Raw genomic sequence first — 57,671 nt, 5'->3', positions numbered from 1 at the left:
GCAATCGATATTGCGGCCGTCCAGCGACAGGCCGGTGAAGCTAATGCTGTCGACATTAATATTCTGCCGCATATCCATATAGTTAATGCTGACGCCAAACGGCAGCGGCAGGACGTAGCCACGCTTTCTGGCCTCGTCGCCTAGCAAAGGGAGTAGCGAGGACGATGCTGTCGCCGCAGGCTGGCGACTTTCTGGCGCCGGCAGATCCGCGGGCTCGGCGCCGTGATAGGCGTACGCCGGCTCAAGCGGCGTCGTTGGTTCCGCGGCCGCGCAAATCTGAACAGAGGCGAATGGCAGCGTAACCAACATCAAATAATGGCGTTTATTCATGAAAAATCTGATGTTAGTTCTGAATTGCAAAAAAAGAGGGCGGGTAGCTTATAGAATCCCCTGTGCGGAATAAGGGATTTAAATGCGGATTAACATCTGTTCATGAAAAAAGAGAAGACAGGCCCGACGAACGCCGGACCTGAAGGAAGCTTACGCTAAAACGTATTTTTCAATAGCGAAGGCGACGCCATCATCGAGGTTCGATTTGGTAATGAAGTTCGCCGCTTCTTTGACCGCCGGAATGGCGTTATCCATCGCCACGCCGACGCCGGCAAATTCAATCATCGCGATATCATTTTCCTGATCGCCTATCGCCATAATCTCTTCCGGTTTGATACCCAGCGCATCGGCCAGCGACTTCACGCCGGTGCCTTTATTGACGCGTTTATCCAGTATTTCGAGGAAGTAAGGCGCGCTTTTCAGCACGGTGTACTTTTCTTTCACTTCCGCCGGGATACGGGCGATGGCCTTGTCGAGGATCGCCGGCTCATCGATCATCATTACCTTCAGCAGCTGGATCTCAGGGTCCATCTTTTCCGCTTCGCAGAACACCAGCGGGATGGTCGCCACATAGGATTCATGCACGGTGTAGTAGCTGATATCGCGATTCGCGGTATACAGCGTATTGCGATCGAGCGCGTGGAAGTGGGAGCCGACTTCGCGGGAGAGCTGTTCGAGGAAGCGATAGTCGTCATAGCTCAGCGCGGTTTGTGCGACGGTGCTGCCGTCCCCGGCTTTCTGCACCAGCGCGCCATTGTAGGTGATGCAGTAATCACCCGGCTGCTCCATATGCAGCTCTTTCAGATAGCTGTGGACACCCGCGTAAGGGCGGCCGGTGGTCAGCACCACGTTCACCCCTTTTTCACGGGCGGCGGCAATGGCGTTTTTAACGGCGGGAGAGATAGTGTGATCGGGCAGCAGCAGCGTGCCGTCCATATCAATTGCAATCAGTTTAATAGCCATAGGATCCCCGGGTAAGATGAGTCTTCCCTCATGCTAACGCGATTCCGCTCAAAAAACAGTAAAAGTGTCGGCCAGAAAGGGGGATGGAACCGCAGCAGAGGATTCCCCTTTTACTGGCAAAGAAAAGCCCGGTCGCGCTATGCGACCGGGCTCAGGCATTCCGTTACCCCGGTCAAACTCGCGCCGGGGGAACACACGGCTTAGATATCGATATTAGCCGCTTTCAGGGCGTTCTCTTCGATAAAGGCGCGACGCGGTTCAACGGCATCGCCCATCAGGGTAGTGAACAGCTGGTCGGCGGCAATCGCGTCCTTGACGGTCACGCGCAGCATACGGCGGCTGTCCGGATCCATGGTGGTTTCCCACAGCTGATCCGGGTTCATCTCGCCCAGACCTTTATAGCGCTGGATAGAGAGGCCGCGACGGGACTCTTTAACCAGCCAGTCCAGAGCCTGCTCAAAGCTGGCTACCGGCTGACGGCGTTCGCCGCGCTCGATGTAAGCATCTTCTTCCATCAGGCCGCGCAGTTTCTCGCCCAGGGTACAGATACGGCGATATTCCGGCCCCATAATGAACTCATTATCCAGCGGATAGTCGGTATCCACGCCGTGGGTACGAACGCGAATAACCGGTTCAAAATGCTGCAGCTCTTTGTTCTCATGGAGATCAAATTTCCACTGGCTGCCGTGCTGCTCTTTCTCATTCAGCTCGGAGACCAGAGTGTTCACCCAGCGGGTCACCTTCTGTTCGTCCGCCAGATCGGCCTCGGTCAGGGTCGGCTGATAGATAAGCTCTTTCAGCAGCGCTTTCGGGAAGCGGCGCTCCATGCGGCCAATCATTTTCTGGGTGGCGTTAAACTCAGCAACCAGTTTTTCCAGCGGTTCGCCCGCCAGCGCTGGCGCATTGGCGTTGGTATGCAGGGTGGCGCCGTCGAGGGCGATGGCAATCTGATACTGATCCATCGCTTCGTCGTCTTTAATATACTGTTCCTGCTTGCCTTTCTTCACTTTGTACAGCGGCGGCTGAGCAATATAGACATGGCCGCGCTCGACGATCTCCGGCATCTGACGATAGAAGAAGGTCAACAGCAGGGTACGAATGTGCGAGCCGTCGACGTCCGCATCGGTCATGATGATGATGCTGTGATAGCGCAGTTTGTCCGGGTTGTACTCATCGCGGCCGATGCCGCAGCCCAGAGCGGTGATCAGCGTGGCCACTTCCTGGGAAGAGAGCATCTTGTCGAAGCGGGCTTTCTCAACGTTGAGGATTTTGCCCTTCAGCGGCAGGATCGCCTGATTCTTGCGGTTACGCCCCTGCTTCGCAGAGCCGCCCGCGGAGTCCCCTTCCACCAGGTACAGTTCGGAGAGCGCCGGGTCGCGTTCCTGGCAGTCCGCCAGTTTGCCCGGTAGGCCAGCCAGATCCAGCGCGCCTTTACGGCGGGTCATCTCACGGGCACGACGCGCGGCTTCGCGCGCGCGCGCGGCGTCAATAATTTTGCCGACCACGATTTTCGCATCGGACGGATTTTCCAGCAGGTATTCGCTCAGCAGTTCGTTCATCTGCTGCTCAACCGCCGATTTCACCTCGGAGGAGACCAGCTTGTCTTTGGTCTGCGAGGAGAATTTTGGATCCGGCACTTTCACCGATACCACGGCAATCAGGCCTTCACGGGCGTCGTCGCCGGTGGCGCTGACTTTCGCTTTTTTGCTGTAGCCCTCTTTGTCCATGTAGGCGTTGAGGGTACGGGTCATCGCCGCGCGGAAGCCGGCAAGGTGAGTCCCCCCGTCACGCTGCGGAATGTTGTTGGTAAAGCAGTAAATATTTTCCTGGAAGCCGTCGTTCCACTGCAGGGCCACTTCCACGCCGATACCGTCTTTTTCAGTAGAGAAATAGAAGATATTCGGGTGGATCGGCGTTTTGTTCTTGTTGAGATACTCAACGAACGCCTTGATGCCGCCTTCGTAGTGGAAATGATCTTCTTTGCCGTCGCGCTTATCGCGCAGGCGGATAGAGACTCCGGAGTTCAGGAACGACAGTTCGCGCAGGCGTTTCGCCAGGATATCGTATTCAAACTCGGTGACGTTGGTGAAGGTTTCCAGACTCGGCCAGAAACGCACCATGGTGCCGGTTTTGTCGGTCTCGCCGGTCACGGCCAGCGGCGCCTGCGGCACACCGTGCTCATACATCTGCTTGTGCACTTTGTTATCGCGCTGGATAACCAGCTCCAGCTTCTGCGACAAGGCGTTAACCACCGAGACGCCTACGCCGTGCAGACCGCCGGAGACTTTATAGGAGTTATCATCGAATTTACCGCCAGCGTGCAGGACGGTCATGATAACTTCCGCTGCGGAGACGCCCTCTTCCGGGTGAATGCCGGTCGGGATGCCGCGGCCGTCATCCTGGACGGAGACGGAGTTATCGCTGTGGATGGTCACCACGATATCTTTGCAGTAACCCGCGAGCGCTTCGTCGATAGCGTTATCCACAACCTCGAATACCATGTGGTGCAGACCGGTGCCGTCATCCGTGTCGCCGATATACATACCCGGGCGCTTACGCACCGCATCCAGCCCTTTCAGGACTTTGATACTGGAGGAGTCATAAGAATTCGACATCAACGTTTCTCGCTCATTTAATCTTGGGTTAATCCGTTATTTTACCTTTTTCCACGCGGAACATCTTCGAATTTTTGTCCGACATGTCCATAACGTGCTCAGCGCTGATGGCGCTGACGAAAACCTGCGACTGCGTCGCTTTCAGGCGACTGGATAACAGACCGCGGCGGGCATCATCGAGTTCCGAGGCAAAATCATCTATCAGGTACAGGCAGCGCCGCCCGCTGACGCGGGTGAGGAACTCGCCCTGCGCCAGACGCAGGGCGCACATCAGCAGCTTAAGCTGCCCGCGCGACAAGGTATCTTCCACCGGCGCCCCGTCGGCGCGAATACGGAAATCCGCTTTATGCGGGCCGTGGGCGGTATAGGTTAACATTCTGTCACGCTCGAAATTCCGCTCCAGCACTTCAGCGTAGTCGGTCTCTTTTTCCCAGCCGCGCTGGAAGGAGAAAGAGAGCGAGAATTCCGGTAAAAATTGCTGACAGGTATCCGCCATGTCTTCGACGATAGCGGCGCTGTATTCGGCACGCCAGCGGCTGATCTGCTCCGCCAGCGGGATTAATTCCAGATCCCATGGCCGCAGCTGGGCATAACGGCTGACCTGACGCAGCGCGGCGTTGCGCTGCTTGACCAGGCGCTTCAGGTTGCTCCAGGCGGTGAAGAATCCGGCTTCGTTATGAAAGCATCCCCAGTCAAGGAATGCTCTTCTGTATTTGGGGCCGCCGTTGAGTAAAGTAAACCCCTCCGGCGTAATCAGCTGCATCGGCATCAGGTGCGCCAGCTCCGCCACTTTGTGGCCGTCGGTGCCGTCGATACGCACCTTGCTGTCGCCCTGTTTGTCTTTGGTCAGGCCGATGGCGGTTTCCCGCTCTTCGCCCTGCAGACGGCCATGCAGAACAAAGGCCTCCTGCTCGTGGCGGATCACCCGGCCAATTTGCAAACTGCGAAACGCCCGGCCATGGCCGAGCGTGTAGATGGCTTCCAGCACGCTGGTTTTGCCGCTGCCGTTCGCGCCAACCAGGAAGTTAAAGCCGGGAGATAAAGCGAGATCCGCATGTTCAATATTGCGGAAGTCTTTGATTAGCAGTCGGGATAGCGACATATCAGCTCATCATCATTCAAGGGGCGTGGGTGTCGCAGCCAGTTCGTCTACCGCCAGCGCGCAGAAAGCGGAGCGTACACGAAGTACGTGAGCATTTCGAGCACTGCCGGAAGACGAAATGGCAAGTAAACCAGCCCCTTTACGATTCTACAGCCGCATTGGCATAACAACGTAGGCTGCGGATTGAGAAGCCGCATCCTCAATCTGCACGCTCGACACCGAATCCGTCAGCAGAATGCGCACATTCTCGCACTTCAGCGCGTTCAGCACATCAAGCACGTAGCTAACGTTGAAGCCAATCTCCATCTCCGTGCCGGCGTAGGTCACGTCCAGAATCTCTTCCGCTTCTTCCTGCTCCGGGTTATTGGCGGTGATTTTCAGCTGATTTTCGCTAACGTACAGCCGCACGCCGCGGAATTTCTCATTGGAGAGAATCGCCGCGCGGGCAAAAGCCTGCTTCAGAATATCGCAGCCCGCTTCGAGGTGTTTATCCGGATTTTTCGGCAATACGCGGCGATAATCCGGGAAACGGCCATCAACCAGCTTCGAAGTGAAGATAAAATCGCCGACATGGGCGCGGATATTATTGCTGCCGATCTGCACGCGCAGCGGCGTATCACCGCCGTCGAGCATCCGCATCAGCTCAATCACCCCTTTACGCGGCACGATCACCGAATGGTTCGGCAGCGACGCTTCCAGCGGCATCGAACAGACCGCCAGACGGTGACCGTCGGTAGCGACGGTGCGCAGTTCGCTGCCTTCGGTTTCGAACAGCATACCGTTTAAGTAGTAACGAACATCCTGGTGCGCCATCGAGAACTGCGTCGCTTCGATCAGACGCTTCATGGTCGCCTGCGGCAGGGTAAATTCCACCTCGCTCTGCCAGTCGTCAAGATTCGGGAAGTCGGCAGCGGGCAGGGTCGACAGCGAGAAGCGGCTGCGGCCGGAACGTACCAGCATGCGATCGCCTTCCAGCTGCACCGCGATCTCCGCGCCTTCCGGCAGGCCGCGGCAGATATCAAAGAATTTACGCGCCGGAACGGTGGTGGCGCCCGCTTCGTGCGGCTGAACCAGCGCCACGCGCGCCACCATCTCCATTTCAAGATCGGTACCGGTCAGCGACAGCGCGCCGTCCGCGACCTGAAGCAGCAGGTTACCGAGAATGGGCAGCGTCGGACGACCACCTAACGGACCGCTCACCTGTTGCAGCGGTTTTAATAAATGTTCACGTTCTACGGTAAATTTCATAGCGTCACGAGGATAATGTTCTGATTAAATTGGAAAAATCTTCTTTAATGTCGTGGCTTTCTTCACGCAGCTGCTCAATCTTGCGGCAGGCGTGCAGCACGGTGGTATGGTCGCGGCCGCCAAACGCATCGCCGATTTCCGGCAGGCTGTGGTTGGTCAGCTCTTTGGCCAGCGCCATCGCCATCTGGCGAGGACGCGCCACCGAACGGGAGCGGCGTTTGGACAGCAGGTCCGCTACCTTAATCTTGTAGTACTCCGCCACCGTCTTTTGAATATTGTCGATGGTGACCAGTTTTTCCTGCAGCGCCAGCAGATCGCGCAGCGCTTCGCGCACGAAATCGATAGTGATCGCCCGGCCGGTGAAGTTGGCGTTGGCGATAACGCGGTTCAGCGCCCCCTCCAGTTCACGCACGTTTGAGCGCAGGCGCTTGGCAATAAAGAACGCCACTTCGCCCGGCAGGCGGATGTCGTTCTCATCGGCTTTTTTCATCAGGATCGCGACGCGGGTTTCCAGCTCCGGCGGCTCGATCGCCACCGTCAGCCCCCAGCCGAAGCGGGATTTCAGACGATCTTCAACGCCGTTGATCTCTTTGGGATAACGATCCGAGGTCAAAATGATCTGCTGATTACCTTCCAGCAAGGCATTGAAGGTGTGGAAAAACTCTTCCTGGGATCGCTCTTTATTAGCGAAGAACTGAATGTCATCGATCAGCAGGGCGTCAACGGATCGGTAGTAGCGCTTAAACTCTTCGATGGCGTTGTTCTGCAGCGCTTTAACCATGTCCTGAACGAAACGCTCCGAGTGCATATAGACCACTTTGGCGTTCGGTTTACGCGCCACGATACCGTTCCCCACCGCGTGCAGCAGGTGGGTTTTACCCAGACCCGTTCCGCCGTAGAGGAACAGGGGGTTATAGGCGCCGCCCGGGTTATCCGCCACCTGACGCGCCGCCGCGCGGGCCAGCTGGTTAGATTTACCTTCGACGAAGTTATCAAACGTGTGTTTCACGTTAACGTTAGAACGGTAGGTCGGCTCCGCCGGCGCCGGGACATTATCCCAGCCAGGGCGCACGATCGTCGGCGCCACGCGCGCGGTCTGCACCTGCGCCGCCGGGATAGTCGTTGCGGCCGGGCTTACCGCCCCTTTCTGCAGCGAGCTGGCGGGCTTAGCTCCCACCTCAAAACGCAGCTGCGGGGCGTCCGCACCGCAAAAATCATTGAGGAGTCCATTGATATTATTGAGGTATTTGTCCCTTACCCAGTCGAGCACAAAACGGTTTGGCGCATACAGTGCCAGCGTGTTATCGCTCAGTTCCGCCTGCAATGGGCGGATCCACATGCTGAATTCTGTGGCTGGTAACTCATCCTGCAATCGGGCAAGACACTGCTGCCAAAGCGAAAGTGACACGGCGGACTCCACTCGAACATAAAATCGATATCAAAGAAAAACTGAAACAATCGTGATTGTTGGCACACGTCGACAAGACCCTGCATTAGCCGAAAAGCCCCTGCACAAAAGGGGTGACGTGCGAACCGCTATCTGCGGTTATTTCCCGCTGCGGATCCGGGGATCGCGATCGGGACCGGGGATCATAGCCTAAACTGAGAAAGAGATCTTGTGTTTCTCAACAGATTCTTCCCGATTTATCCACAGGAAGGATCGAAACCGGGTAAGTGTAATCGATCCTGGGAGGAGTGAAGCACGATTTCCGCCGCATATTGGAAAAATTAATGAGCTATGCCGCTTTTGGGCGGAAACGATCTAACAAAGATCCTTCAGGATCCTTGCGCTTTACTGGCCAGGCCGTATAATCCCCCACCCGGCGCGTAATGCCCGTTTTCGTCACGCGTCTCAGCTTATTTTTTGTGCGACGAGGTGCGAGAAATAAGGAAAGAGAATTGACTCCGGAGTGTACAATTATTACAATCCGGCCTCTTTAATCACCCACGCTGAGGCGTAAGTCGTTCGAAGTTCGTTCGGGTCTACGCAAAAGTCAGTGAATTTATTCAAGTTTAGGTAGAAATCGCCATGAAACGCACTTTTCAACCGTCTGTACTGAAGCGCAACCGTTCTCACGGCTTCCGTGCTCGTATGGCTACTAAAAATGGTCGTCAGGTTCTGGCACGTCGTCGTGCTAAAGGCCGCGCTCGTCTGACCGTTTCCAAGTAATAAAGCTAACCCTGCGTGGTTAAGCTCGCATTTCCCAGGGAGTTACGCTTGTTAACTCCCAGTCATTTCACTTTCGTCTTCCAGCAGCCACAACGGGCTGGCACGCCGCAAATCACCATCCTCGGCCGCCTGAATTCGCTGGGGCATCCCCGCATCGGTCTCACCGTCGCCAAGAAAAACGTGAAACGCGCACATGAACGCAATCGGATTAAACGTCTGACGCGTGAAAGTTTTCGTTTGCGTCAACATGAACTCCCGCCAATGGATTTCGTGGTGGTGGCGAAAAGAGGGGTTGCCGACCTCGATAACCGTGCTCTCTCGGAAGCGTTGGAAAAATTATGGCGCCGCCATTGTCGCCTGGCTCGCGGGTCCTGATCGGCCTGATTCGAGTTTATCAGCGCCTGATTAGTCCGCTACTCGGGCCGCATTGCCGTTTCACCCCAACCTGTTCTCAATACGGAATTGAGGCCTTACGCAGGTTTGGAGTGATAAAAGGCAGTTGGTTGACGATGAAACGCGTATTAAAATGCCACCCTTTACACCCTGGTGGTGACGATCCCGTCCCGCCTGGACCATTTGATACCAGAGAACACTAACGATGGATTCGCAACGCAATCTTCTTATCATCGCTTTGTTGTTCGTGTCTTTCATGATCTGGCAAGCCTGGGAGCAGGACAAAAATCCGCAACCCCAGCAGCAGACCACGCAGACTACGACCACAGCAGCGGGTAGCGCCGCCGACCAGGGCGTACCGGCCAGTGGCCAGGGGAAACTGATTACGGTTAAAACTGATGTGCTTGATCTGACCATCAACACCCGCGGTGGTGATGTTGAGCAAGCGCTGCTTCCGGCTTACCCGAAAGCGCTGAAATCGACTGAACCGTTCCAGTTACTGGAAACTACGCCACAGTTTATCTACCAGGCGCAGAGCGGCTTAACCGGTCGTGACGGCCCGGATAACCCGGCTAACGGCCCGCGTCCGCTGTATAACGCTGATAAAGATGCGTATGTACTGGCTGATGGCCAGAACGAAATCGTTATTCCGCTGACCTATACCGACAAAGCCGGCAACGTCTTCACCAAGACCTTCACCCTGAAACGCGGTGATTATGCGGTGAACGTGGGTTATAGCGTGCAGAACGCCAGCGAGAAACCGCTGGAAGTCTCGACCTTCGGTCAGCTGAAGCAGACCGCCGCGCTGCCGTCCAGTCGCGATACGCAGACCGGCGGCCTGTCCACGATGCATACTTTCCGTGGCGCGGCGTTCTCCACCGCGGATTCGAAATACGAAAAATACAAATTCGATACCATCCTGGACAATGAAAACCTGAACGTCAGCACCAAAAACGGTTGGGTTGCCATGCTGCAGCAGTACTTCACCACCGCGTGGGTGCCGCAGAATAACGGGACGAATAACTTCTACACCGCCAACCTCGGCAACGGCATTGTCGCTATCGGCTATAAATCTCAGCCGGTACTGGTGCAGCCTGGTCAAACCGACAAACTGCAGAGCACGCTGTGGGTCGGCCCGGCGATTCAGGACAAAATGGCTGCCGTCGCGCCGCACCTGGATCTGACCGTCGACTACGGCTGGCTGTGGTTCATCTCCCAACCGCTGTTCAAGCTGCTGAAATTCATTCACGGCTTCCTCGGCAACTGGGGCTTCTCGATTATCGTCATCACCTTTATCGTTCGTGGCATCATGTACCCGCTGACCAAAGCGCAGTACACCTCCATGGCGAAGATGCGTATGCTGCAGCCGAAAATTCAGGCCATGCGCGAGCGTCTGGGCGACGATAAACAACGTCAAAGCCAGGAGATGATGGCGCTGTATAAAGCGGAAAAAGTGAACCCGCTGGGCGGCTGCTTCCCGCTGATTATCCAGATGCCGATCTTCCTTGCGCTGTACTACATGCTGAGCGCCTCGGTAGAACTGCGTCATGCGCCGTTTATCCTGTGGATCCACGATCTGTCTGCGCAAGACCCGTACTACATCCTGCCGATCATCATGGGCGCGACGATGTTCTTCATCCAGAAGATGTCGCCAACCACCGTGACCGACCCGATGCAGCAGAAGATCATGACCTTTATGCCGGTCATCTTCACGGTGTTCTTCCTGTGGTTCCCGTCTGGCCTGGTGGTGTACTACATCGTCAGCAACCTGGTGACCATTATCCAGCAGCAGCTGATTTACCGTGGTCTGGAGAAGCGTGGCCTGCATAGCCGCGAGAAGAAGAAATCCTGATACTCTTCATTCTTCAAGCCAACGCATCTGCGACTTGGATAATTTAGAGTAGTTACGGTAACGTTAATGCCAGAGAAGGCGGTCAATGGACCGCCTTTTTTACATCTACATAGAGAGTCACCATGAGCCATAACGACACTATCGTCGCCCAGGCAACCCCACCGGGACGCGGGGGTGTGGGCATCCTGCGTATCTCCGGCCTCAAAGCGCGCGACGTCGCGCAGGCGGTACTCGGCAAGCTGCCGAAGCCGCGCTATGCCGACTACCTGCCGTTCAACGACGTTGACGGTACGCCGCTGGATCAGGGGATTGCGCTGTGGTTCCCCGGGCCGAACTCCTTTACCGGGGAAGATGTGCTTGAGCTGCAGGGCCACGGCGGCCCGGTCATTCTTGACCTGCTGCTCAAACGTATTCTGACCCTGCCGGGCCTGCGCATCGCCAGACCGGGCGAATTCTCCGAGCGCGCGTTCCTTAACGACAAGCTCGACCTGGCGCAGGCAGAGGCCATCGCCGATCTTATCGACGCCAGCTCAGAACAGGCGGCGCGCTCGGCGCTGAACTCGCTGCAGGGGGCGTTCTCCGCGCGGGTGAACCACCTTGTGGAAGCGCTCACTCACCTGCGCATCTACGTGGAAGCGGCGATTGATTTTCCGGATGAAGAAATTGATTTCCTCTCCGACGGCAAAATTGAAGCCCAGCTGAACGAGGTGATGGCCGACCTCGACGCCGTCCGCGCCGAAGCCCGTCAGGGCAGTCTGCTGCGCGAAGGGATGAAAGTGGTGATCGCCGGGCGGCCAAATGCCGGTAAATCAAGCCTGCTGAACGCCCTGGCGGGCCGCGAAGCGGCGATCGTCACCGACATTGCGGGCACCACCCGCGATGTGCTACGCGAGCATATCCATATCGACGGCATGCCCCTGCATATCATTGATACCGCGGGCCTGCGCGACGCCAATGACGAAGTGGAGCGTATCGGCATCGAGCGCGCCTGGCAGGAGATTGCGCAGGCTGACCGGGTGCTGTTTATGGTCGATGGCACCACCACCAGCGCCGTTGACCCGGCGGAGATCTGGCCAGATTTTATCGAGCGTCTGCCCGCTAAACTGCCGATTACCGTGGTGCGCAATAAAGCCGATGTTACCGGCGAAGCGCTGGGTATCAGCGAAGTAAATGGCCACTCACTGATCCGCCTGTCGGCACGCACCGGCGAAGGCGTCGAGGTGCTGCGTAATCACCTCAAGCAGAGCATGGGCTTCGATACCAATATGGAAGGCGGCTTCCTCGCCCGCCGTCGCCATCTGCAGGCGCTGGAAGAGGCGGCGAACCATCTGCAGCAGGGCAAAGCCCAGCTGCTGGGCGCCTGGGCCGGCGAGCTGCTGGCGGAAGAGCTGCGTCTCGCGCAGCAGGCGCTGAGCGAGATCACCGGGGAGTTCACCTCCGACGACCTGCTGGGCCGCATCTTCTCCAGCTTCTGTATCGGCAAATAACGTTTAGTCCGTAAACGTTCACTCACCCGCATTAGCGCCGCGTTAATGCGGGTTTTTTCTTGCCCTTTGCGGCGCAACGTTCTCTACTTTTATCTCCCCCTAACCACGAGACTAAAGCATGACCGTTGAATATACCGTGATCGAGAAGGTACCCTCCGCCGAAGCGTTTTGCCACCTGCGGCTGGTAGCGGGCATGTCGCCGCGCCCCGTAGAAGGCGCCAGAGCCGGGCTGCCGCAAAGCTGTTATGGCGTACATATCCTCTGGCAGGAGACGCCGATCGCCATGGGGCGCATCGTCGGCGACGGCGCGATTAATTTCGACATTGTCGACGTCGCCGTCGATCCGGCTCACCAGGGGAAGGGCCTTGGCCGGCTGGTGATGGAGAAACTGGTCGCCTGGCTGGATGCGAACGCCTTTGACGGCGCCTACGTTACGCTGGTGGCGGATGTTCCGGAGCTGTACGCGAAGTTTGGCTTCGAAAGCGTTCGGCCGGAAAGCGAAGGGATGGCCCGCGTCTGGCGACGCCGGGGCCGCTAGTTCGCGTTTCCTGCCAGGAAAATAGCGTTGTCCAAATGGCAACTCGTCTTGCGGAGCGTATCTCACTATGCTGAACGCCATTCACATCGCGAGGATCTCATGACACGCTTTCTTCTCTGCAGCTTTGCCCTGGTTCTGCTCTATCCCTCCGGCATCGATATGTATCTCGTCGGCCTGCCGCGTATTGCTCAGGATCTGGGAGCCAGCGAGGCGCAATTACATATCGCCTTCTCGGTCTATCTGGCCGGAATGGCCTCCGCGATGCTGTTTGCTGGCCGTATCGCCGACCGCTCGGGGCGCAAGCCTGTCGCCATTGTGGGCGCGGCGATCTTTGTTATCGCCTCCCTGCTCTGCGCGCAGGCGCACACCAGCAGCCACTTCCTTACCGGACGCTTTATCCAGGGGATTGGCGCCGGCTGCTGCTACGTGGTGGCTTTCGCTATTCTGCGCGATACGCTGGACGACCGTCGGCGGGCCAAAGTGCTGTCGTTGCTCAACGGCATTACCTGCATCATCCCCGTTCTGGCGCCGGTGCTCGGCCACCTGATCATGCTGAAATACCCGTGGCAGAGTCTGTTCTACACCATGATCGGCATGGGGGTAACGGTGGGTTTACTGGCGGTATTTATCCTGCGCGAGACGCGTCCGACGGCGCCTCCGCAGACGGCTATGCCGCAGCATGGCGCGGATGAATCGCTGTTGAATCGCTTTTTCCTCAGCCGCATTCTCATCACCACCCTCAGCGTAACGGCGATCCTCACCTACGTGAACGTCTCGCCGGTACTGATGATGGAGGAAATGGGGTTCGATCGCGGCACCTATTCCATGACGATGGCGCTGATGGCGATGGTCAGCATGGCGGTCTCCTTCTCGACGCCGTTCGCCCTGTCGCTGTTTAAACCGCGCACCCTGATGATAACCTCGCAGCTGCTGTTCCTGGCGGCAGGCGTGGCGCTGAGCCTCGCCACCCACCAGGCCGTCACCCTGGTCGGGCTGGGCATGATTTGCGCCGGCTTCTCCGTCGGCTTCGGCGTCGCGATGAGCCAGGCCCTGGGGCCATTCACGCTGCGCGCCGGTGTCGCCAGCTCGGTCCTCGGCATCGCGCAGGTGTGCGGTTCGTCGCTGTGGATATGGCTCGCCGCTATCATCGGACTCAGCGCAATCAATATGCTGATCGGGATACTCATTGCCTGTAGCATAGTGAGTCTTGTTCTGCTACTGGTCGCTACCCCGCCGCGGGTTGCGCAACACGATGAAGAAGCCGCTTTCGAGTCTCGATCTTAATTTACTCCTCTGCCTGCAGCTCCTGACCCAGGAGCTCAGCGTCACCCGTACGGCGAAGCGGATGAACGTTTCGCCCTCGGCGGTGAGCAAGTCGCTGGCCAAACTGCGCGCCTGGTTTGACGATCCGCTGTTTGTCAAAACGCCGCTGGGCCTGGCGCCCACGCCGCTGGTCAGCAGCATGGAGCAGGATCTGGCGGACTGGATGCAGATGGGCAACCAGATCCTCGATAAACCGCACCACACCATGCCGAGCGGCCTCAAGTTCGAGCTGGCGGCGGAAACGCCGCTGCTGATGATCCTGTTTAACACCCTCTCCCAGCGCATCTATCAGCGCTATCCGCAGGCATTGATTCGTTTGCGCAACTGGGACTACGACTCCCTGGACGCCATCATTCGCGGCGAGGTGGATATCGGCTTCTGCGGGCGCGAAAGCCATCCGCAGTCGCGGGAGCTGCTAAGCCTGCTGCCGTGGTATATCGATTTTGATGTGCTGTTCACCGACCTGCCGCAGGTCTGGCTGCGCGCCGATCATCCGGCGCTCAGGGAGGAGTGGGATCTGGCGGCATTCTTACGCTATCCGCATATCACCATCTGCTGGGAACAACGCGATACCTGGGCGCTGGACGACGTGCTGCAGGAGCTGGGGCATAAACGTAACGTGGCGCTGACCGTGCCGGGGTTTGAGCAATCCCTCTTTATGGCGGCCCAGCCGCAGCACACCATGCTGGCCACCGCGCCGCGCTACTGCCAGCACTATAATCAGCAGCACCAGCTTCCCCTGGTCTCCCGACCGCTGCCGCTGGAGCCGCAGCATCTGGAAAAGCTTCGCGTCCCCTTCACCTTGCTATGGCATAAACGCAACAGCTACAACCCGAAGCTTGTCTGGCTTAGAGATACGCTGAAAGCGCTCTATTCCGGTACGCTGTAAGCCTTGTTTCGTGCCCATAGCACCTTATTTGCGCAAGAATTTGTAAAATTCAAACAAATTCCCTTTTCAAGGGGGGATTTCGGCATTAAAACCTGTTAATACCAGGCGATAATAGCGCCCGCCGTTTTAATTCAGACCATTACTCACGGAGCGACGTATGGCAACGCATTTTGCACGAGGGATACTCAGTACCGGGGAGCCGCTATCGACACGTTTGTCAGCGGCCTGTCATCAATCCGCACGTCGGCTCCCTGAATACCGGCAAGCCCGCTTTCGCGCTTCGCGGTCGCTGCTCGCCGAACTGCTGTTTATGCTTTACGGCATCAGCGAGCTGCCTGAAATCGTTAACGAAGCCAATGGCAGACCGGTTTTTAGCGATCGTCACCTTCCCCGCTTCTCTATCTCTTATACTGGCAATATCGTTGGCGTGGCGCTGACCACCGAGGGGGATTGCGGCCTCGACATGGAGCTGCAGCGCGCCGTTCGCAGCCACGACGCCGACCGGCAAAATTTCAGTAACAATGAGAATCTGTGGATTAACATTCAGCATGACCCGGACGAAGCGCGCAGCCAGCTGGTGGCGCTGCGCCGCAGCGTGCTGAAGCTGACCGGTGAGACATCAACGCAGCTGCAGCTGCTGCCTGGCTCCGGCCGCCTGCGTACCGCCGGCAGCCTGCCGATCGAAGCCGTCTGTGACGCCGAATCGCTGCTGGTGTGGTCGCTTGCCGCTACCCCGAATATCGGCCCGCTGAAGGTCTGGGAGTATGATGCTAAGGGAGGCGACTGGCACAGCCTGGCGGACGCTCAGCGCCGCGCACGCGAACCCTCAGCCCGCCTGATGCGCTTTACCAGTCTGCCCACGGAAAAAACCTTATCCCTCAATTGACCGGTCTTGCCGGCATCATGATCCAAAGGAGCAATCATGTCAGATACCTTGAAAGTGGTTACGTTACTCGGCAGCCTGCGTAAAGGGTCGTTTAATGGAATGGTCGCGCGTACCCTGCCCGGCATCGCGCCGGCGGGCATGCACATTTCCGCGCTGCCGTCGATCGGCGATATTCCACTGTACGATGCTGATATTCAGGAGGAAGAGGGATTCCCGCAGAGCGTGCAGGAGATTGCGCAGCAGATCCGCGAGGCGGATGGCGTGGTGATTGTCACCCCCGAGTATAACTATTCCGTGCCTGGCGGCCTGAAAAACGCCATCGACTGGCTTTCACGTCTGCCCGAGCAGCCGCTGTCCGGCAAGCCGGTGCTGATTCAAACCAGCTCTATGGGCGCCATCGGCGGCGCGCGCTGCCAGTATCATCTGCGGCAGATTCTGGTGTTCCTCGATGCGATGGTGATGAATAAACCGGAATTTATGGGCGGCGTGATCCAGAACAAAGTGGATCCGCAGTCGGGTGAAGTGGTCGATCAGAGCACCCTCGACCATCTGCGCGGCCAGCTGACTGCCTTTGGCGACTATATTCAGCGGGTTAAAGCATAAAAAAAGCCCGGCAGCGATGCCGGGCTTTTTCATCATACGTGCGGATTAATGTGCATCGATAAAGACAATCTTCAGCACGAACAGCAGCGAGACGATAATGACGCAAGGGCTGAGGTCGCGCAGACGGCCGGTGCCAATTTTCATCACGCAGTAGGAGATAAAGCCCAGGGCAATGCCTTCGGTGATCGAGAAGCTAAACGGCATCATCACCGCGGTGATAAACGCCGGTACCGCTTCCGTCAGGTCATCCCACTTCACGCGCGCCAGGCTTGAGGTCATCAGCACGCCGACGTAAATCAGCGCGCCAGCGGCCGCATAGGCCGGAACCATCCCCGCCAGCGGAGAGAGGAAGATAACCAGCAGGAACAGGATACCGACGACCACGGCGGTCAGGCCGGTGCGCCCGCCCACGGAAACACCGGAGGAGGATTCGATATACGCTGTTACCGACGAGGTGCCGATGAAGGAGCCTGCCACCGACGAGACGCTATCGACAAACAGCGCCTGCTTCATGCGCGGGAATTTACCGTTGGCGTCCGCCAGACCCGCTTTATCCGTCACGCCGATCAGCGTCCCGGAGGAGTCAAACAGGTTGACCAGCATAAAGGAGAAGATCACCCCGGCCAGGCCCAGATTCAGGGAGCCCGCCAGATCGACATGACCGATCACCGAAGTCACGCTCGGCGGCGCCGAGACGATACCGGTGTAGTGTACATCACCCAGCATCCAGCCCAGCAGGGTGGTCACCACGATAGAGACCAGAACGGCGGCATGAATGTTGCGCGACGCCAGAATCGCGATGATAAAGAAGCCCAGCACGCCCAGCAGCACGCTGTGGGAGGTCAGATGACCAATACTGACCAGCGTTTCCGGATTTGCGACGATAACCCCGGCGTTCTTCAGGCCCATCATACCGATAAACAGACCGATACCGCTGGTGATGCCCACGCGCAGGCTCAGCGGAATATTGGCGATCATCCAGTAGCGTACGCGGAAGATCGTCAGCAGCAGCAGGCCGACGGCGCCCCAGAAAATCGCGCCCATCCCGACCTGCCACGGCAGGCCCATCGCCTGCACCACCACAAAGGCGAAAAAGGCGTTCAGGCCCATCGCCGGCGCCAGGGCGACCGGCAGGTTCGCGAACAGCCCCATCAGGATACTGCCGAAAGCGGCAATCAGACAGGTGGTCACAAACACGGCGCTGGTATCCATGCCCGCTACGCCAAGAATTTGTGGGTTAACAAAAACGATATACACCATCGTCAGGAACGTGGTGAAACCGGCGATGGCTTCCGTGCGCACCGTGGTGCCGTGCTCGCGCAGTTTAAATACGCGCTCCAGCAGACCCTGGCCAGAAGACTGGCTGGTTTGTTGTTGACTCATTATCGGTTTCCGAACGTAAGGAGGGAAAATTCGACGCTATCCTATACCAAATTACAGCACCAGGCGCGGTTGTATGGTAATTTTTTTCATTTATTTTGCTTCTACGGCAACGATTGCGTCGCGGCATTGGACATGACGAAAACGTTAAACTTGTTAATATGGAATGGCTATGACTCAACCAGAAGCAGTATTTTTTGACTGTGACGGCACGCTGGTCGACAGCGAGGTGATTTGCTCCCGCGCCTACGTGCACATGTTCCAGGAATTTGGCATTACGCTGGAGCTGGCAGAGATTTTTAAGCGCTTCAAAGGCGTAAAGCTGTACGAAATAATCGACACCATCAACGCCGAGCATGGCGTTAACCTGCAAAAGGCCACTCTGGAGCCGATTTACCGTGCGGAAGTCGCCCGCCTGTTTGATAGCGAACTGGAGGTGATTGCCGGAGCCCAGGCGCTGCTGGATGCGGTAAGCGTCCCGATGTGCGTGGTTTCCAATGGCCCGGTCAGTAAGATGCAACACTCTCTCGGCCGCACCGGCCTGCTGCACCATTTCGCTGACCGGTTGTACAGCGGCTACGATATTCAGCGCTGGAAACCCGATCCGGCGCTGATGTTCCATGCCGCAAAAGCGATGAGCGTTAACGTTGAGAACTGTATTCTGGTTGATGATTCCAGGGCAGGTGCACAATCGGGAATAGCCGCCGGCATGGAGGTGTTCTACTTCTGCGCCGATCCACACAACCCGCCCATCGATCATCCCAACGTGACGACCTTTACCGATCTGGCTGCGCTGCCGGCATTGTGGAAAGCGCGCGGTTGGGATATCACTCGCTAGCCCCCGGCGTCGCCCAACCGGGCGACGGTTGGCAGGTAGCGCTATGTTCTAGCCCAGAACAGGACGGCTGGCGACCGGCTATCTCTTCATCATCTTGGGACACAATCACTTTCATCTTGCCTTTCTTCACTCGCGGAAAGCGGGGGCTAAACGCCCCCACCGGCTATTTAAACAGTTTTTGCACAAACTCCGCGTAGGCCGGGCGCCAGACGTCCATTTCATGGTTCAGGCCGGGATAGGCGTGATAGTCAAAGTTGATCTTCTGTTTTTCCAGCTCGCTTTTCAGACCCGCGATGTCTTTGCCGGTCACGGAATCTTTTTCCCCGACGACCACGGTAAAGTTACGCAGCTGTTGATTGATCGCCTCAGGATGTTTCAGTTGCGCTTCCACACCGGCATTCGGCACCGTGGTGGTCGTGACGCCGCTAAACGTGGCGAGCCAGCCAAAGCTCTCCAGATGATTCATCCCGGAAACCAGCGCCTGATACCCGCCCTGAGAGAGGCCAGCCAGCGCCCGACCATCGGCATCTTTACGCACGTTAAACCGGGCATCGATCAGCGGAATAATGTCCTGCATCAGCTCCTTATCCGCCGCCAGCGCATTCAGCGGATAGAAGGTTTTGCGTCGTTCCTGCGGCGGGAAGTTTTCCGCGATGGCTTCCGGGGTGTCGGTTTCGGTATCCGGGACCACCACCAGCATAGGCTTGATCTTGCCCTCCGCCAGCAGGTTATCCATGATTTGCGGAATACGCCCCTGATCGATGGCCGACAGCCCGCTGTCGCCAAAGCCATGATAGAAATAGAGCACCGGCAGCGGCTCGCCGCTGCCGCTATAGTTCGGCGGCGTCCAGACATAGAGCCGCCGTTCCGCATTCAGCGCCTTCGAGTGATAGGTAAGGGTGCGCAGATCGCCGTGCGCGACCGGGCGATCGTCCAGAATACTGCCGGGAACCAGAATCAGGCTGGTGTTCACCTGACGCTGCGGCTTCTGATAGCGGCTGCCGGTATCCACCGAGCGGAAGCCGTCCACATCAAAATAGTATTCATAGAGATTGGGTTTCATTGGCTCGCTTTTCCATGTCCAGACCCCGTGGTCCGCTTTGGTCATGTCGTGCGAGACAAAGGTGTCCGGCGTGGCGCCTGTCACCACCGAAACCCGCCGGGCATCAGGGGCAAACAGGCGGTAAGTGATACTCTTATCCGCGTTAACCTGGGTGATAAAGTGGCTCACCGGCAGGGAGGGCTCGGGCACCGCTGGCAACGGTGCCGCCTGAATGGTGAACGCCGCGCCCGCCAGCGCGAGGGCGAAATAAATGGCATGTTGTTTCATCGTTATTCCTCTTACGTTGTGTCCGTTCTGTTATCGTCTCACCACCAGATTTCCGCCTGCGCCCCTACGGCAAACTGATCGTTTTTACCGTCTTCAAAAATGCGGGTGGTGTTATTCGCGGCCTTATCCAGGTCGATATCCTTCGCTTTAATATAGGTGGCATAGAAGCGAATTTCCGGGCGCGAGGTCAGCATACTGGTATTAACTTTGAAGGTATGGAACAGCGTGGTCTTATAGCCGGACTCGTTATATTTCTTGCCGGTCACATCTTTGTTTTGCTGCCTGAAGTACCCCAGTTCGACGCCGGTCTGGTTATATTTATTCCAGATATAGGCCGGCCGCAGGACCGTACGGATGGATTCAAAATCGGAGTGGGCCCCGGTCTCGTAGCTGTAAACGTCGTTGCCAAAGGAGTAAACGATGGCATTCGCCATAATAATGTCATCGCGTAAATAGGTTTCTCCTTGCGAGGTTAAGCGCACGGCGGTGCCATTGGTATGGTCGCCATAATAGCGGCCGTTAAAGGTAGTATAGGGGCTGGATCCGGCATAGCGCGAGAAGCTGCTGGCAATGGAGTTATTCGCCAGCAACAAAGAAAATTCGTTAAAGCCGCCGTGAGCAAATTTTTGCGTTAACGAGGTGCCGGCCATCCAGGTATCTTTCCATGGATAATAGCCTTCATTGCCCTCTTTATATTTCTCAGAAGAACTTTGGTTGGCGGCGACATAGCGTCCGCTGACCATCAGACTGGCTTTATCCCACAACGGGATCTCTTTGTAACGGATATCGAGGGTATTGGTGTTAATTTGCTGCTTATTGCTTAAAGAACGATCGTAGTCATCAACATCCTCCCGGACCAGCGCGATATCGAATTTCCCGGCGCCTACCTGCCAGTTTTCCAGCCCCACGCCAGCCGCCGCATCGGTTCTCTGCGTTTTCCAGTCCAGCATCTGGATCTCGATTTTTGGCGCACCGTGTTTGCCGACCCAGAAATCGGCTTCCGGGGCAAACGGCAGGAATCCTTTGGTGTTAACGTACATATCCGAGAACTGGATGTAGTTTTCGCCGCCGGCATTGTCACCAAACCAGCCAGTGGAATACTGCTGGCCAACGTTCCCGTCGAGCATCACGATGGCGTCGACGCGTTTATCGCCTTCCTGAAACACCCGCTGCTTCAGCTGCAGATCGAACCAGCCGGAATATTCATTGCCCAGACGGCCAAGCGAACCAATGGCCCACGACTTTGGCGAGCCATGCGAGGCGGTTCCCCAGCCCGAGCGGAAGTAGCCGTTATAGCTAAAGCCAATTTCATCTTTGACGAACTTGCTAAAGTCTTTCAGCGTCATCGCGCTGTAGGCTGGCGCGCCGTCTGTGGCAGGTTGTTGATTTTTGACCAGTACCGCATCCGGTTTCACTGCTGCTTTCGGTCCTGCCGCCGCCGCGACGGTGCGCTTCTGGCTCTCTGCAGGCGAAGACCATGTGGCCCAAATCTGGTCTCTTTTTCTCTCCTGGTCCTGATATTTTTTGAGCTCTTTTTGCGTATCGCTAAGCGCTTTTTCCAGCAACTCAAGCCGTTGCTCTACCGTCAACTGGCTCGCGAACAGCGTGGTTGAATAACAAAGCGGCGCCAGCAATACCATCGCCGAAGCGATCCTGGTTTTTCTAAACATAATATTCCCTTATATAAGTGTTGGCATAAATAAATACGACAGCGACAAGCATCGCGCGGGTTCTAATAGCTGTATCCATACCGCTTAAGGGCGCGAGGGCTGTTATTTTTGCGGAGAGAAAAAAGCAAAAAAACCCGAAGAAGACGATCTGCCTAAACAGATAATCCTCTTCAGGTTTTGCCCGCGCATCGCGGTAGCAACCCTTATTAACTCATTCTTAACGCGCATAAAAAAACCTGATATCGCCGCCGTGGGGGGGGCAATATCAGGTTTTGCCTGCTGTCGCAGTAACAATCCGTTTAAAACATTCTGAGCTTGCGCGCTCAGTCAGTGAATGCTGATTGTTACGCGATAAAATGAAGAACTCAAACGGGCAGCCTGTTAATTGTGACGATAATCGCAGCAATATCGCTGCCGCTGGAGGAATCATATCTAATTCTGATAAATCCATTTATCAGAATTAGACAAAATGATTATTACTCTTTCGGATCTTTTCCGGCGAGCAGTTTATCCAGTTCATCGCCGCCCACATGACGGAAATCCTGGCCTTTGACGAAGTAGAAAATATATTCGCAAATATTCTGGCAGCGGTCGCCGATACGTTCGATGGAACGCGCGCAGAACAGCGCCGTCAGAACGCTGGGGATAGTGCGCGAGTCTTCCATCATGTAGGTCATCAGCTGACGCACGATGCCTTCATACTCCTGGTCGACTTTCTTGTCTTCGCGATAGATACGTACCGCCTCGTCGAGATCCATACGCGCGAAGGCATCCAGCACGTCATGCAGCATCTGCACCGTATGGCGGCCCAGCGATTCGAGGCTCACCAGCAGCGGCTGGTGCTGCTGGGAAAACTTCTCCAGCGCGGTACGGCAGATTTTATCCGCCACGTCGCCAATGCGTTCCAGCTCAGCGATGGTCTTGATGATCGCCATCACCAGGCGCAGGTCGCTGGCGGTCGGCTGGCGCTTGGCGATGATGCGCACGCAGGCTTCATCGATCGCCACTTCCATCATGTTGACCTGCTTGTCGCCGTCAATCACGCGTTTCGCCAGATCGCTGTCCTGGTTATGCATGGCGGTGATCGCATCAGAAAGCTGTTGCTCCACCAGCCCACCCATGGTCATCACCTGGGTGCGGATATACTCCAGTTCAGCGTTGAACTGGCCGGAAATATGTTTATTAAGATTTAGGTTGTCCATGGTGTCTCCTGATTGCCCAACTGGTGAGAGCCTGAAAGCACAAGGGCAAATCAACCGTAGCGGCCAGTAATATAATCTTCAGTTTGTTTCTTCGCGGGCTTGGTGAACAGGTCATCCGTGTTGCTGAACTCAATCAGCTCGCCAAGATACATAAATGCCGTATGGTCGGAGCAACGCGCAGCCTGCTGCATGTTGTGAGTCACGATAACGACGGTGTAATCCTGCTTCAGCTCGGTGATCAGCTCCTCGATACGCCCGGTAGAGATCGGGTCCAGCGCTGAGCAAGGTTCATCAAGCAGCAGGACTTCCGGGCGGATCGCGATACCGCGGGCGATGCACAGGCGCTGCTGCTGACCGCCGGAGAGAGAATACCCGCTCTGGTGCAGTTTATCTTTGGTTTCATTCCATAATGCGGCTTTGGTCAACGCCCACTGCACGCGCTCATCCATATCGGCACGGGACAGCTTTTCAAACAGGCGCACGCCGAAAGCGATGTTGTCGTAAATGGACATCGGGAACGGCGTTGGCTTCTGGAATACCATGCCAACCTTGGCACGCAGCAGGGCGATATCCTGGGTGTTGGTCAGAATGTTGTCGCCATCCAGCAGGATCTCGCCTTCCGCGCGCTGCTCCGGATACAGTTCAAACATTTTGTTGAACGTACGCAGCAGAGTGGATTTACCACAGCCTGACGGACCGATAAACGCCGTCACCTGGTTTTTGGTGATATCCAGGTTGATGTTCTTCAGGGCATGGAATTTACCGTAGTAGAAGTTCAGGTTGCGAACTGAAATCTTACCCGGGGCTGTATTCACCATACTCATCTCAATCTCTTCCTCATTCAGCGCAGCTGTCGCTGCGCCGCAAAAATTAACCGTGTTTCTTCTTGGCGAAGATAACGCGCGCCAGGATGTTCAGCAGCAAGACGCACAGGGTGATAATCAATACCCCGGCCCATGCCAGTTGCTGCCACTCCGCAAACGGACTCATGGCAAATTTGAAAATGGTCACCGGCAGGTTGGCAATCGGCTGCATCATGTCGGTGCTCCAGAACTGGTTGGACAGCGCGGTAAACAGCAGGGGCGCCGTTTCCCCGGCGATACGGGCGATAGCCAGCAGGATCCCGGTCATAATCCCCGAGACGGACGCTTTCAGGGTGATCGCCGAGATCATCTTCCACTTCGGCGTACCCAGCGCATAGGCCGCTTCACGCAGGCTATCCGGCACCAGTTTCAGCATGTTTTCGGTGGTACGAATAACGATAGGCACCTGCAGCAGCGCCAGGGCGATAACGCCCGCCCAGCCGGAGAAGTGCTGCATCTGCGCCACCACGATGGTGTAGACGAACAGACCAACCACGATAGACGGCGCGGAAAGCAGTATATCGTTAATAAAACGGATAATTTCCGCCAGCACCGACTTGCGGCCATACTCCGCCAAATAAATTCCAGCGAGGATACCCAGCGGCGTACCAAAGATAGTTGCCCACAGGATCAGCAGGCCGCTGCCGGCGAGGGCGTTGGCCAGACCGCCGCCCGCGGTATTCGGCGGCGGCGTCATTTCGGTAAACAGCGCCAGGCTCATGCCGTCGAAGCCGCGGGTTATCGTCGCCATCAGGATCCAGATAAGCCAGAACAAACCAAACGCCATGGTGGCCATCGACAGCGTCAGGGCGATGCGGTTCTTCATGCGGCGCCTGGCTTGCATCTTACGGCGGGATTCCGCCAGCTCGGCGGTGCTTTGCATTTCAATGGTCGCCATTAGCGTGCCCCCTCATTCTTCGCGAGGCGCATAATCATAAACTTCGACGCCGCCAGAACGATAAAGGTGATAACGAACAGGATCAGACCCAGTTCCATCAGCGCCGCCACGTGCAGACCGGTTTCGGCTTCGGCGAATTCGTTGGCCAGCGCGGAGGTAATGCTGTTTCCCGGCATATACAGCGATATGCTGTCGAGCTGGTAGGTGTTACCGATGATAAAGGTGACCGCCATGGTTTCACCCAGCGCACGGCCCAGACCGAGCATCACGCCGCCGATCACTCCGTTCTTGGTGAACGGTAAAACGATGCGCCAGATCACTTCCCAGGTGGTGCAGCCGATGCCATAGGCCGACTCTTTCATCATCACCGGCGTCTGTTCGAAAACATCACGCATTACCGCGGCGATATAAGGGATGATCATGATGGCCAGAATAACGCCAGCGGCGAGAATACCGATACCAAACGCCGGGCCAGCAAACAGCGCGCCGACGAACGGAATAGTCGACAGGACGTTACCAACAGGCTCCTGGAAGTAAGTCGCAAACAGCGGGGCGAAAATAAACAGGCCCCACATGCCGTACACGATACTCGGGATCGCGGCCAGCAGCTCAATCGCAATGCCCAGCGGACGCTTGAGCCAGGCGGGGGACAGTTCCGTCAGAAACAGCGCGATGCCGAAGCTCACCGGTACGGCGATCAGCAGCGCGATAAAGGAGGTCACCAGGGTCCCGTAAATCGGCACCAGCGCGCCGAAGATTTCGTTGGGCGCATCCCACTCTTTGGTCCACAAAAAGGCAAAGCCAAACTTTTGAATGCTCGGCCAGGAAGAGATGATCAGGGAAACGATGATGCCGCCCAGCATCAATAGCACAATCAGCGCAGCCAGTTTTACCAGCGCACTGAAAATCATGTCACCCTTTTTCCCCGGAGGGGTAAATGCAGGCTTGGTTGCAGCCATAGATTACTCTTTACGTATTAAAGCTTGTTCGAATAAATGCCCGGTGGCGTTCGCTTCCGGGCCTACAGTCTGAACCGTAGGGCGGGCAGCGCTGAACGCCCCCGCCATCTTCGTCAAAAATCTACTGTTAGTACAGCGCTTTACCGCTGCTGTCTTTGACGTTGGTTTTCCATGCCGCACGAACCTGCTCAACCACGCTTTCCGGCAGTGATGCGTAATCCAGCGCATTCGCTTCTTTCCCGCCATTTTTATACGCCCAGTCGAAGAACTTCAGCACTTCAGCGGTCTGCTCAGGCTTGTTAGTCGCCTTATGCACCAGAATGAAGGTGGTTGAGGTGATCGGCCATGCATTTTCACCCTTCTGGTTAGTCAGGTCCTGAGCGAAAGACTTGCTCCAGTCAACGCCTTTTGCGGCGTTAGCGAAGTTGTCTTCAGTCGGGCTAACCGGTTTGCCATCGGCAGAGACCAGTTTGGTGTACGCCAGATTGTTTTGTTTGGCGTAAGCGTATTCGACGTAACCAATCGAGCCCGGCAGACGCTGAACAAAGGCGGCGATACCGTCGTTGCCTTTACCGCCAAGACCGGTTGGCCAGTTAACGGTAGAGCCTGCGCCGATTTTCGATTTCCACTCTTCATTCACTTTGGACAGGTAGCTGGTGAAGACGAAGGAGGTACCGGAACCATCGGCGCGGCGAACCACGGCGATATTCTGCGACGGCAGCTTCAGACCCGGGTTGAGTTTAGCGATCGCTTCGTCATCCCATTTTTTAATTTTACCCAGATAGATATCGCCGAGGGTTTTGCCATCCAGCACCAGCTCGCCGGATTTCACGCCAGGCAGGTTAACCGCCAGCACCACGCCGCCGATCACGGTCGGGAACTGGAACAGACCTTCCTGGGTCAGTTTGTCATCAGCCAGCGGAGCATCAGAAGCACCGAAATCAACGGTGTTGGCAATAATCTGCTTAACGCCACCAGAGGAACCAATACCCTGGTAGTTCACTTTATTGCCGGTTTCTTTCTGATAGGTGTCAGCCCATTTGGCATACACCGGCGCAGGAAAAGTTGCACCTGCGCCAGTCAGGCTTGCTGCTGCGAAAGCAGAGAAAGCGCTCATCGATAAGGTCGCGGCGACAACTGTTGCGACGGTGGTACGCATAACGTTCATAATGTCTCCTGCTGGGATTCGTAAATCATTGTTTCGAGGCTATGGTGAGCAAAATAGGTCAAAGAGGTGACAGTAAAATGTACGAATTATGACAGTTTTATGACAGGTCGGGAGAAGGGATTTTGCGTCAAATAATACGCTTATAACTCAAACGGTTATCTGCAAGCATGACCATACAATGACGGAATAATTTTCTTTTTATGACAGCCAAATCGCAGTGCAAAACGATCGGTTGTCGTCTATCGCCATCCCACATATTGCGCACAAGATCGGCGAAAAACAGCAGGTGAAAATAAAAAAGGGCCACCGCCGGCAGCCCTTTGCAAAAGAGGTAATACGTTACTCAACCGTGACCGATTTCGCCAGGTTACGCGGCTGATCAACGTCTGTGCCTTTGATCAGCGCAACGTGATAAGCCAGCAGCTGCAGCGGCACGGTGTAGAAGATGGGGGCGATGGTCTCTTCGACATGCGGCATCTCAATGATGTGCATGTTGTCGCTGCCGTTGAAGCCGGCGTCACCGTCGGCGAAGACGTACAGCTCACCGCCGCGGGCGCGAACTTCTTCGATGTTGGATTTCAGTTTTTCCAGCAGCTCGTTGTTCGGCGCCACCACGATCACCGGCATTTCCGCATCAATCAGCGCCAGCGGGCCGTGCTTCAGCTCGCCCGCCGCGTAGGCTTCCGCGTGAATGTAGGAGATCTCTTTCAGCTTCAGCGCCCCTTCCATGGCGATCGGATACTGATCGCCGCGGCCGAGGAACAGCGCATGGTGCTTATCAGAGAAACGCTCTGCCAGCTGCTCAATACGCTTGTCCTGAGAGAGCATCTGCTCAATACGACTCGGCAGCGCCTGCAGGCCGTGGACGATATCATGCTCAATGGACGCATCCTGACCTTTCAATCGCGCCAGTTTCGCCACCAGCATCAGCAGCACCGTCAGCTGAGTGGTAAAGGCCTTGGTCGAGGCCACGCCAATTTCCGTTCCGGCTTTGGTCATCAGCGCCAGATCGGATTCGCGCACCAGCGACGAGCCCGGCACGTTGCAGATGGCCAGCGAGCCGAGATAGCCCAGCTCTTTCGACAATCGCAGCGCCGCCAGCGTATCGGCAGTTTCACCGGACTGGGAAAGGGTGATCATCAGGCTGTTACGACGCACCGCGGACTTGCGATAGCGGAATTCGGAGGCGATTTCCACATCGCACGGCACGCCGGCTAACGCTTCAAACCAGTAGCGGGAGACCATCCCGGAGTTATAGGAGGTCCCGCAGGCAACAATCTGAATATGTTCGACCTGAGCCAGCATTTCATTGGCGTTCGGCCCCAGCTCGCTGAGATCGACTTCGCCGTGGCTGATACGCCCGGTCAGGGTGTTCTTAATCGCGTTCGGCTGTTCGAAAATCTCTTTCTGCATATAGTGGCGATAGATACCTTTATCGCCGGCGTCATACTGCAGATTGGATTCGATCTCCTGGCGCTTCACTTGCGCAGCGGATTTATCGAAAATCACCACCGAGCGACGAGTCACTTCCGCAATATCGCCCTCTTCGAGGAAGATGAAGCGGCGGGTAACCGGCAGCAGCGCCAGCTGGTCGGAGGCGATAAAGTTTTCACCCATGCCCAGACCAATAACCAGTGGGCTACCGGAGCGGGCCGCCAGCAGAGTGCCCGGGTCGCGGGTATCCATGATGACGGTGCCGTAGGCGCCGCGCAGCTGCGGGATGGCGCGCAGCACGGCTTCACGTAAGGTACCACCTTGTTCCAGCTCCCAGTGCACCAGATGGGCGATAACTTCGGTATCGGTCTCAGTGACGAAGACATAGCCGCGAGACTGCAGCAGTGCGCGCAGCGGCTCGTGGTTTTCGATGATCCCGTTATGGACCACCACAATGTGTTCAGAAACATGCGGATGCGCATTGCTCTCAGACGGTTCGCCGTGCGTCGCCCAACGAGTATGGGCGATCCCGGTACCACCGTGTAACGGTTGCTCTTCGACCGCCTGAGCCAGCATCTGTACCTTACCCAGGCGACGCACGCGGGTCATATGACCTTCGCTGTCGACTACCGCCAGACCGGCAGAGTCATAGCCACGGTATTCCAGACGACGTAAACCTTCGAGAAGGATTTCAGCAATATCACGCTGCGCGACTGCGCCAACAATTCCACACATAGTTAAATTTCCTGATAATGGCGATATGCCATGCGTTGTCGCTGACCTGTATTTGCCCGTTTTCCGGGCGCCCCGAGCCTTGTAGAGAGTGGGGTTATTGTTATGGTACTGCCTGCGGACGGGGATCTATATTGACCCTCTCATCCTGGTTCGCCGGGCGTTTTTCACCCCCGGCGACAATCCTGTTTATTTTTTCTTCACCGGACGCTGCCAGCCCTGTTTGTGGACCTGCGGTACGCGGCTCAACACCAGTTCGTTATCGGCGATATTGCGTGTGACGGTGGTGCCGGCGGCGATCGTGACGCCGTTGCCTACCGTGACCGGGGCCACCAGCTGGGTATCCGAGCCGACAAAGACATCATCGCCAATAATCGTTTTATGTTTATTCGCGCCATCATAGTTGCAGGTGATGGTGCCCGCGCCGATATTGACGTTATCACCGATCTCCGCATCGCCCAGATAGGTCAGATGACCCGCCTTGGAGCCTTTGCCGAGACGCGCCTTTTTCATTTCCACGAAGTTGCCAACGTGGGCGCCTTCCAGCAGTTCGGCGCCCGGGCGCAGACGGGCAAATGGGCCGATGGTGCAGGCCGCCTGCAGCCGGGCATCTTCCACCACGCTGTAGGGGCTGATTTCGCAATCATCGCCGATAGTGCTGTTTTTAATCACACAGCCGGCGCCGATTTTCACGCGATCGCCCAGCACGACGCGGCCCTGCAGAATAACGTTAGTATCGATCTCCACATCGCGCCCGTGCTGCAGCGTACCGCGCAGATCGAAACGCGCCGGATCGCGCAACATCACCCCCGCCAGCAGCAGCTTTTCCGCTTGCTCAGCCTGGTAGACGCGCTCCAGGCGCGCAAGCTGCAGGCGATTGTTGACGCCTTCGACTTCGCTCAGGCGCTGGGGATGCACGGCAACGATCTCGTGACCTTCCTGATGCGCCATGGCGATGATATCGGTGATGTAGTATTCGCCCTGGGCGTTGTTATTGGTGAGCTTCGCCAGCCAGCGCTTGAGATCTGCTCCGCCGGCGATCAGGATGCCGGTGTTAATTTCCTGAATCTGGCGCTGCGCCTCGCTGGCATCTTTGTGCTCAACGATGCCTGTCACCTGGCCATTCTCACGGGTAATGCGGCCATAGCCGGTTGGATCATCCAGCTTCACCGTCAGCAGACCAATCCCGCCCTGCGGTTTCGCGGCGCGCAGGCGCTGTAGCGTCTCGACGGAGATCAGCGGCACGTCGCCGTAGAGCATCAGGATGTCTTCATCATCATTGAAGAACGGCGCCGCCTGCTGCATGGCGTGCCCGGTTCCTAGCTGCTCGGCCTGCAGCACCCAGTTCAGGTTGTCTTCATGCAGCGTCTGACGCAGCAGATCGCCGCCGTGGCCGTACACCAGGTGTACCGCACATGCGCCTAAATCGTTAGCGGCATCAATGACATGCTGCACCATTGGCTTCCCGGCCAGGGTATGCAGCACCTTAGGAAGATCGGAATACATGCGGGTCCCTTTGCCTGCGGCAAGGATAACCACGCTCATCGCACTATTTGACATACTCATCCTGACGGTAGTTAGAACGAAAAGTAAAAGCCTTTCACGTTGAAATTTCTACATATTTTTCATCATAAAACGAGACGTGGAGAAAACGTCCAGGCTCACCGCTATACACCATTTTATGACGCTATTTTTAACCACTGCAAATCAGTTTAATGCTGAAAAAGGAGGGTAGGGAGGATAATCATTGACTATCTCACTGCTTTTGCTGTTTTTTCGCCACCTGAATAAAGCCGCTGCGGAAAGCGGTTTTCAGCACCCATAGCGGGAAGAACCAGGATAATCGTCGCCAGTCGCTGGCGGGGGGAGGGCGGCAAAGTGATTGATGTAGTGATTAAAAACGAAAGGCCACCGTCAGGTGACCTTCTTTGCCCGGTTTCACATCGCCAGTGTTGTCGTTTTGATGGGCGATACGTCGTGTCAGCGGGGGAGATAGCGCGGAGCTTAGAAGCTCAGGACGCTAAATTTAGCGATGATTTTATGGAACAGTTTCATGATGAATTCCTGACGCAGGTGCAATTTGATAACGCTATTTTATGTGACACACATCACATAAAACAGAGTCTACGCTTCATCATTTAACTAATCAATAACAATTAAGGGTGAACTCTGTTTTCACTTCATCCGCTCGTCAGCAGCTGGCCATAAAAAAAGCCAGCCTGGAAACCAGACTGGCTTTTTACGTTCAAGCCGGTGTTACATCGCTTTTTTGGTCAACTCGATAACGCGCAGTTTAGCGATCGCTTTGGCCAGTTCCGCGGACGCCTGAGCGTAATCCACGTCACCATGAGAGCTCTTAATGTGCTCTTCAGCCTTACGTTTCGCTTCCAGGGCTCGCGCTTCGTCGAGATCCTGGCCACGAATTGCGGTATCCGCCAGGACGGTCGTGCTACCCGGCTGCACTTCAAGAATGCCGCCTGACAGGTAGATAAATTCTTCGTGACCGTGCTGCTTAACGATGCGAATCATACCAGGCTTAATGGCGGTGAGCAGCGGCGCGTGCCCCGGGTAAATACCCAGTTCACCTTCGCTACCCGTTACCTGGATTTTCTCGACCAGACCAGAGAACATTTGTTTCTCTGCGCTGACGACGTCCAGGTGGTAAGTCATTGCCATATCACCCTCCGATTAAGGCGTTAAAGTTTTTTGGCTTTTTCCACGGCTTCGTCGATAGAACCGACCATGTAGAACGCCTGCTCCGGCAGGTGATCGTATTCGCCTTCCATGATGCCTTTAAAGCCACGGATGGTGTCTTTCAGGGAGACGTATTTGCCCGGAGAACCGGTAAATACTTCTGCCACGAAGAACGGCTGGGACAGGAAGCGCTGGATCTTACGTGCGCGAGCTACCACCAGTTTATCTTCTTCAGACAGTTCATCCATACCCAGGATGGCGATAATGTCTTTCAGTTCCTGATAACGCTGCAGAATGGACTGAACGCCACGAGCGGTGTCGTAGTGCTCCTGACCAACAACCAGCGGATCCAGCTGACGGCTGGTGGAGTCCAGCGGGTCAACGGCCGGGTAGATACCCAGGGATGCGATCTGACGGCTCAGTACTACGGTTGCATCTAAGTGAGCAAAGGTAGTGGCTGGGGATGGGTCAGTTAAGTCATCCGCCGGTACGTATACCGCCTGTACGGAAGTGATAGAGCCGGTTTTGGTGGAGGTGATACGTTCCTGCAGAACGCCCATCTCTTCCGCCAGTGTCGGCTGGTAACCTACCGCTGAAGGCATACGACCCAGCAGTGCGGATACTTCAGTACCGGCCAGGGTGTAACGATAGATGTTATCGACGAACAGCAGAACGTCACGACCTTCGTCACGGAACTTCTCAGCCATGGTCAGGCCGGTCAGCGCAACGCGCAGACGGTTTCCCGGCGGCTCGTTCATCTGGCCATACACCAGGGATACTTTGTCGATAACGTTGGAGTCGGTCATTTCGTGGTAGAAGTCGTTACCCTCACGAGTACGTTCACCTACGCCCGCAAACACGGAGTAACCGGAGTGCTCGATCGCGATGTTACGGATCAGCTCCATCATGTTTACGGTTTTACCTACACCCGCGCCACCGAACAGACCGACTTTACCGCCCTTCGCGAACGGACACATCAGGTCGATAACTTTGATGCCGGTTTCCAGCAGTTCCTGAGAGCTGGACAGCTCTTCATAAGACGGTGCTGCGCGGTGGATAGCCCAACGCTCTTCTTCGCCGATGTCGCCTTTCATGTCGACCGGTTGACCCAGTACGTTCATGATACGACCCAGCGTAGCTTTACCAACCGGGACTTCGATCGGGTGCTCGAGGTCTTTTACATCCAGACCGCGGCGCAGACCATCGGAAGAACCCATGGCGATGGTACGCACGATACCGCCGCCCAGCTGCTGCTGAACTTCCAGCACCAGAACTTCATTACCATTCTGTACCTCAAGGGCTTCGTACACGCGTGGTACGGCATCCTGAGGGAACTCGACGTCGACCACGGCGCCGATTACCTGGACAATCTTTCCAGTAGCCATCTTAAATCCTCTACGAAATAACCTGGTTAAACCGCGGCGGCCCCCGAGACGATCTCGGTGAGTTCCTGAGTAATGCTGGCCTGACGAGCTTTGTTGTATACCAACTGCAGCTCTTTAATCAGGCTGCCGCCATTATCGGTCGCGGCTTTCATCGCCACCATACGGGCGGCCTGCTCGCTGGCCAGGTTTTCAACCACGCCCTGATAAACCTGAGACTCGACGTAGCGGCGCAGGAGGGTATCCAGCAGCGCTTTCGGATCGGGCTCATACAGGTAATCCCAGGATTTACGTTTCAGATCAGCGTCTTCTGATGCCGGTAACGGCAGCAGCTGAGTGATCGTCGGAACCTGAGACATGGTGTTAATAAATTTGTTGCTGACAACGTACAGCTTGTCCAGACGGCCTTCATCATAGGCCTGCAACATCACTTTTACCGGGCCGATCAGTTCGGACAGGGATGGGTTATCCCCCATACCGGTCACCTGTGCAACGACGTTGCCGCCAACGGAGTTAAAGAAAGAGACGCCCTTAGAGCCGATCATTGCGAGGTCGCACTGAACGCCTTTATCGGACCATGCTTTCATTTCCGCCAGCAGTTTCTTGAACAGGTTAATGTTCAAGCCGCCGCACAAACCACGGTCGGTCGACACCACCAGGTAGCCCACGCGCTTAACGTCGCGTTCTTCCAGGTAAGGGTGCTTATATTCCAGATTACCGTTCGCAAGGTGACCAATCACTTTGCGCATAGTATCTGCGTAAGGACGGCTGGCCGCCATGCGCTCCTGCGATTTACGCATTTTGGAAGCGGCGACCATCTCCATCGCTTTAGTGATCTTTTGCGTGTTCTGGACGCTTGCGATCTTACTACGTATCTCTTTTGCGCCGGCCATGAGCTTCTCCTCAATGCCTTGCGGCCTGCCCTAAGACAGACCGCCAGACGTTACCAGGACTGGGTTGCTTTGAAGGAATCGAGGATGCCTTTCAGCTTGCCTTCGATTTCGTCGTTATAGCCACCGGACTGGTTAATCTCTTGCATCAGCGGAGCGTGATCACGGTCGACGTAAGCCAGCAGAGCGGCTTCGAAGCTACCGATTTTCGCCAGTTCTACATCAGCCAGATAACCACGTTCTGCTGCGAACAGAACCAGAGACTGCTGCGCGACGGACATCGGCGCATACTGTTTCTGTTTCAGCAGTTCGGTCACTTTCTGACCGTGGTCCAGCTGTTTGCGGGTTGCATCGTCAAGGTCGGATGCAAACTGGGAGAACGCCGCCAGTTCACGATACTGCGCCAGCGCGGTACGGATACCACCGGACAGTTTCTTCATGATCTTGGTCTGCGCTGCACCACCCACACGGGATACCGAGATACCCGGGTTAACCGCAGGACGAATACCGGCGTTGAACAGGTTGGTTTCCAGGAAGATCTGACCATCGGTAATGGAGATTACGTTGGTCGGAACGAACGCGGAAACGTCACCCGCCTGGGTTTCGATAATCGGCAGCGCGGTCAGAGAACCGGTTTTCCCTTTCACTTCACCTTTGGTGAAGGCTTCAACGTATTCGGCGTTAACACGCGCAGCACGCTCCAGCAGACGAGAGTGGAGGTAGAATACGTCGCCCGGGAACGCTTCACGTCCTGGCGGACGACGGAGCAGCAGGGAGATCTGACGATAAGCAACAGCCTGTTTAGACAGGTCATCGTAAACGATCAGCGCATCTTCACCGCGGTCGCGGAAGTATTCGCCCATTGCGCAACCCGCGTATGGCGCCAGGTATTGCAGTGCAGCAGATTCGGATGCAGTCGCTACCACCACGATGGTGTTAGCCAGCGCGCCGTGCTCTTCCAGTTTACGCACCACGTTAGAGATGGTGGACGCTTTCTGGCCGATAGCAACATAGACGCACTTGATGCCGGAATCACGCTGGTTGATGATGGCATCGATAGCCAGCGCAGTTTTACCGGTCTGACGGTCGCCGATGATCAGTTCACGCTGACCACGACCGATTGGGATCATGGCGTCAACGGATTTATAACCGGTCTGTACCGGCTGATCGACGGACTGACGTTCGATTACGCCCGGCGCGATCGCTTCAACGGCGGAGAAACCGTCGTTTTCCAGCGGACCTTTACCATCAATTGGCGCGCCCAGGGTGTTAACCACGCGGCCCAGCAGGCCACGGCCAACCGGAACTTCCAGGATACGGCCAGTACATTTCACCTTCATGCCTTCGGCGAGGTCAGCGTACGGACCCATCACCACCGCACCAACGGAGTCGCGCTCCAGGTTCAGTGCGATAGCGTAACGGTTACCCGGCAGGGAGATCATCTCACCCTGCATACATTCGGCAAGGCCGTGGATGCGGATAACACCGTCACTTACAGAAACAATAGTACCTTCGTTATGAGCTTCGCTCACAACATTGAACTGAGCAATGCGCTGCTTGATCAGTTCGCTGATTTCGGTGGAATTCAGTTGCATGCTCCAGTCCCCTTAAGACTGCAAGACGTCTGCAAGGCGATCAAGACGGCCGCGTACGCTGCCATCAATGACCATATCACCCGCACGGATGATAATACCTGCCATAACAGACTTATCGATTTTGCAATTCAGCTTAACTTTGCGTGACAGACGTTTTTCCATCGCGCTGACGATCCTGGCAAGCTGTTCATCACTCAGTTGGTTGGCAGATATGACTTCTACCTCTGCGATGGCCTCACTGGCCGCGCGCAGGTGAATGAATTGCTCAAGAACGTCCGGGAGCACCTTCAGACGATTATTTTCCGCCATCACCTTAATCAGGTTCTGGCCGTTTTCGTCAAGTTGCTCGCCGCAGATAGCGATAAACGCTTCTGAGAGCGTTTCCGGCGCCAAAGCACCGGAGAGAAGCTCTGCCATTTGGTCGTTTTTGGTCACTTCGGCGGCAAACGCCAGCATATCCTGCCAGCGTTCAACACTGTTGTGTTCGACGGCAAAGTCAAAAGCTGCTTTGGCGTAGGGGCGAGCTACCGTTACAAATTCAGACATCAGCCCCTCCCTCCTTACAGTTCAGCGACAAGTTTATCCACGATGTCGCTGTTAGCAGCTTCATCCACGGAACGTTCGATGATCTTCTCGGCGCCAGCAACAGCCAGGATAGCGACCTGCTTACGCAGCTCCTCGCGTGCACGTTTACGCTCAGCATCAATTTCAGCCTGCGCTTGTGCAACGATTTTGGTGCGTTCCTGTTCTGCTTCAGCTTTAGCTTCGTCCAGAATCTGAGAGCGGCGCTTGTTCGCCTGCTCAATGATTACCTGGGCTTCCGCTTTCGCTTTTTTCAGCTGGTCGGTCGCGTTGGCCTGTGCAAGGTCCAAATCTTTCTTAGCGCGTTCTGCAGAAGCTAAACCGTCAGAAATCTCTTTCTGGCGTTTTTCGATGGCAGCCATTAAAGGCGGCCATACGTACTTCATGCAGAACCATACGAAGATAACAAACGCGATGGCCTGGCCGAGGATTGTTGCGTTCATGTTCACAGCACAATACCTCTTTAATTAACTCTGTGGCTTAGGTTTCTAACAACTTACTACGCGACGGCGAACATCACGTACAGACCCAGACCTACAGCGATCATCGGGATAGCATCCACCAGACCCATAACGATAAAGAACTGAGTACGCAGCAGAGGGATCAGATCCGGCTGACGCGCTGCGCCTTCCAGGAATTTACCTCCGAGGATGCCGATACCGATCGCAGCACCGATTGCCGCCAGACCCATCATCACAGCGGCAGCCATGTACAGCAGATCCATATTCAGGTTTTCCATGACAGTCTCCAGTTTGTTTCAGTTAAAACGTAGTAGTGTTGGTAAAAATCAATGCTCTTCAGACGCCATCGACAGATAGACAATCGTCAGAACCATGAAGATGAAGGCTTGCAGCGTAATAATCAGGATGTGGAAAATGGCCCAAGGCACATTCAGAACCCACTGTGACCACCACGGCAGCAGACCAGCAATCAGAATGAAAATCAGCTCACCGGCATACATGTTGCCGAACAGTCGCAGACCGAGAGAGACCGGTTTGGACAGCAGGCTTACCCCTTCAAGGATTAAGTTGACAGGAATGAACGCCCAGTGATTGAACGGCTGCATGGTCAGTTCTTTAACGAACCCACCCACGCCTTTCATTTTGATGCTGTAGAAAATAATCAGGATGAACACGCCAAGCGCCATCGACAGGGTGATGTTCACGTCAGCAGACGGAACCACGCGCAGTGCAGGCAGGCCGAAAATGTGTTCGCCGATATAAGGAAGCAGGTCGATTGGCAGCAGGTCCATCAGGTTCATCAGGAAGACCCAGACGAACACGGTCAGCGCCAGCGGCGCGATAACCTTGCTCTTGCCATGGTACATGTCTTTGACGCTGCCATGGACGAAGCCGATGATCATTTCGATGAAGGTCTGGAATTTCCCTGGTACGCCGCTGGTCGCTTTCTTAGCAACGCTACGGAACATGGCCAGGAACAGCAGACCGAGAACCACCGAGAAGAACATGGAGTCAATGTTGAGCGTCCAGAAGGTGGCCGGGGGGTTGTGCGGATCCACCAGCGAGAAAGTACGCAGATCAATCTGAAGGTTGTTCAGATGGTGACCTATGTATTCCTGCGGCGTCATATTTTCTGAAGCCATGATGCCTTTTACCCTTTGTTGTTGATTACAGCTGGCGCCAGAACTTGTACCACCAGCACCAAAACCCACGTCACGATCAGTGGCAAAAATACCACTTTTAAAACGGCCAGCGCCACCGCCAGGAGGGCGAAGGTCAGCAACACCTTGAAGGCTTCACCGAAGGCGAAGGTCCAGGCCACACGGCCTTTTGCTGGTGTATGCGCCTGATGACGCCAGGCAAAAATCATAAACATCAGGTTTGGCAAAACCACTGCCAAACCGCCGCATACCGCGGAAATGCCCCAGAAGGGGTCTTTGAGGCTAAACAGCAGTCCACTTGCCATTACTGCCAGTAACTGAATAAACAGAAGCTTGCGAGCAACGTTTCGACTCAAGAGCGACACTGACATCACGTTTTTACTCCTGCTCCCTTTGAGGTATGTCGCGTGTCGTATAAAACGTCCTTTAAGACGAAGAGTCAAGCATCAAAAAGCGGACAAATTATACGGTGACGCCCCGTGATTTCAAACAATAAGTAGCAAAATAGTGAATAAATGTTTAATTATTTTCCAACGGACAACTTTCCGCGCATTTCAGCGTTCTGTGAGCGGTCATACAAAACTGCAAATAACGTGGAAACACGGCAATTAAAGCGTGCATTAGATCACATAATAAACATTTCAAGCGCCCTTTAATGAATCAAGGACATAAAACACTATTTTTCATGTTTTTGATATTCAAGATAAAAAGTGAGGACATTATCTAAAACAACCCCACATACAATAAAAACCTTTTATTGACATTTATAATAAAAATTTAACATCGCGATGCTGATCATCATTGTCGATTTTTAGCACCCTGATATTTTCGAAGTTGACTATTTTGTCAGTGAATCACTTACGTTAAGTTAACCGCAAGAAAAACCATAGTAAAAACATGGTTAAATGCAGCCCGATAATATCAGGAGGTGACCTTTATTTTTGTAACATTCATGGGCCACATTTTTTCCACATTTTTTGATAAAAATTAACTCGCTTTTGGCGTAATCACCACCAGGTGCCGCTCCCCTTCCAGCTGAGGAACATGCAGCTCAATGACCTCGGCTATGGCATACCCTTCCGGCAGGTTTTCCATTTCGTCTTTTTGCGCTAACCCTTTGAGCGCATAGAAGTGACCGTTCGCGGCCGGCAAATGATAGCACCAGCTCACCATATCATTAAGCGACGCGAAGGCGCGGCTTATCACGCCATCAAACGGCGGCTCGGCCGGGAAAGCTTCCACGCGGCTCTGCACCGGGGTGATGTTATCCAGCTTCAGTTCATGCTGCACCTGACGCAGGAAGCGCACGCGTTTGCCAAGGCTGTCCAGCAGGGTGAAATGCGACTCCGGGCGCACGATAGCCAACGGGATCCCCGGCAGCCCCGGTCCCGTACCGACATCGATAAAGCGCGAGCCCTGCAGATAAGGCGCGACGATGATGCTGTCGAGGATATGACGCACCAGCATCTCATTTGGATCGCGAACGGAGGTCAGGTTATAGGCTTTGTTCCACTTATCGAGCAGCCCGACGTAAGCCACCAGCTGATTTTTCTGGTGATCGGTGAGCGAAATACCCGCTTCATCCAGCAGACGAGAAAGTTTGTTGAGCACGGTAAGTACCTTCAAAAAATAATGAGCCCGGAGGCGCTAACGCTTACCGGGCCAGGAATGATAAAGGCGAACGCTGATTATGCAAGTGGGAAATCAGCGCGGCAGGCTGCCGCAATCAGGCGCTGCGACGCAGCATCCCCTGCTTTTTCAACCAAACCAGCAAAATAGAGATCGCCGCCGGGGTGATCCCGGAAATACGTGACGCCTGCCCTATCGACGACGGTTTATGGTCGTTTAGTTTAGCGATCACTTCATTAGACAGTCCGGTGACCTGACGGTAGTCGAGCGTCGCCGGTAACAAGGTATTCTCGTTGCGCTGCTGTTTCTCGATCTCATCCTGCTGGCGCGCGATATAGCCTTCATACTTCACCTGGATCTCAACCTGCTCAGCCGCCTGCAGATCTTCCAGCCCCGGCGCGAACGGCGAGAGCTGAACCAGCTGCTCGTAGGTCATTTCCGGGCGACGCAGCAGATCTTCACCGCTGGCTTCGCGCGACAGCGGCGCGGTCAGGTGAGCGTTCACTTCGGTAGCGCTCTCAGCCTGCGGGTTCACCCAGGTCGATTTCAGGCGCTGGCGTTCGCGCTCAATGCTTTCCAGCTTCTCGTTGTAACGCGCCCAGCGTTCATCATCCACCAGACCCAGCTCACGCCCCTGCTCAGTCAGACGCAGGTCGGCGTTGTCTTCGCGCAGCATCAGACGATATTCAGCACGAGAGGTAAACATGCGGTACGGTTCTTTGGTACCCAGAGTACACAGGTCATCCACCAGCACGCCGAGGTAGGCCTGATCGCGACGCGGCGCCCAGCCCTCTTTTTCCGCCGAGAAGCGAGCAGCGTTAAGACCGGCCAGCAGACCCTGAGCCGCCGCTTCTTCATAACCGGTGGTGCCGTTGATCTGACCGGCGAAGAACAGACCCTGAATGAATTTGCTCTCGAGCGTCGGTTTCAGATCGCGCGGGTCGAAGAAGTCGTACTCAATAGCGTAGCCAGGACGGACGATCCGCGCATTTTCCATCCCCTGCATGGAGCGGACGATTTGCATTTGCACATCGAACGGCAGGCTGGTGGAGATGCCGTTCGGATAAATTTCGTTTGAGGTCAGGCCTTCCGGTTCGAGGAAGATCTGATGCTGGTTGCGATCGGCAAAGCGCATGACTTTGTCTTCGATCGACGGGCAGTAGCGTGGACCGATCCCTTCGATCACCCCGGCGTACATGGGGCTGCGATCGAGGTTATTGCGGATCACGTCATGGGTTTTCTCGTTAGTGTGGGTGATGTAGCACGGCACCTGACGCGGATGCTGATCGGCAGATCCCATAAACGAGAAGACCGGCATCGGGTTATCGCCATGCTGTTGAGCCAACACGCTGAAATCGATGGTGCGCGCGTCAATGCGCGGCGGGGTCCCGGTTTTCAGTCGGCTTACGCGCAGCGGCAGTTCACGCAGACGACGAGACAGCGGGATCGACGGCGGATCGCCGGCGCGTCCGCCGCTGTAGTTATCCAGACCAATATGGATTTTGCCGTCAAGGAAGGTTCCGACGGTCAGCACCACCGCTTTGGCACGGAATTTGAGGCCCATCTGGGTGACTGCGCCTACGACGCGATCGTTTTCGACAATCAGATCTTCCACTGCCTGTTGGAAGATCATCAAATTCGGCTGGTTCTCCAGCGCAGTGCGTACCGCCTGACGGTACAGCACGCGGTCAGCCTGGGCGCGAGTGGCGCGCACCGCGGGGCCTTTGCTGGCGTTTAGTATCCTAAACTGGATGCCTGCCTGATCGATCGCTTTGGCCATCAGGCCGCCGAGCGCGTCCACTTCTTTTACCAGGTGTCCTTTCCCAATGCCGCCAATCGCCGGGTTGCAGCTCATCTGCCCCAGCGTGTCGATATTGTGTGTCAAAAGCAGGGTCTGTTGACCCATACGCGCTGCGGCCATTGCGGCCTCAGTGCCTGCGTGACCCCCGCCAATGATAATGACGTCAAAAGGATCCTGATAAAACATGGTGGTCTGCCTCGCATAACGCGGTTTGAAAATGGATTGAAGCCCGGGCCGTGGATTCTACTCGGCTTTGGTCTTTTGAGAAAGACTCCGGGATCCTGAGTATTAAAAAGAAGATCTTTATATAGAGATCTGTTCTATTGTGATCTCTTATTAGGATCGACTCTCTTTGTGGATAAGTCGGATCCGCGAAGTAAGATCAAAAGCTTAAGAAGGATCACTATCTGTGAATGATCGGTGATCCTGGTCCGTATAAGCTGGGATCAGAATGAAGGGTTATGCACAGCTCAAAAAGCGTACTGCGGTTATTCTTTGGATAACTACCGGTTGATCCAAGCTTTTAAGCATAGTTATCCACAGAAGAACGGACGATCTTTACAAATCTCAGAGCAAATTTTTCCAGGATCCCAGCCAAATTTCCGCCGGATCCTCGGGAATTTCATGTTCCAGCACGTTGATCTTCAGGGTCTCGCCGATCTGTTTTGCCCCGCAGGCCTTCAGCGCCGCTTCTAATTTATCGATCGCGCCGCAAAAAGTGTCGTATTCGCGGCTGCCGATCCCGATGGCGCCAAAGCGCACGGCGGAAAGATCGGCCTGCTGCGCCAGCAGCGCGTCATAGAAGGGAACCAGGTTGTCGGGAATGTCGCCGGCGCCATGGGTGGAAGAGATAACTAACCAGATCCCCTGCGCCTGCAGATCGTCCACCAGCGGGCCGTGCTGGATTTCAGTGCTGTAGCCTGCTTCTTCCAGCTTTTCCGCCAGATGTTCCGCTACGTATTCCGCACTGCCCAGGGTGCTGCCGCTGATAAGTGTAATGTCTGCCATAGATCGCCGATCGCCCGCTCAACTGTTCAGAGTGGCGTATTGTACGCTGTGAGCGAGCTGGGATCTACCTGTGGAAAAATGTGGGATTAAAAAAAACGATCAGGGCTTAATGGTGCGCATGATCGGGTTCTGCAGCACGATCAGGGTCTCGGTGGACTGAATTTCATCAATTGTTTGGATCTTGTTGATAAGTACCTGCTGCAGGGCATCGATGGATTTACACATCACCTTAATAAAGATGCTGTAGTGGCCGGTGGTGTAATAAGCCTCGGTGACCTCCTCCAGGCTTTCCAGGCGGGCGAGGGCGGAGGGATAGTCTTTGGCGCTCTTGAGAATAATGCCGATGAAGCAGCCGACGTCATAGCCCAGCTGTTTGGGGCTGACGTCAATTCGCGCGCCGGTAATGATGCCCGCCTGTTTCATCTTTTCGACGCGTACATGAATAGTGCCGGGGCTGACGCTGAACTGTTTGGCCAGTTCGGCATAGGCGGTACGGGCGTTGGCCATTAGCGCATCGAGAATGCCGCGGTCCAGATTGTCGATCTGATAATTTTCCATATCTTTTTCTTATGAAGTTTGAGGGTTCTTACTATTTTAGCGCCATATTTTGATGAATTAAAAGTTGATGAGCCTTTTTATTGATTGATTATTGTATTTGTGGCCTTTTTTGTTGCTTAATCAATGGCAACAGGACGCAGGAGTCATAAAAATGAAAACCGCATATATCGCAAAACAACGCCAGATCAGTTTCGTTAAATCCCACTTTTCCCGTCAGCTGGAAGAGAAGCTTGGCCTGATTGAAGTCCAGGCGCCAATCTTAAGCCGCGTGGGCGATGGGACGCAGGATAACTTGTCCGGCTGTGAGAAAGCGGTTCAGGTGAAAGTGAAAACACTGCCCGACGCCCAGTTCGAAGTGGTGCATTCGCTGGCGAAGTGGAAGCGTCAAACCCTGGGACAACACGACTTCAGCGCGGGCGAAGGGCTGTACACGCACATGAAGGCCCTTCGCCCCGATGAAGACCGTCTGACGCCGATCCATTCCGTCTATGTCGACCAGTGGGACTGGGAGCGGGTGATGGGGGATGAAGAGCGCCACGTCGGCACGCTGAAGGCGACCGTCGAAGCGATTTACGCCGGGATCAAAGCCACCGAGCTGGCGGTCAGCCAGGAATTTGGCCTGATGCCGTTCCTGCCGGAACAGATCCACTTTATTCACAGCCAGGCGCTGCTGAGTCGCTATCCGGATCTTGATGCCAAGGGCCGCGAGCGAGCGATTGCTAAAGAGCTGGGCGCCGTCTTCTTAATCGGCATCGGCGGCAAACTCTCTGATGGCAAGCGCCATGATGTTCGTGCGCCGGACTATGATGACTGGAGCACTGAGGTTTCTGAAGGCTTTGCCGGACTGAACGGCGATATCCTGGTGTGGAACCCCGTGCTGGAAGATGCGTTCGAGATCTCCTCAATGGGGATCCGCGTTGACGCCGCGGCGCTGAAACGCCAGCTGGCGCTGACCGGCGATGAAGATCGCCTGAAACTGGAGTGGCACCAGGCGCTGCTGCGCGGCGAGATGCCGCAGACTATCGGCGGCGGCATTGGCCAGTCTCGGCTGACGATGCTGTTGCTGCAGCTCGACCATATCGGCCAGGTGCAGTGCGGCGTATGGCCGGCACAGGTTCGCGAAAGCGTTTCCGCGCTGCTGTAACGATTAGCGCCGCCAGCGTCGCAGCAGGCGGCTACGCAACCCGGTATCAAAGCGCCAGATATGATCGAAGATGCGCATGATGCCGGGTTTGCCGTGTACCGACATCGCCACCGCGTGAAAACGGTGCTGATGCTTTCGCTGTAACTCCCCCACCTGAGCAATCACCTCATCCGGCAACCGCTGGGCAATAAAGTCGGAGATCACCACGGCATCCGCATCCACCCACTGCGGGTTTTGCAGACGTTCAATAATGGCGCGAAAACAGCTGGCCAGATCGGTGCCGCCGCGAAAGCGCTGGCTCAGAAAGCGGATCGCCTGCTCCAGGCCGCCCTCGCAGGTTAGTTCGTAGTGCACCACTTCGCTGGAGAACAGCATAATAAAGCAGCGGCGGTTATCCGCCAGCGCGACGCGCATCAGGGCCAGACAAAAGGCTTTGGCGCACTGCTCGTTAAAACCGCCCATCGATCCTGACGTATCGACGCAGACAATAAAGGGCCCGCGCGGCTGTTCATCAAAATCCTGCCGCGTCACCGGGCGTTCGGTGATTTTTTCGCGCCAGGCGTCGCCGTGCAGCCGGTAAGTCAGGAGCTGTTTCTCCACCAGCTTGCGATAAAATTCAAACTCCAGCTCCGTGATGCCGAGCGTCGCCAGCTCCGGCGGCAGCAGGCGCAGAATGTCATCGCTCTGCTGGAGGCCGTCGACCTGTTCCGGCACCGTCGCAGGCTCGCGCACCAGGCTACGGAAGGTCTCCATCGGCGCGTCTTTCTTCGGCACGGATTTCGCTTCCCGTGAGCGCCCCAGCTGTTCCGCCAGCTGCAGCAGCTCCGGCTGCTGGTTAAGAAAATCGCCATAGCGCACGATCAGCTGATAGTCGCCACGTTTGAGTTCGCCGGCGCTCATATCCCACAGGCGTCCGGCGGCGGTGTCATTCTCCGCCAGCACCGGATCGAGCTGACCGCTGAGCGTCATTCGTTCCTGGACCTCACTGAGCAACTGATCGCGCTCCTCATCCAGCAGCTGCTGGTTAAGGCTGGTGGCTTGCACCACCAGGCTCAGGCGCCAGCGCTGTAAAAACAGCGTATGCAGCGCCGGGGTAAAGGTCGCATTGTCGTCCACCAGCTTCTGCGCCTGGGCGGCAAAAGGGGACTGGAGCTGGTGTAGCTTGCTGAGGATCTGCGGCAGCTGGACGATAAACTGCGAGGTAGAGAGCAGCTGAGCCTGCTGATAGGTTTGCACCTCGGCGTCCAGATCCGGCGGGACGTTAACCTCTTTTAAGCGGGCGCGAACGGCTTCCCGCCAGCGCGGAATATCCGCCGCGATGATGTTTTTCAGGCGGGGAAATTTCTCAAAGAAAACCGCCAGCTGCGGAGAGGCCAGCAGCGCCAGCAGCATCTCCTCGATCATTCCCTCTTCGCTGACTGCCAGCATGACATTCAGCATATCGAGCGTCATGGCTGCTTCGCCTGTTTAATCTGCGCGCCGACGTCCTGCAGGCTGGCTTCGATTCTTCCCAGCCACTCGACCGGGATAAACAGGCACTTCTGCTGCTCGCTGAAGCGGTTATGTTGCTGGTGCCACTCATCGTCCAGCGCCTCCAGCTGCTGGCGAATTTCCGCCGGCATGTTTTCCTGCGACGCGCTGCCGGGCAGCGAGAGGCGTGAGCCCTGCAGGCTGACGTCGCGAACAACCAGATGCTGGCTGGTGTCGACATCCATATTGAGCATTTGGGCAAAGCCGATCCCGTTGAGCTTGCCGCGGATCTCGCCGCCCTTTTCCAGCCAGCTGGCTAACGCCTCGCGCTCAAAAGTAATGTGGATCACTTCCATATCGTGGAGTTTGAGCGGCTGCTGCAGCAGCAGGGTCAGGGTGGTCCCCTGGATCTCCGCCGGCAGCTCATAGTGCGGCTTGCGGCTAAACATGCCGCCAAGGCGGGTGACCTTTAGCGCCGTTTTGTCACTTTGCTGCTGTTGGATCTGAATGCGTCGCTGCACAATCGCCCCGAGCCGCGTCAGCATCGCCTGCTGCTGCCAGGCGTGGCAGGTCATCAGCGTTTCCAACTGCTGCGACATCAGGTTCATGCTCTCGACGTTGTGCCACAGACAATCTTTCAGCAGGATAAGATCTATCGGCGCGATGCTGTCGCGGCCGCTGAAGAAGGCGCTGGCCTGCAGCAGGCGAATAGCCTTTTTCCAGCGGCGATCCGAAACGTATGGCGCGTTTGGCAGGGCATCCAGCTGCTGGCGCAGCTGGAATATCAGCTCAAACACCGCGTCCGGCAGTTTGATATTGCCGATCTGCTGCTGCCATTGCGTAAACTCTTCATCGCTAACCTGCAGCGCGCTGGGCACCGGATTGCTGTTTTCATCCTGCTGGCTGACCAGCATCGAACGGAAATTACCTTTATCCTGTACTTTATCGAGCCACAGACGGATCAGCATGCGGTCATACAGCGCTTCCAGGCTGCTGTCGGCTTCGGGCAGTTCGTTCGAGGCGGCCACCAGCAGGCGCATCGGGATTTTCTCTTCGTGAGCGCCGTTGCGGAAGTGACGTTCGTTAATCGCCGTCAGCAGGGTGTTGAGGATAGCCGGACCCGCTTTCCATATTTCATCGAGGAACACGATTTCTGCTTCCGGCAGGTAGCCAGCGGTTAAACGCTCGTAGCGGCCTTCATCTTTCAGCGCCTGAATGGACAGCGGGCCAAAAACCTCTTCCGGGGTGGAAAAGCGGGTCATCAGGTATTCAAAAGCGCGCGCCTGCTGGAAGGCGAACTTGAGGCGGCGGGCAATCAGGCTTTTGGCGATCCCCGGCGGACCGAGCAAAAATACGCTTTCGCCGCTGAGCGCCGCCAGCAGGCACAGGCGTATCGCGTGGCTGCGTTCAAAGAGTCCTTTTTCGAGTGCCGCGCTGAGTCGGGAAATTCTTTCAGCCAGTAAATGTGTTTGAGCCATAATTGAGTTGCGTGCTTTGTCATGTATCGTTATTGGGACGAGTATAGATGTTAGAGCAGGGGCGGTAATAGCCTGAAGAATCGATTTATTTTTTTTGAGCCAGGTTAATATGGTGTCTGTTAGGGGTACGATTTCACAAATAATCGTGCATACTGTGCGCTTTTTGTGGGCCAAGGGACTAGGCACACATTTGTTTTATAAACGAAAAGACTAGTCTATGAGCACTGATAATAAACAATCGTTGCCGGCGTTAACGCTGGCGGCCATCGGCGTGGTGTACGGTGATATCGGTACCAGTCCACTGTATACCCTGCGTGAATGCCTGTCAGGTCAGTTTGGCTTTGGCGTTGAGCGCGATGCCGTTTTTGGCTTTTTGTCGCTGATTTTCTGGCTGTTAATCTTTACCGTATCGATTAAATACATCACCTTCGTGATGCGGGCGGATAACGCCGGGGAAGGCGGGATCTTAACGCTGATGTCGCTGGCCGGACGCAATACCTCGGCGCGGATGACCTCTGTGCTGGTGATCCTCGGCCTGATCGGCGGCAGTTTCTTCTATGGCGAAGTGGTGATTACCCCGGCGATTTCGGTGATGTCGGCGATAGAGGGGTTAGAAATTATCGCTCCGCAGCTCGATAGCTGGATTGTGCCGATCTCCATTATCGTGCTTACCCTGCTGTTTATGATCCAGAAGCACGGGACCGGGATGGTCGGCAAGCTGTTTGCGCCGATTATGCTGATCTGGTTCTTGCTGCTGGCGGTGCTTGGCGCGCGAAGCATTTACGCTAACCCGGAAGTTCTGCAGGCGCTAAACCCCTACTGGGCGGTGCATTTCTTCCTGCAGTACAAAACGGTTTCCTTTATTGCGCTTGGCGCGGTGGTGCTGTCGATTACCGGGGTGGAAGCGCTGTACGCCGATATGGGGCACTTTGGCAAACTGCCGATCCGTGTCGCCTGGTTCTCCGTCGTGCTGCCTTCGCTGGTGCTTAACTATTTTGGCCAGGGGGCATTGCTGCTTAAGCATCCGGAAGCGATTAAAAACCCGTTCTTCCTGCTGGCGCCGGAGTGGGCGCTGATCCCGATGCTGATTATCGCCACACTGGCGACGGTTATCGCCTCGCAGGCGGTGATCTCCGGGGTCTTCTCCTTAACCCGTCAGGCGGTGCGTCTGGGCTATCTGTCGCCGATGCGCATCATCCACACCTCGGAAATGGAGTCCGGCCAGATCTATATCCCGTTCATTAACTGGCTGCTGTATGTCTCGGTAGTGATCGTCATCGTCAGCTTCGAGCACTCGTCTAACCTGGCGGCGGCGTACGGTATCGCGGTCACGGGGACCATGGTGCTGACCTCTATCCTGTCGGCAACGGTGGCGCGCAAAAACTGGCACTGGAATAAACTGTTCGTTGGGCTGATGCTGGTGGCCTTCCTGTGCATTGATGTTCCGCTGTTCTCAGCGAACCTCGATAAGATTGTCTCCGGCGGCTGGCTGCCGTTGTCCCTGGGTCTGGTGATGTTTACGGTGATGACCACCTGGAAGAGCGAGCGTTTCCGCCTGCTGCGTCGAATGCACGAGCACGGCAACTCGCTGGAAGCGATGATCTCTTCGCTGGAGAAATCGCCGCCGGTGCGCGTGCCGGGTACTGCGGTGTATATGTCCCGCGCCCTGAACGTGATCCCGTTTGCCCTGCTGCATAACCTGAAGCACAACAAGGTGCTGCATGAGCGAGTGATCCTCCTGACCCTGCGCACCGAAGACGCGCCTTACGTGCATAACGTTCGCCGGGTGCAGATTGAGCAGCTGTCGCCCTCGTTCTGGCGGGTGGTGGCCAGCTACGGCTGGCGGGAAACGCCAAATGTCGAAGAGGTGTTCCATCGCTGTGGCCTGGAAGGACTCAGCTGCCGGATGATGGAGACCTCGTTCTTTATGTCCCATGAGTCGCTGATTATCGGCAAACGACCGTGGTATCTGCGCCTGCGCGGCAAGCTTTATCTGCTGCTGCAGCGTAACGCCCTGCGCGCGCCGGATCAGTTTGAAATCCCGCCAAACCGGGTTATCGAGCTCGGTACTCAGGTCGAAATCTGATGTCAAAAAAGCCCTTCCGTTGCGAAGGGCTTTTTGTTTCTCACTCCGGCTGTCATCTCCTGTCGCTGTCTCGCGAAACGTTTCGATAGCGATCACATTTCTCTCTTCTGGTGATGGTTTTCTGCTCACGCATTGATAATAATTATTTTAGCGAAACGTTTCGCTAGTGGAGCAAAAGAGAAAAAATGAAAAAAGGCACCGTACTTAACGCTGATATTTCCGCGGTTATCTCCTGCCTGGGCCACACCGATACGCTGGTGGTCTGCGATGCCGGATTACCGGTTCCCCGCAGCAGCGCGCGCATCGATATGGCGTTGACCCAGGGCGTACCTTCATTTATGCAGGTTCTGGAAGTGGTGACGACGGAAATGCAGGTTGAAGCGGCTGTCATCGCGGAGGAAATTAAGACGCATAATCCGCAGCTCCACGCGACGTTGCTCAACCATCTTGAGCAGCTGCAGCAGCACCAGGGAAACACCATTGAAATTCGTTACACCAGTCATGAGCAGTTCAAAAAACAAACCGCAGACAGTCAGGCGGTAATTCGCAGCGGGGAGTGTTCCCCGTTTGCGAATATCATTCTCTGTGCCGGCGTCACCTTCTGAGATCGCCGTCATGGAAGCCTTATTGCAACTGAAAGGGATCGATAAAGCGTTCCCTGGCGTCAAGGCGCTCTCCGGCGCCTCGCTGAATGTCTATCCTGGCCGGGTGATGGCGCTGGTGGGTGAGAACGGCGCCGGTAAATCCACCATGATGAAAGTGCTGACCGGGATCTATACCCGTGATGCTGGCGCTTTATTGTGGTTGGGCAAAGAGACCACCTTTAGCGGCCCAAAATCTTCCCAGGAAGCCGGGATCGGCATTATCCATCAGGAGCTGAACCTGATCCCGCAGTTGACGATCGCCGAGAACATCTTCCTCGGCCGCGAATTCGTTAACCGCTTTGGCAAAATCGACTGGAAGCGGATGTATGCCGAAGCCGACAAGCTGCTGGCGAAGCTGAATCTCCGTTTTACCAGCCAGAAGCTGGTGGGCGATCTGTCGATTGGCGACCAGCAAATGGTGGAGATCGCCAAAGTGCTGAGCTTCGAGTCGAAGGTCATTATTATGGATGAACCGACCGACGCGCTGACCGATACCGAAACCGAATCGCTGTTCCGTGTGATCCGCGAACTGAAATCGCAGGGGCGCGGCATCGTCTACATCTCCCACCGCATGAAAGAGATCTTCGAGATTTGCGACGACGTGACCGTGTTCCGCGACGGGCAGTTTATCGCCGAACGCGAGGTCTCCTCGCTGGATGAAGACCGTCTGATTGAAATGATGGTTGGCCGGAAGCTGGAAGATCAGTATCCGCATCTGGCTAAGGCGCCGGGCGCGGTGCGCCTGAAAGTCGATAATCTCTGCGGCCCGGGCGTGGAAAACGTGACCTTTACCCTGCGCCAGGGGGAAATCCTCGGCGTCGCCGGGCTGATGGGCGCCGGGCGGACCGAGCTGATGAAAGTGTTGTATGGCGCGCTGCCGCGCAGCAGCGGCTCCGTGACGCTCGACGGTCACGAAGTGGTGACCCGTTCGCCGCAGGATGGTCTGGCGAACGGCATTGTCTATATCTCCGAAGACCGTAAGCGTGACGGCTTAGTGCTCGGGATGTCGGTAAAAGAAAACATGTCCCTGACCGCCCTGCGCTACTTCAGCCGGACGGGAGGGAGTCTCAAGCATAAAGATGAACAGCAGGCGGTCAGTGATTTCATCCGGCTGTTTAACGTGAAAACGCCGTCCATGGAGCAGGCGATCGGCCTGCTCTCCGGCGGCAACCAACAAAAGGTCGCCATCGCCCGCGGGCTGATGACCCGGCCGAAGGTCCTGATCCTCGATGAGCCGACCCGTGGCGTCGACGTTGGGGCGAAGAAAGAGATCTACCAGCTCATCAATCAGTTCAAAGCCGATGGCCTGAGCATCATTCTGGTCTCCTCCGAGATGCCGGAAGTGTTGGGCATGAGCGATCGCATCATAGTGATGCATGAAGGGCATCTCGGCGGTGAATTCACACGCGAGCAGGCCACCCAGGAAGTATTGATGGCTGCCGCTGTGGGCAAGCTTAACCGTGTGAATCAGGAGTAAGAAAGATGACAACCCAGGCTGTTTCTGGTCGCCGTTATTTCACGAAAGCGTGGCTGATGGAGCAAAAATCGCTGATTGCCCTGCTGGTGCTGATCGCGGTGGTATCGACCATGAGCCCCAACTTTTTTACCGTCAATAACCTGTTCAATATTCTGCAGCAGACCTCCGTTAACGCCATTATGGCGGTAGGGATGACGCTGGTCATACTGACCTCGGGGATCGACCTGTCCGTCGGTTCCCTGCTGGCGCTCACCGGCGCGGTGGCGGCGTCGATCGTTGGCATTGAAGTGAATGCGCTGGTGGCGGTCGCTGCTGCCCTCGCATTAGGTGCGGCGATCGGCGCAGTCACCGGGGTGATTGTGGCGAAAGGCCGCGTGCAGGCTTTCATCGCCACCCTGGTGATGATGCTGCTGCTGCGCGGCGTGACCATGGTGTACACCAACGGCAGCCCGATCAATACCGGCTTTAGCGATAATGCCGATCTGTTCGGCTGGTTTGGTATCGGGCGTCCGCTGGGGATCCCGACGCCGGTATGGATCATGGCGATTGTCTTCCTGGCGGCCTGGTACATGCTGCACCATACTCGCCTGGGTCGTTATATCTACGCCCTTGGCGGTAATGAGGCGGCGACGCGCCTGTCCGGGATTAGCGTCAATAAAGTCAAAATTATCGTCTACGCGTTGTGCGGGATGCTGGCGTCGCTGGCCGGGATTATCGAAGTGGCGCGCCTCTCCTCCGCGCAGCCGACAGCCGGGACAGGCTATGAGCTGGACGCCATTGCGGCAGTTGTGCTCGGCGGCACCAGCCTGGCGGGCGGCAAAGGACGCATTGTCGGCACGCTGATTGGCGCGCTGATCCTTGGCTTCCTGAATAATGGTTTGAACCTTTTAGGCGTTTCTTCCTATTACCAGATGATCGTTAAAGCGGTGGTGATTTTGCTGGCGGTACTGGTAGATAACAAAAAGCAGTAACTGAGAACTCTACAGGACATCTTAACTATGAATATGAAAAAACTGGCGACCCTGGTCTCTGCTGTTGCGCTAAGTGCGACCGTTAGCGCGAACGCGATGGCCAAAGACACCATCGCTCTGGTTATCTCTACCCTCAACAATCCCTTCTTCGTGTCGCTGAAAGACGGCGCGCAAAAAGAAGCTGACAAACTGGGCTACAACCTGGTGGTGCTCGATTCCCAGAACAACCCGGCGAAAGAGCTGGCTAACGTTCAGGATTTAACGGTGCGCGGCGCGAAGCTGTTGCTGATCAACCCAACCGACTCTGATGCCGTCGGCAATGCCGTGAAGATGGCGAACCAGGCGAAAATCCCGGTCATCACCCTCGACCGTCAGGCGACAAAAGGCGATGTCGTGAGCCACATCGCCTCTGACAACGTGCAGGGCGGAAAAATGGCGGGCGATTACATTGCGAAAAAGCTGGGTGAAAGTGCGAAAGTCATTGAGCTGCAGGGCATTGCCGGGACTTCCGCGGCGCGCGAGCGCGGCGAAGGCTTCAAACAGGCCGTGGCGGCGCACAAGTTCAACGTTCTGGCCAGCCAGCCGGCCGATTTCGACCGTACCAAAGGGCTGAACGTGATGCAGAACCTGCTGACCGCCCATCCTGACGTCCAGGCGGTGTTCGCGCAGAATGATGAAATGGCGCTCGGCACTCTGCGCGCGCTGCAGACCGCAGGCAAGTCCGATGTGATGGTGGTTGGATTTGACGGCACTCCGGATGGCGAAAAAGCAGTAAACAGTGGCAAACTGGCGGCGACCGTCGCACAGTTGCCGGAGCAGATCGGCGCGAAAGGCGTTGAGACTGCTGATAAGGTACTGAAGGGCGAAAAAGTGGAAGCTAACTACCCGGTTGAGCTGAAGCTGGTCGTTAAGCAGTAATATGCGATTCGGACTGGCAACGGTCCGAGGGACAATATAAAAAAAGAAAAGCAGGGCATGCGCCACCGGATCCCGGTGGCGCGCTTTCCCGGGAACAGAAACGATGAAAACTGCAGGCAAACTTGTCGTCCTTGGCAGCATCAATGCCGATCACATTCTCAACCTTGACGCTTTCCCGACGCCGGGTGAAACCGTCACCGGCAACCACTACCAGCTGGCGTTCGGTGGTAAAGGGGCCAACCAGGCGGTGGCCGCCGGGCGCAGCGGGGCGGATATCGCGTTTATTGCCTGCACCGGCGATGACGACATCGGTGAACGCATCCGCCGCCAGCTGGCGAGCGATAAAATCGATGTGGCGCCTGTGCGCGCGGTCGCCGGGGAAGCAACCGGCGTGGCGTTAATCTTCGTTAACGCCGAAGGTGAGAATGTTATCGGTATTCATGCCGGCGCCAATGCGGCCTTATCCGTCGCTCAGGTAGAGGCGGAAAAAGAGCGGATCGCCAGCGCGCAGGCGTTGTTGATGCAGCTCGAGTCGCCGCTGGAGAGCGTGCTGGCGGCGGCGAAAATCGCCCATCACCATCAGACCACCGTGGTGCTTAATCCCGCGCCAGCGCGTGAACTGTCCGATGAACTGCTGGCGCTGGTGGATATCATTACCCCCAACGAAACCGAAGCGGAAAAGCTGACGGGGATTCGCGTTGAGAGTGACGAGGATGCGGCAAAAGCCGCCGACGTGTTGCATGCCAAAGGCATTGGTACGGTAATGATCACCCTCGGCAGCCGCGGCGTCTGGCTCAGTGCCGAAGGCGAAAGCCGCCGGATCCCAGGGTTTCGCGTGCAGGCTATTGATACTATCGCGGCCGGCGACACTTTCAACGGCGCGCTGGTGACCGCGCTGCTGGAAGGGACCGCCCTGCCGGAGGCGATCCGCTTTGCGCATGCCGCGGCGGCGATTGCCGTGACTCGCAAAGGCGCGCAGCCTTCCGTGCCGTGGCGCACAGAGATTGATGAATTTTTAGCGCAACAGGGGTAATGCTTGGCTACGATGAAAGATGTGGCCCGCGTCGCGGGCGTTTCCACATCGACGGTGTCACACGTCATCAATAAGGACCGCTTTGTCAGCGAGGCGATTACCGCCAAAGTCGACGCCGCGATCAAAAGCCTCAACTACGCCCCCTCGGCGCTGGCGCGTAGCCTCAAGCTTAATCAAACCCGCACCATCGGCATGCTGATCACCGCCAGTACCAATCCGTTTTATTCCGAGCTGGTGCGGGGCGTGGAACGCAGCTGCTTTGAGCGGGGTTATAGTCTCGTACTCTGTAATACGGAAGGTGATGAGCAGCGAATGAATCGTAATCTGGAGACGTTAATGCAAAAACGCGTCGATGGATTACTGCTGCTGTGCACTGAGACCCACCAACCCTCCCCGGAAATTATGCAGCGCTATCCGTCGGTTCCGACGGTCATGATGGATTGGGCGCCGTTTGATGGCGATAGCGATCTGATTCAGGATAACTCGCTGCTCGGTGGCGATATGGCGACCCAGTACCTGATCGATCAAGGGTATTCACACATTGCCTGCATTGCCGGCCCGCTGGATAAAACCCCGGCGCGTCTGCGCCTTGAAGGTTACCATGCCGCGATGGCGCGCTGCGGTCTGCCCGTAGCCGAGGGATACGTGGTGACCAGTGATTTTGAGTTTGGCGGCGGATTTAGCGCGATGCAGCAGCTGCTGGCGTTGCCGCAGCGGCCGCAGGCGGTGTTTGTCGGTAACGACGCCATGGCGGTTGGCGCTTATCAGGCGTTATACCAGGCCGGGTTGCAGATCCCGCAGGATATGGCGCTGGTGGGTTACGATGATATTGAACTGGCTCGCTATATGACGCCGCCGTTAACCACCATTCACCAGCCGAAAGATGAGCTGGGGGAACTGGCCATCGACGTGCTGATCCATCGCATGGCCGACCCGCAGCAAAAACAGCAGCGCGTACAGTTAACCCCGGAGCTGGTGGTCCGCGGCTCCGCTTAGCGTTTGTGCCGCTCGCTAATCAGGTTGCGGCCATCCTTCGCTCTCAACAGCATAAACATCAGCGCCGACACGATGGTTATCACGCCCATGGTAATAAAGGTGTAGTGAAACTGCTCTACGGTGCTGGCGCTGTCAAAACCTTCATAGAAGCGCAGCACCGCAGCGCTGATGGCCACTCCGAGACTGATGGAAAGCTGCTGGGTGACTGCCAGCAGGCTATTGCCGCTGCTGGCATTGTCATCCGTCAAATCGGCCAGGGTAATGGTATTCATGGCGGTAAACTGCGTGGACATCGCCATCCCCAGCACGAACAGCGGCAGAAGCAGCATCCACAGCGGCATTTCTGGCGACTGCAGCGAGAACTGGGCAATCATAAGGCCAATAAACACGGTGATCCCCACCAGGGTCTTACGATAGCCAAACCAGCGCAGCACCTGGGTAACGGTAGATTTCGCAATAATCGAGCCGATAGCGGTGGGGGCGATCATACAGCCGGCGATAATGGCCGGATAGCCAAAGCCAACCTGCAGCATGAGCGGCATCAGAAAAGGTACGCAGCCGGTACCCAACCGCGTGGCAAGGTTGCCGGCAATGCCGACCGAGAACGTATGGGTCTTAAATAAAGAGAGCGAGATCAGCGGCGCAGGATGGCGGCGCGCGTGACGGACATAGGCCAGGAGCAGTATCAGACTGACGGCGATCACCGCCAGCGCCAGCCATGTCGCCACGATTTTTTCGCCAAACAGTTCAATACCGCTGGAAAATAACACCAGGCTTAAGCCAAATAACAGAAAACCGGTTATATCGAAGCGTCGGCGCGGCGTTGTGAAATTTGGCATATATTTACGGGCATACAGAATGCCGATCACGCCGATGGGAATGTTTATCAGGAAAATCCAATGCCAGCTGGCCCAGGTCACAAATACCCCGCCGAGAACCGGGCCCAGAATCGGTCCTACCAGTCCCGGCATGGTGACAAAGTTTAGTACCGGCAGCAGTTCGCTGCGCGGATAGGCGCGCAGGAGGGCTAGCCTCGCCACCGGCATCATCATCGCCCCGCCGACCCCCTGAATAACGCGAAAAATGACCAGCTCCGTTAATGAACTCGAGAGCGCGCAGGCGAGGGAGCCGAGAGTAAACAGGCTAACGGCGATGATAAAGACCCGGCGCGTGCCGAAGCGATCGGCCAGCCAGCCGCTGACCGGGATCAACATCGCCACCGTCAGCGTATAGCTGATGATGGCCGACTGCATCGCTAAGGGAGAACGATTAAGACTGTGGGCGATAGCCGGGAGGGCGGTGTTAAGAATGGTGGCATCCAGCGCCTGCATAAAGAAGGCCATCGCCGCGATCCACGGCAGGCCAGCCATGCTGCGCCCTTTTTTTCCGCTCATGCCAAATCCTTGTTATTGATTTACGTGGTGTGGGGCGTTCAGCAGCGCCTGGCAGGCGAGCAAGGCACCTGGCGCATCGCTATTGAGAATGGCATCGACGATCGCCTGGTGGAGATCGAGCTTCACGACTTCATTTTGCGTAATCGACGTGAAGTAGGTGTGGTAGACGGAATGAAATAAAGAGGCGAATGAGCTGAGGAAAGGATTGCCGCTCATTTCATAGATATGTTCATGCCAGGCCATATCGACGTCTATCCAGCGATCGCGCTGAAAATGACGTTTCAGGGCAATCATCTCTTCCATAAGGGTATTGAGCTGCGCTTTCTGTTCCGCGGTGCCGTGGGCGGCGGCGAGGAAACAGGCCTGTGGCTCCAGGCTGCTGCGCATGACGAGAAAGTGGCTCACCACCTCTTCGAAGTTATCTTCCGTGAGCCACCAGGAGAGTAGTTCCTTATCCAGGAAGTTCCAGCTGCTGCGCGGCATTACCCGGGTGCCAATGCGAGGGCGGGGCAGCAGCATGCCTTTTGCAGTCAGCGTCTTCACCGCTTCGCGGACGGCGGTACGACTCACGCCGAACTGCTCCCCTAACTCCATTTCGCCGGGAAGAATGCTTTCCGGCTGATATTCGCCAGTCAGTATCTTTTGGGCGAGCTTCTCGGCCAGTACCCAGGAGATGTTCTTTTGTGCCGCCAGTTGCTGTGCGCTTAAAGACATAAATGCCGTTCCTTTCTTTTTTCTACACTAACAGTATGCCACCAGGCGCCCCGTTTCGTCGGTTAAAACAGCAAAACGGCGGTTTTTTGCGACATTCCTCGCCGCATTGTTGAAAAAAGAGACGGTTGAAAAGTTTTTTTGCATTTCCCCTTGTCACCTCAGAATTACTCCCTATAATGCGCCTCCACTGACACGGAACAACGGCAAGCAAGCCGCCGGGTCAGCGGGGTTCCGGTGAGAACCTCGCAGAGAAAAGCGAAAATAAATGCTTGACTCTGCAGCGGGAAAGCGTAATATGCACACCCCGCGCCGCAGCGAAAAACGAAGCGGCACTGCTCTTTAACAATTTATCAGACAATCTGTGTGGGCACTCAAAGTGACATGGATTCTTAACGTCCTCGGACGAAAAATGAATACCAAGTCTCAAGAGTGAACACGTAATTCATTACGAAGTTTAATTCTTTGAGCATCAAACTTAAATTGAAGAGTTTGATCATGGCTCAGATTGAACGCTGGCGGCAGGCCTAACACATGCAAGTCGAGCGGTAGCACAGAGAGCTTGCTCTCGGGTGACGAGCGGCGGACGGGTGAGTAATGTCTGGGAAACTGCCTGATGGAGGGGGATAACTACTGGAAACGGTAGCTAATACCGCATAACGTCGCAAGACCAAAGTGGGGGACCTTCGGGCCTCATGCCATCAGATGTGCCCAGA

At 56.0% G+C, this 57,671-nt stretch carries 52 protein-coding genes and 1 rRNA gene (1 of these 53 running past the window's edge); 20 read left to right on the top strand and 33 right to left on the bottom strand.

What is annotated here, in order from left to right; genetic code table 11:
* From ABLX76_RS09325 to dnaA, 6 genes are all read right to left on the bottom strand, one after another.
* Positions 1–330, bottom strand: partial view of a hypothetical protein gene (locus ABLX76_RS09325; protein WP_023291454.1) — the 5' end (the start) only. The gene continues 753 nt to the left of window position 1, outside the view; 330 of the gene's 1,083 nt are visible here — the first part of the coding sequence; the start codon lies at positions 328–330; its stop codon lies off the left edge, out of view.
* 150 nt (positions 331–480) lie between these two features.
* On the bottom strand, positions 481–1,293 hold the full coding sequence (yidA, locus tag ABLX76_RS09320; RefSeq protein WP_023291455.1) for a sugar-phosphatase: 813 nt from the start codon (positions 1,291–1,293) through the stop codon (positions 481–483).
* 200 nt (positions 1,294–1,493) lie between these two features.
* Complete coding sequence (gene gyrB / locus ABLX76_RS09315; protein WP_004202281.1) at positions 1,494–3,908, bottom strand: DNA topoisomerase (ATP-hydrolyzing) subunit B; 2,415 nt, start codon at positions 3,906–3,908, stop codon at positions 1,494–1,496.
* A 28-nt stretch (positions 3,909–3,936) separates the two neighbouring features.
* A complete protein-coding gene (recF, locus tag ABLX76_RS09310; protein WP_032454434.1) occupies positions 3,937–5,010 on the bottom strand; it encodes a DNA replication/repair protein RecF in 1,074 nt (357 codons plus the stop codon).
* A gap of 147 nt (positions 5,011–5,157) precedes the next feature.
* The gene (gene dnaN, locus ABLX76_RS09305; RefSeq protein ID WP_004145090.1) at positions 5,158–6,258 is read right to left on the bottom strand and encodes a DNA polymerase III subunit beta; all 1,101 of its coding nucleotides are present in this window, start codon (positions 6,256–6,258) and stop codon (positions 5,158–5,160) included.
* A gap of 4 nt (positions 6,259–6,262) precedes the next feature.
* Positions 6,263–7,666 (bottom strand): chromosomal replication initiator protein DnaA, encoded by a 1,404-nt coding sequence (dnaA, locus tag ABLX76_RS09300; RefSeq protein ID WP_086075994.1) that lies wholly within the window; start codon positions 7,664–7,666, stop codon positions 6,263–6,265.
* A 621-nt stretch (positions 7,667–8,287) separates the two neighbouring features.
* Between dnaA and rpmH the strand changes: the two genes are divergently transcribed.
* The 10 genes from rpmH (at position 8,288) to ABLX76_RS09250 (ending at position 16,399) form a co-directional block, all read left to right on the top strand.
* The gene (gene rpmH / locus ABLX76_RS09295) at positions 8,288–8,428 is read left to right on the top strand and encodes a 50S ribosomal protein L34 (RefSeq protein ID WP_000831330.1); all 141 of its coding nucleotides are present in this window, start codon (positions 8,288–8,290) and stop codon (positions 8,426–8,428) included.
* A gap of 15 nt (positions 8,429–8,443) precedes the next feature.
* Positions 8,444–8,803, top strand: a complete 360-nt coding sequence (gene rnpA / locus ABLX76_RS09290; protein ID WP_004151535.1) for a ribonuclease P protein component — start codon at positions 8,444–8,446, stop codon at positions 8,801–8,803.
* The gene (yidD, locus tag ABLX76_RS09285) at positions 8,767–9,024 is read left to right on the top strand and encodes a membrane protein insertion efficiency factor YidD (RefSeq protein WP_004151536.1); all 258 of its coding nucleotides are present in this window, start codon (positions 8,767–8,769) and stop codon (positions 9,022–9,024) included. Before rnpA ends, yidD begins: the two co-directional genes overlap by 37 nt.
* Before the next feature lie 2 nt (positions 9,025–9,026).
* Complete coding sequence (gene yidC / locus ABLX76_RS09280; RefSeq protein ID WP_023291460.1) at positions 9,027–10,673, top strand: membrane protein insertase YidC; 1,647 nt, start codon at positions 9,027–9,029, stop codon at positions 10,671–10,673.
* A gap of 122 nt (positions 10,674–10,795) precedes the next feature.
* Positions 10,796–12,160 carry a tRNA uridine-5-carboxymethylaminomethyl(34) synthesis GTPase MnmE gene (mnmE, locus tag ABLX76_RS09275; RefSeq protein ID WP_021313053.1) on the top strand — a complete coding sequence of 455 codons (1,365 nt, stop codon included), beginning with the start codon at positions 10,796–10,798 and terminating at the stop codon, positions 12,158–12,160.
* A 118-nt stretch (positions 12,161–12,278) separates the two neighbouring features.
* The gene (locus ABLX76_RS09270; RefSeq protein WP_101866088.1) at positions 12,279–12,698 is read left to right on the top strand and encodes a GNAT family N-acetyltransferase; all 420 of its coding nucleotides are present in this window, start codon (positions 12,279–12,281) and stop codon (positions 12,696–12,698) included.
* 99 nt (positions 12,699–12,797) lie between these two features.
* The gene (locus tag ABLX76_RS09265; RefSeq protein WP_101978323.1) at positions 12,798–13,982 is read left to right on the top strand and encodes an MFS transporter; all 1,185 of its coding nucleotides are present in this window, start codon (positions 12,798–12,800) and stop codon (positions 13,980–13,982) included.
* Complete coding sequence (gene yidZ, locus ABLX76_RS09260; protein WP_004202291.1) at positions 13,951–14,910, top strand: HTH-type transcriptional regulator YidZ; 960 nt, start codon at positions 13,951–13,953, stop codon at positions 14,908–14,910. The genes ABLX76_RS09265 and yidZ overlap by 32 nt, the downstream gene beginning before the upstream one ends.
* A gap of 310 nt (positions 14,911–15,220) precedes the next feature.
* Entirely contained in the window at positions 15,221–15,796 is a 576-nt protein-coding gene (locus ABLX76_RS09255; protein WP_192870697.1) for a phosphopantetheinyl transferase, read from the top strand.
* A 36-nt stretch (positions 15,797–15,832) separates the two neighbouring features.
* Complete coding sequence (locus ABLX76_RS09250) at positions 15,833–16,399, top strand: NADPH-dependent FMN reductase (RefSeq protein ID WP_023291465.1); 567 nt, start codon at positions 15,833–15,835, stop codon at positions 16,397–16,399.
* A 45-nt stretch (positions 16,400–16,444) separates the two neighbouring features.
* Here the strand turns inward: ABLX76_RS09250 and ABLX76_RS09245 are convergent, their stop codons facing one another.
* Positions 16,445–17,782 carry an NCS2 family permease gene (locus ABLX76_RS09245; protein WP_023291466.1) on the bottom strand — a complete coding sequence of 446 codons (1,338 nt, stop codon included), beginning with the start codon at positions 17,780–17,782 and terminating at the stop codon, positions 16,445–16,447.
* Between the two features lie 169 nt (positions 17,783–17,951).
* Between ABLX76_RS09245 and yieH the strand changes: the two genes are divergently transcribed.
* Entirely contained in the window at positions 17,952–18,617 is a 666-nt protein-coding gene (yieH, locus tag ABLX76_RS09240) for a 6-phosphogluconate phosphatase (RefSeq protein ID WP_023291467.1), read from the top strand.
* 163 nt (positions 18,618–18,780) lie between these two features.
* Here yieH and ABLX76_RS09235 read toward each other — a convergent pair whose 3' ends face one another.
* The 22 genes from ABLX76_RS09235 to asnC all read right to left on the bottom strand — a co-directional run bounded on the left by ABLX76_RS09235 (position 18,781) and on the right by asnC (position 42,633).
* Positions 18,781–19,947 (bottom strand): alpha/beta hydrolase-fold protein, encoded by a 1,167-nt coding sequence (locus ABLX76_RS09235; protein WP_086075990.1) that lies wholly within the window; start codon positions 19,945–19,947, stop codon positions 18,781–18,783.
* A 38-nt stretch (positions 19,948–19,985) separates the two neighbouring features.
* Positions 19,986–21,617 (bottom strand): carbohydrate porin, encoded by a 1,632-nt coding sequence (locus ABLX76_RS09230; RefSeq protein ID WP_032429026.1) that lies wholly within the window; start codon positions 21,615–21,617, stop codon positions 19,986–19,988.
* 476 nt (positions 21,618–22,093) lie between these two features.
* Positions 22,094–22,819 (bottom strand): phosphate signaling complex protein PhoU, encoded by a 726-nt coding sequence (gene phoU, locus ABLX76_RS09225; RefSeq protein ID WP_004145007.1) that lies wholly within the window; start codon positions 22,817–22,819, stop codon positions 22,094–22,096.
* A 50-nt stretch (positions 22,820–22,869) separates the two neighbouring features.
* Complete coding sequence (gene pstB / locus ABLX76_RS09220; protein WP_004145006.1) at positions 22,870–23,643, bottom strand: phosphate ABC transporter ATP-binding protein PstB; 774 nt, start codon at positions 23,641–23,643, stop codon at positions 22,870–22,872.
* A 46-nt stretch (positions 23,644–23,689) separates the two neighbouring features.
* Positions 23,690–24,580, bottom strand: coding sequence for a phosphate ABC transporter permease PstA (pstA, locus tag ABLX76_RS09215; protein ID WP_086075987.1), 891 nt, complete (start codon positions 24,578–24,580; stop codon positions 23,690–23,692).
* Positions 24,580–25,539 carry a phosphate ABC transporter permease PstC gene (pstC, locus tag ABLX76_RS09210; protein WP_004145004.1) on the bottom strand — a complete coding sequence of 320 codons (960 nt, stop codon included), beginning with the start codon at positions 25,537–25,539 and terminating at the stop codon, positions 24,580–24,582. The genes pstA and pstC overlap by 1 nt, the downstream gene beginning before the upstream one ends.
* Before the next feature lie 127 nt (positions 25,540–25,666).
* Positions 25,667–26,707, bottom strand: a complete 1,041-nt coding sequence (pstS, locus tag ABLX76_RS09205; RefSeq protein WP_023291471.1) for a phosphate ABC transporter substrate-binding protein PstS — start codon at positions 26,705–26,707, stop codon at positions 25,667–25,669.
* A gap of 339 nt (positions 26,708–27,046) precedes the next feature.
* Positions 27,047–28,876 carry a glutamine--fructose-6-phosphate transaminase (isomerizing) gene (gene glmS, locus ABLX76_RS09200; protein WP_023291472.1) on the bottom strand — a complete coding sequence of 610 codons (1,830 nt, stop codon included), beginning with the start codon at positions 28,874–28,876 and terminating at the stop codon, positions 27,047–27,049.
* A 186-nt stretch (positions 28,877–29,062) separates the two neighbouring features.
* Positions 29,063–30,433, bottom strand: coding sequence for a bifunctional UDP-N-acetylglucosamine diphosphorylase/glucosamine-1-phosphate N-acetyltransferase GlmU (glmU, locus tag ABLX76_RS09195; protein ID WP_023291473.1), 1,371 nt, complete (start codon positions 30,431–30,433; stop codon positions 29,063–29,065).
* 696 nt (positions 30,434–31,129) lie between these two features.
* Positions 31,130–31,549 carry a F0F1 ATP synthase subunit epsilon gene (locus tag ABLX76_RS09190; protein WP_004107274.1) on the bottom strand — a complete coding sequence of 140 codons (420 nt, stop codon included), beginning with the start codon at positions 31,547–31,549 and terminating at the stop codon, positions 31,130–31,132.
* Positions 31,550–31,569: 20 nt separating this feature from the next.
* Positions 31,570–32,952: a F0F1 ATP synthase subunit beta gene (gene atpD, locus ABLX76_RS09185; protein WP_023291474.1), complete on the bottom strand. Its 1,383-nt coding sequence runs from the start codon at positions 32,950–32,952 to the stop codon at positions 31,570–31,572.
* A 26-nt stretch (positions 32,953–32,978) separates the two neighbouring features.
* On the bottom strand, positions 32,979–33,842 hold the full coding sequence (gene atpG, locus ABLX76_RS09180) for a F0F1 ATP synthase subunit gamma (RefSeq protein ID WP_004144996.1): 864 nt from the start codon (positions 33,840–33,842) through the stop codon (positions 32,979–32,981).
* Positions 33,843–33,892: 50 nt separating this feature from the next.
* A complete protein-coding gene (gene atpA / locus ABLX76_RS09175) occupies positions 33,893–35,434 on the bottom strand; it encodes a F0F1 ATP synthase subunit alpha (protein WP_004144995.1) in 1,542 nt (513 codons plus the stop codon).
* A 12-nt stretch (positions 35,435–35,446) separates the two neighbouring features.
* Positions 35,447–35,980, bottom strand: a complete 534-nt coding sequence (gene atpH, locus ABLX76_RS09170) for a F0F1 ATP synthase subunit delta (RefSeq protein WP_004202307.1) — start codon at positions 35,978–35,980, stop codon at positions 35,447–35,449.
* 14 nt (positions 35,981–35,994) lie between these two features.
* On the bottom strand, positions 35,995–36,465 hold the full coding sequence (atpF, locus tag ABLX76_RS09165; protein ID WP_004107293.1) for a F0F1 ATP synthase subunit B: 471 nt from the start codon (positions 36,463–36,465) through the stop codon (positions 35,995–35,997).
* A gap of 50 nt (positions 36,466–36,515) precedes the next feature.
* A complete protein-coding gene (gene atpE, locus ABLX76_RS09160) occupies positions 36,516–36,755 on the bottom strand; it encodes a F0F1 ATP synthase subunit C (protein WP_000429386.1) in 240 nt (79 codons plus the stop codon).
* Between the two features lie 48 nt (positions 36,756–36,803).
* Positions 36,804–37,619, bottom strand: coding sequence for a F0F1 ATP synthase subunit A (gene atpB / locus ABLX76_RS09155; protein WP_023291475.1), 816 nt, complete (start codon positions 37,617–37,619; stop codon positions 36,804–36,806).
* Between the two features lie 8 nt (positions 37,620–37,627).
* A complete protein-coding gene (gene atpI, locus ABLX76_RS09150; RefSeq protein WP_004202310.1) occupies positions 37,628–38,008 on the bottom strand; it encodes a F0F1 ATP synthase subunit I in 381 nt (126 codons plus the stop codon).
* A gap of 616 nt (positions 38,009–38,624) precedes the next feature.
* Positions 38,625–39,248: a 16S rRNA (guanine(527)-N(7))-methyltransferase RsmG gene (gene rsmG, locus ABLX76_RS09145; protein WP_348874446.1), complete on the bottom strand. Its 624-nt coding sequence runs from the start codon at positions 39,246–39,248 to the stop codon at positions 38,625–38,627.
* Between the two features lie 115 nt (positions 39,249–39,363).
* Positions 39,364–41,253, bottom strand: coding sequence for a tRNA uridine-5-carboxymethylaminomethyl(34) synthesis enzyme MnmG (gene mnmG, locus ABLX76_RS09140; RefSeq protein ID WP_086076396.1), 1,890 nt, complete (start codon positions 41,251–41,253; stop codon positions 39,364–39,366).
* Between the two features lie 381 nt (positions 41,254–41,634).
* A complete protein-coding gene (gene mioC, locus ABLX76_RS09135) occupies positions 41,635–42,075 on the bottom strand; it encodes an FMN-binding protein MioC (protein ID WP_017899651.1) in 441 nt (146 codons plus the stop codon).
* Positions 42,076–42,174: 99 nt separating this feature from the next.
* Positions 42,175–42,633: a transcriptional regulator AsnC gene (gene asnC, locus ABLX76_RS09130; protein ID WP_002882510.1), complete on the bottom strand. Its 459-nt coding sequence runs from the start codon at positions 42,631–42,633 to the stop codon at positions 42,175–42,177.
* Positions 42,634–42,784: 151 nt separating this feature from the next.
* Here asnC and asnA point away from each other — a divergent pair, with 151 nt between their 5' ends.
* Positions 42,785–43,777 (top strand): aspartate--ammonia ligase, encoded by a 993-nt coding sequence (asnA, locus tag ABLX76_RS09125; RefSeq protein ID WP_348874445.1) that lies wholly within the window; start codon positions 42,785–42,787, stop codon positions 43,775–43,777.
* A 3-nt stretch (positions 43,778–43,780) separates the two neighbouring features.
* Here asnA and viaA read toward each other — a convergent pair whose 3' ends face one another.
* Together viaA and ravA are read right to left on the bottom strand one after the other, a co-directional pair.
* Positions 43,781–45,229 carry an ATPase RavA stimulator ViaA gene (gene viaA / locus ABLX76_RS09120; RefSeq protein ID WP_023291479.1) on the bottom strand — a complete coding sequence of 483 codons (1,449 nt, stop codon included), beginning with the start codon at positions 45,227–45,229 and terminating at the stop codon, positions 43,781–43,783.
* Positions 45,226–46,725: an ATPase RavA gene (ravA, locus tag ABLX76_RS09115; protein WP_348874444.1), complete on the bottom strand. Its 1,500-nt coding sequence runs from the start codon at positions 46,723–46,725 to the stop codon at positions 45,226–45,228. The genes viaA and ravA overlap by 4 nt, the downstream gene beginning before the upstream one ends.
* Before the next feature lie 217 nt (positions 46,726–46,942).
* Here ravA and kup point away from each other — a divergent pair, with 217 nt between their 5' ends.
* The 7 genes from kup (at position 46,943) to rbsR (ending at position 54,850) form a co-directional block, all read left to right on the top strand.
* Positions 46,943–48,811 (top strand): low affinity potassium transporter Kup, encoded by a 1,869-nt coding sequence (kup, locus tag ABLX76_RS09110; protein WP_004202319.1) that lies wholly within the window; start codon positions 46,943–46,945, stop codon positions 48,809–48,811.
* A gap of 185 nt (positions 48,812–48,996) precedes the next feature.
* Positions 48,997–49,416, top strand: a complete 420-nt coding sequence (gene rbsD / locus ABLX76_RS09105; protein WP_348874443.1) for a D-ribose pyranase — start codon at positions 48,997–48,999, stop codon at positions 49,414–49,416.
* Between the two features lie 10 nt (positions 49,417–49,426).
* A complete protein-coding gene (gene rbsA, locus ABLX76_RS09100; RefSeq protein ID WP_023291483.1) occupies positions 49,427–50,932 on the top strand; it encodes a ribose ABC transporter ATP-binding protein RbsA in 1,506 nt (501 codons plus the stop codon).
* Positions 50,933–50,937: 5 nt separating this feature from the next.
* Complete coding sequence (gene rbsC, locus ABLX76_RS09095; protein WP_004202322.1) at positions 50,938–51,903, top strand: ribose ABC transporter permease; 966 nt, start codon at positions 50,938–50,940, stop codon at positions 51,901–51,903.
* A 27-nt stretch (positions 51,904–51,930) separates the two neighbouring features.
* Entirely contained in the window at positions 51,931–52,821 is an 891-nt protein-coding gene (gene rbsB / locus ABLX76_RS09090) for a ribose ABC transporter substrate-binding protein RbsB (protein ID WP_348874442.1), read from the top strand.
* 103 nt (positions 52,822–52,924) lie between these two features.
* Positions 52,925–53,854, top strand: coding sequence for a ribokinase (gene rbsK, locus ABLX76_RS09085; RefSeq protein WP_023291484.1), 930 nt, complete (start codon positions 52,925–52,927; stop codon positions 53,852–53,854).
* Between the two features lie 3 nt (positions 53,855–53,857).
* Complete coding sequence (gene rbsR, locus ABLX76_RS09080) at positions 53,858–54,850, top strand: ribose operon transcriptional repressor RbsR (protein ID WP_086076398.1); 993 nt, start codon at positions 53,858–53,860, stop codon at positions 54,848–54,850.
* Here rbsR and mdtD read toward each other — a convergent pair.
* Positions 54,847–56,244: a multidrug transporter subunit MdtD gene (gene mdtD / locus ABLX76_RS09075; RefSeq protein ID WP_023291486.1), complete on the bottom strand. Its 1,398-nt coding sequence runs from the start codon at positions 56,242–56,244 to the stop codon at positions 54,847–54,849. The genes rbsR and mdtD overlap by 4 nt on opposite strands.
* A gap of 12 nt (positions 56,245–56,256) precedes the next feature.
* Entirely contained in the window at positions 56,257–56,958 is a 702-nt protein-coding gene (locus tag ABLX76_RS09070) for a FadR/GntR family transcriptional regulator (RefSeq protein ID WP_023291487.1), read from the bottom strand.
* A gap of 477 nt (positions 56,959–57,435) precedes the next feature.
* Between ABLX76_RS09070 and ABLX76_RS09065 the strand changes: the two genes are divergently transcribed.
* Positions 57,436–57,671 (top strand): 16S ribosomal RNA (locus ABLX76_RS09065); the annotation flags it as partial.

It is taken from the genome of Klebsiella sp. JB_Kp004 (assembly GCF_040065795.1).
Taxonomy (GTDB): Bacteria; Pseudomonadota; Gammaproteobacteria; order Enterobacterales; family Enterobacteriaceae; genus Klebsiella; species Klebsiella quasipneumoniae.
Note: the sequence above shows the minus strand (reverse complement) of the source record. Positions and strands in the feature narration are given on the sequence as shown.

Coding starts and splice junctions, on each gene's coding strand:
- yidA (WP_023291455.1), bottom strand. CDS start 1,293: ATGGCTATTAAACTGATTGCAATTGATATGGACGGCACGCTGCTGCTG.
- gyrB (WP_004202281.1), bottom strand. CDS start 3,908: ATGTCGAATTCTTATGACTCCTCCAGTATCAAAGTCCTGAAAGGGCTG.
- recF (WP_032454434.1), bottom strand. CDS start 5,010: ATGTCGCTATCCCGACTGCTAATCAAAGACTTCCGCAATATTGAACAT.
- dnaN (WP_004145090.1), bottom strand. CDS start 6,258: ATGAAATTTACCGTAGAACGTGAACATTTATTAAAACCGCTGCAACAG.
- rpmH (WP_000831330.1), top strand. CDS start 8,288: ATGAAACGCACTTTTCAACCGTCTGTACTGAAGCGCAACCGTTCTCAC.
- yidD (WP_004151536.1), top strand. CDS start 8,767: ATGGCGCCGCCATTGTCGCCTGGCTCGCGGGTCCTGATCGGCCTGATT.
- yidC (WP_023291460.1), top strand. CDS start 9,027: ATGGATTCGCAACGCAATCTTCTTATCATCGCTTTGTTGTTCGTGTCT.
- mnmE (WP_021313053.1), top strand. CDS start 10,796: ATGAGCCATAACGACACTATCGTCGCCCAGGCAACCCCACCGGGACGC.
- ABLX76_RS09270 (WP_101866088.1), top strand. CDS start 12,279: ATGACCGTTGAATATACCGTGATCGAGAAGGTACCCTCCGCCGAAGCG.
- ABLX76_RS09265 (WP_101978323.1), top strand. CDS start 12,798: ATGACACGCTTTCTTCTCTGCAGCTTTGCCCTGGTTCTGCTCTATCCC.
- yidZ (WP_004202291.1), top strand. CDS start 13,951: ATGAAGAAGCCGCTTTCGAGTCTCGATCTTAATTTACTCCTCTGCCTG.
- ABLX76_RS09255 (WP_192870697.1), top strand. CDS start 15,221: ATGCTTTACGGCATCAGCGAGCTGCCTGAAATCGTTAACGAAGCCAAT.
- ABLX76_RS09250 (WP_023291465.1), top strand. CDS start 15,833: ATGTCAGATACCTTGAAAGTGGTTACGTTACTCGGCAGCCTGCGTAAA.
- ABLX76_RS09245 (WP_023291466.1), bottom strand. CDS start 17,782: ATGAGTCAACAACAAACCAGCCAGTCTTCTGGCCAGGGTCTGCTGGAG.
- yieH (WP_023291467.1), top strand. CDS start 17,952: ATGACTCAACCAGAAGCAGTATTTTTTGACTGTGACGGCACGCTGGTC.
- ABLX76_RS09235 (WP_086075990.1), bottom strand. CDS start 19,947: ATGAAACAACATGCCATTTATTTCGCCCTCGCGCTGGCGGGCGCGGCG.
- ABLX76_RS09230 (WP_032429026.1), bottom strand. CDS start 21,617: ATGTTTAGAAAAACCAGGATCGCTTCGGCGATGGTATTGCTGGCGCCG.
- phoU (WP_004145007.1), bottom strand. CDS start 22,819: ATGGACAACCTAAATCTTAATAAACATATTTCCGGCCAGTTCAACGCT.
- pstB (WP_004145006.1), bottom strand. CDS start 23,643: ATGAGTATGGTGAATACAGCCCCGGGTAAGATTTCAGTTCGCAACCTG.
- pstA (WP_086075987.1), bottom strand. CDS start 24,580: ATGGCGACCATTGAAATGCAAAGCACCGCCGAGCTGGCGGAATCCCGC.
- pstC (WP_004145004.1), bottom strand. CDS start 25,539: ATGGCTGCAACCAAGCCTGCATTTACCCCTCCGGGGAAAAAGGGTGAC.
- pstS (WP_023291471.1), bottom strand. CDS start 26,707: ATGAACGTTATGCGTACCACCGTCGCAACAGTTGTCGCCGCGACCTTA.
- glmS (WP_023291472.1), bottom strand. CDS start 28,876: ATGTGTGGAATTGTTGGCGCAGTCGCGCAGCGTGATATTGCTGAAATC.
- glmU (WP_023291473.1), bottom strand. CDS start 30,433: ATGTCAAATAGTGCGATGAGCGTGGTTATCCTTGCCGCAGGCAAAGGG.
- ABLX76_RS09190 (WP_004107274.1), bottom strand. CDS start 31,549: ATGGCAATGACTTACCACCTGGACGTCGTCAGCGCAGAGAAACAAATG.
- atpD (WP_023291474.1), bottom strand. CDS start 32,952: ATGGCTACTGGAAAGATTGTCCAGGTAATCGGCGCCGTGGTCGACGTC.
- atpG (WP_004144996.1), bottom strand. CDS start 33,842: ATGGCCGGCGCAAAAGAGATACGTAGTAAGATCGCAAGCGTCCAGAAC.
- atpA (WP_004144995.1), bottom strand. CDS start 35,434: ATGCAACTGAATTCCACCGAAATCAGCGAACTGATCAAGCAGCGCATT.
- atpH (WP_004202307.1), bottom strand. CDS start 35,980: ATGTCTGAATTTGTAACGGTAGCTCGCCCCTACGCCAAAGCAGCTTTT.
- atpE (WP_000429386.1), bottom strand. CDS start 36,755: ATGGAAAACCTGAATATGGATCTGCTGTACATGGCTGCCGCTGTGATG.
- atpB (WP_023291475.1), bottom strand. CDS start 37,619: ATGGCTTCAGAAAATATGACGCCGCAGGAATACATAGGTCACCATCTG.
- atpI (WP_004202310.1), bottom strand. CDS start 38,008: ATGTCAGTGTCGCTCTTGAGTCGAAACGTTGCTCGCAAGCTTCTGTTT.
- mnmG (WP_086076396.1), bottom strand. CDS start 41,253: ATGTTTTATCAGGATCCTTTTGACGTCATTATCATTGGCGGGGGTCAC.
- mioC (WP_017899651.1), bottom strand. CDS start 42,075: ATGGCAGACATTACACTTATCAGCGGCAGCACCCTGGGCAGTGCGGAA.
- asnC (WP_002882510.1), bottom strand. CDS start 42,633: ATGGAAAATTATCAGATCGACAATCTGGACCGCGGCATTCTCGATGCG.
- asnA (WP_348874445.1), top strand. CDS start 42,785: ATGAAAACCGCATATATCGCAAAACAACGCCAGATCAGTTTCGTTAAA.
- viaA (WP_023291479.1), bottom strand. CDS start 45,229: ATGACGCTCGATATGCTGAATGTCATGCTGGCAGTCAGCGAAGAGGGA.
- ravA (WP_348874444.1), bottom strand. CDS start 46,725: ATGGCTCAAACACATTTACTGGCTGAAAGAATTTCCCGACTCAGCGCG.
- kup (WP_004202319.1), top strand. CDS start 46,943: ATGAGCACTGATAATAAACAATCGTTGCCGGCGTTAACGCTGGCGGCC.
- rbsD (WP_348874443.1), top strand. CDS start 48,997: ATGAAAAAAGGCACCGTACTTAACGCTGATATTTCCGCGGTTATCTCC.
- rbsA (WP_023291483.1), top strand. CDS start 49,427: ATGGAAGCCTTATTGCAACTGAAAGGGATCGATAAAGCGTTCCCTGGC.
- rbsC (WP_004202322.1), top strand. CDS start 50,938: ATGACAACCCAGGCTGTTTCTGGTCGCCGTTATTTCACGAAAGCGTGG.
- rbsB (WP_348874442.1), top strand. CDS start 51,931: ATGAATATGAAAAAACTGGCGACCCTGGTCTCTGCTGTTGCGCTAAGT.
- rbsK (WP_023291484.1), top strand. CDS start 52,925: ATGAAAACTGCAGGCAAACTTGTCGTCCTTGGCAGCATCAATGCCGAT.
- mdtD (WP_023291486.1), bottom strand. CDS start 56,244: ATGAGCGGAAAAAAAGGGCGCAGCATGGCTGGCCTGCCGTGGATCGCG.
- ABLX76_RS09070 (WP_023291487.1), bottom strand. CDS start 56,958: ATGTCTTTAAGCGCACAGCAACTGGCGGCACAAAAGAACATCTCCTGG.